Annotated in this window: 52 protein-coding genes (2 of these 52 running past the window's edge); 35 read left to right on the top strand and 17 right to left on the bottom strand. The window is 65.0% G+C overall.

Translation table 11 applies throughout. The features are described from left to right. The 3 genes in view from CEW87_RS02870 to CEW87_RS02860 are tightly spaced (at most 15 nt apart) and all read left to right on the top strand, a layout consistent with a single transcriptional unit that may run on beyond the window. A protein-coding gene (locus tag CEW87_RS02870; RefSeq protein ID WP_108971382.1) for a sensor histidine kinase crosses the window boundary here: on the top strand, window positions 1–1,876 show its 3' portion. Its footprint begins 359 nt before the window's first position; the window shows 1,876 of its 2,235 coding nt (coding positions 360–2,235); its start codon lies beyond the left edge, outside the window; the stop codon is at window positions 1,874–1,876. After that, a complete protein-coding gene (locus CEW87_RS02865) occupies window positions 1,873–2,316 on the top strand; it encodes a response regulator (RefSeq protein WP_108971381.1) in 444 nt (147 codons plus the stop codon). The genes CEW87_RS02870 and CEW87_RS02865 overlap by 4 nt, the downstream gene beginning before the upstream one ends. A gap of 15 nt (window positions 2,317–2,331) precedes the next feature. Further along, a complete protein-coding gene (locus CEW87_RS02860) occupies window positions 2,332–4,833 on the top strand; it encodes an EAL domain-containing protein (protein WP_234421646.1) in 2,502 nt (833 codons plus the stop codon). Window positions 4,834–4,843: 10 nt separating this feature from the next. Here CEW87_RS02860 and CEW87_RS02855 read toward each other — a convergent pair whose 3' ends face one another. Beyond that, entirely contained in the window at window positions 4,844–5,995 is a 1,152-nt protein-coding gene (locus tag CEW87_RS02855; RefSeq protein WP_108971380.1) for a MalY/PatB family protein, read from the bottom strand. Between the two features lie 123 nt (window positions 5,996–6,118). On the opposite strand from CEW87_RS02855, the gene CEW87_RS02850 reads away from it, so the two are divergent. From CEW87_RS02850 to CEW87_RS02820, 7 genes are all read left to right on the top strand, one after another. Next, the gene (locus CEW87_RS02850) at window positions 6,119–7,087 is read left to right on the top strand and encodes an MBL fold metallo-hydrolase (RefSeq protein ID WP_108976892.1); all 969 of its coding nucleotides are present in this window, start codon (window positions 6,119–6,121) and stop codon (window positions 7,085–7,087) included. A 63-nt stretch (window positions 7,088–7,150) separates the two neighbouring features. Beyond that, window positions 7,151–7,951, top strand: a complete 801-nt coding sequence (locus CEW87_RS02845) for a tRNA threonylcarbamoyladenosine dehydratase (RefSeq protein WP_234421645.1) — start codon at window positions 7,151–7,153, stop codon at window positions 7,949–7,951. A gap of 27 nt (window positions 7,952–7,978) precedes the next feature. Next, entirely contained in the window at window positions 7,979–8,368 is a 390-nt protein-coding gene (locus CEW87_RS02840) for a sirohydrochlorin chelatase (protein ID WP_108971379.1), read from the top strand. 83 nt (window positions 8,369–8,451) lie between these two features. Then, window positions 8,452–9,492, top strand: coding sequence for an efflux RND transporter periplasmic adaptor subunit (locus CEW87_RS02835; RefSeq protein WP_108971378.1), 1,041 nt, complete (start codon window positions 8,452–8,454; stop codon window positions 9,490–9,492). A 14-nt stretch (window positions 9,493–9,506) separates the two neighbouring features. Further along, the gene (locus CEW87_RS02830; protein ID WP_108971377.1) at window positions 9,507–12,752 is read left to right on the top strand and encodes an efflux RND transporter permease subunit; all 3,246 of its coding nucleotides are present in this window, start codon (window positions 9,507–9,509) and stop codon (window positions 12,750–12,752) included. Further along, window positions 12,749–12,964, top strand: a complete 216-nt coding sequence (locus CEW87_RS02825) for a YgaP family membrane protein (RefSeq protein ID WP_108971376.1) — start codon at window positions 12,749–12,751, stop codon at window positions 12,962–12,964. Before CEW87_RS02830 ends, CEW87_RS02825 begins: the two co-directional genes overlap by 4 nt. An 87-nt stretch (window positions 12,965–13,051) precedes the next feature. Beyond that, entirely contained in the window at window positions 13,052–13,360 is a 309-nt protein-coding gene (locus CEW87_RS02820; RefSeq protein WP_108971375.1) for a PilZ domain-containing protein, read from the top strand. 45 nt (window positions 13,361–13,405) lie between these two features. On the opposite strand, the gene CEW87_RS02815 is transcribed toward CEW87_RS02820, so the two are convergent. Next, the gene (locus CEW87_RS02815; RefSeq protein ID WP_108971374.1) at window positions 13,406–13,906 is read right to left on the bottom strand and encodes a disulfide bond formation protein B; all 501 of its coding nucleotides are present in this window, start codon (window positions 13,904–13,906) and stop codon (window positions 13,406–13,408) included. A 135-nt stretch (window positions 13,907–14,041) separates the two neighbouring features. Further along, window positions 14,042–14,950, bottom strand: coding sequence for a LysR family transcriptional regulator (locus CEW87_RS02810; RefSeq protein ID WP_108971373.1), 909 nt, complete (start codon window positions 14,948–14,950; stop codon window positions 14,042–14,044). Between the two features lie 93 nt (window positions 14,951–15,043). Here CEW87_RS02810 and CEW87_RS02805 point away from each other — a divergent pair, with 93 nt between their 5' ends. Then, the gene (locus CEW87_RS02805) at window positions 15,044–15,643 is read left to right on the top strand and encodes an FMN-dependent NADH-azoreductase (protein ID WP_108971372.1); all 600 of its coding nucleotides are present in this window, start codon (window positions 15,044–15,046) and stop codon (window positions 15,641–15,643) included. A 46-nt stretch (window positions 15,644–15,689) separates the two neighbouring features. Further along, window positions 15,690–16,577 carry a pirin family protein gene (locus tag CEW87_RS02800; RefSeq protein ID WP_108971371.1) on the top strand — a complete coding sequence of 296 codons (888 nt, stop codon included), beginning with the start codon at window positions 15,690–15,692 and terminating at the stop codon, window positions 16,575–16,577. Window positions 16,578–16,611: 34 nt separating this feature from the next. On the opposite strand, the gene ybiB is transcribed toward CEW87_RS02800, so the two are convergent. After that, entirely contained in the window at window positions 16,612–17,529 is a 918-nt protein-coding gene (gene ybiB, locus CEW87_RS02795; protein WP_108971370.1) for a DNA-binding protein YbiB, read from the bottom strand. Window positions 17,530–17,624: 95 nt separating this feature from the next. Here ybiB and CEW87_RS02790 point away from each other — a divergent pair, with 95 nt between their 5' ends. Continuing rightward, a complete protein-coding gene (locus tag CEW87_RS02790) occupies window positions 17,625–18,506 on the top strand; it encodes an NAD(P)-dependent oxidoreductase (RefSeq protein ID WP_108971369.1) in 882 nt (293 codons plus the stop codon). Further along, a complete protein-coding gene (locus tag CEW87_RS02785; protein ID WP_108971368.1) occupies window positions 18,503–19,384 on the top strand; it encodes an NAD(P)-dependent oxidoreductase in 882 nt (293 codons plus the stop codon). Before CEW87_RS02790 ends, CEW87_RS02785 begins: the two co-directional genes overlap by 4 nt. 20 nt (window positions 19,385–19,404) lie before the next feature. On the opposite strand, the gene CEW87_RS02780 is transcribed toward CEW87_RS02785, so the two are convergent. From CEW87_RS02780 to mtnA, 3 genes are read right to left on the bottom strand one after another with little or no spacing between them, the layout of a single operon-like run. Continuing rightward, a complete protein-coding gene (locus CEW87_RS02780; protein ID WP_159098065.1) occupies window positions 19,405–21,795 on the bottom strand; it encodes a putative bifunctional diguanylate cyclase/phosphodiesterase in 2,391 nt (796 codons plus the stop codon). 46 nt (window positions 21,796–21,841) lie between these two features. Then, window positions 21,842–22,501, bottom strand: coding sequence for a class II aldolase/adducin family protein (locus tag CEW87_RS02775; protein ID WP_108971366.1), 660 nt, complete (start codon window positions 22,499–22,501; stop codon window positions 21,842–21,844). After that, window positions 22,498–23,568, bottom strand: a complete 1,071-nt coding sequence (gene mtnA, locus CEW87_RS02770) for an S-methyl-5-thioribose-1-phosphate isomerase (RefSeq protein ID WP_108971365.1) — start codon at window positions 23,566–23,568, stop codon at window positions 22,498–22,500. The genes CEW87_RS02775 and mtnA overlap by 4 nt, the downstream gene beginning before the upstream one ends. Window positions 23,569–23,786: 218 nt before the next feature. Between mtnA and CEW87_RS02765 the strand changes: the two genes are divergently transcribed. The 4 genes from CEW87_RS02765 to CEW87_RS02750 all read left to right on the top strand — a co-directional run bounded on the left by CEW87_RS02765 (window position 23,787) and on the right by CEW87_RS02750 (window position 28,242). Beyond that, a complete protein-coding gene (locus tag CEW87_RS02765) occupies window positions 23,787–24,947 on the top strand; it encodes a pyridoxal phosphate-dependent aminotransferase (RefSeq protein WP_108971364.1) in 1,161 nt (386 codons plus the stop codon). A 138-nt stretch (window positions 24,948–25,085) separates the two neighbouring features. Next, window positions 25,086–25,322: a PP0621 family protein gene (locus tag CEW87_RS02760; protein ID WP_108971363.1), complete on the top strand. Its 237-nt coding sequence runs from the start codon at window positions 25,086–25,088 to the stop codon at window positions 25,320–25,322. A 2-nt stretch (window positions 25,323–25,324) separates the two neighbouring features. Beyond that, complete coding sequence (locus tag CEW87_RS02755; protein WP_108971362.1) at window positions 25,325–26,881, top strand: sensor histidine kinase; 1,557 nt, start codon at window positions 25,325–25,327, stop codon at window positions 26,879–26,881. Continuing rightward, window positions 26,878–28,242, top strand: coding sequence for a sigma-54-dependent transcriptional regulator (locus tag CEW87_RS02750; RefSeq protein WP_108971361.1), 1,365 nt, complete (start codon window positions 26,878–26,880; stop codon window positions 28,240–28,242). Before CEW87_RS02755 ends, CEW87_RS02750 begins: the two co-directional genes overlap by 4 nt. 35 nt (window positions 28,243–28,277) lie before the next feature. Here CEW87_RS02750 and waaA read toward each other — a convergent pair whose 3' ends face one another. Further along, window positions 28,278–29,537 carry a lipid IV(A) 3-deoxy-D-manno-octulosonic acid transferase gene (gene waaA, locus CEW87_RS02745; protein ID WP_108971360.1) on the bottom strand — a complete coding sequence of 420 codons (1,260 nt, stop codon included), beginning with the start codon at window positions 29,535–29,537 and terminating at the stop codon, window positions 28,278–28,280. 115 nt (window positions 29,538–29,652) lie between these two features. On the opposite strand from waaA, the gene CEW87_RS02740 reads away from it, so the two are divergent. The 3 genes from CEW87_RS02740 to CEW87_RS02730 are packed head-to-tail and all read left to right on the top strand — an operon-like array spanning window position 29,653 to window position 33,556. Next, on the top strand, window positions 29,653–30,660 hold the full coding sequence (locus CEW87_RS02740; RefSeq protein ID WP_108971359.1) for an NAD-dependent epimerase: 1,008 nt from the start codon (window positions 29,653–29,655) through the stop codon (window positions 30,658–30,660). A gap of 2 nt (window positions 30,661–30,662) precedes the next feature. Beyond that, window positions 30,663–32,291 carry an ArnT family glycosyltransferase gene (locus CEW87_RS02735; RefSeq protein WP_108971358.1) on the top strand — a complete coding sequence of 543 codons (1,629 nt, stop codon included), beginning with the start codon at window positions 30,663–30,665 and terminating at the stop codon, window positions 32,289–32,291. After that, window positions 32,288–33,556: a sialidase family protein gene (locus CEW87_RS02730; RefSeq protein ID WP_108971357.1), complete on the top strand. Its 1,269-nt coding sequence runs from the start codon at window positions 32,288–32,290 to the stop codon at window positions 33,554–33,556. The genes CEW87_RS02735 and CEW87_RS02730 overlap by 4 nt, the downstream gene beginning before the upstream one ends. A 490-nt stretch (window positions 33,557–34,046) precedes the next feature. On the opposite strand, the gene CEW87_RS02725 is transcribed toward CEW87_RS02730, so the two are convergent. Further along, on the bottom strand, window positions 34,047–34,952 hold the full coding sequence (locus CEW87_RS02725) for a ChbG/HpnK family deacetylase (protein ID WP_234421644.1): 906 nt from the start codon (window positions 34,950–34,952) through the stop codon (window positions 34,047–34,049). 114 nt (window positions 34,953–35,066) lie between these two features. On the opposite strand from CEW87_RS02725, the gene CEW87_RS02720 reads away from it, so the two are divergent. From CEW87_RS02720 to CEW87_RS02700, 4 genes are all read left to right on the top strand, one after another. Beyond that, on the top strand, window positions 35,067–36,071 hold the full coding sequence (locus CEW87_RS02720) for a glycosyltransferase family 2 protein (protein WP_234421643.1): 1,005 nt from the start codon (window positions 35,067–35,069) through the stop codon (window positions 36,069–36,071). Then, complete coding sequence (locus CEW87_RS02715) at window positions 36,068–37,714, top strand: hypothetical protein (RefSeq protein ID WP_332871693.1); 1,647 nt, start codon at window positions 36,068–36,070, stop codon at window positions 37,712–37,714. Before CEW87_RS02720 ends, CEW87_RS02715 begins: the two co-directional genes overlap by 4 nt. Further along, window positions 37,711–38,115 (top strand): GtrA family protein, encoded by a 405-nt coding sequence (locus CEW87_RS02710; protein WP_108971356.1) that lies wholly within the window; start codon window positions 37,711–37,713, stop codon window positions 38,113–38,115. The genes CEW87_RS02715 and CEW87_RS02710 overlap by 4 nt, the downstream gene beginning before the upstream one ends. A gap of 296 nt (window positions 38,116–38,411) precedes the next feature. Further along, window positions 38,412–40,328 (top strand): PAS domain S-box protein, encoded by a 1,917-nt coding sequence (locus tag CEW87_RS02700; protein WP_108971354.1) that lies wholly within the window; start codon window positions 38,412–38,414, stop codon window positions 40,326–40,328. Between the two features lie 67 nt (window positions 40,329–40,395). On the opposite strand, the gene CEW87_RS02695 is transcribed toward CEW87_RS02700, so the two are convergent. Next, window positions 40,396–41,100: a mobilization protein gene (locus CEW87_RS02695; RefSeq protein ID WP_108971353.1), complete on the bottom strand. Its 705-nt coding sequence runs from the start codon at window positions 41,098–41,100 to the stop codon at window positions 40,396–40,398. A 279-nt stretch (window positions 41,101–41,379) separates the two neighbouring features. Next, window positions 41,380–42,273, bottom strand: a complete 894-nt coding sequence (locus CEW87_RS02690; protein ID WP_199917106.1) for a LysR family transcriptional regulator — start codon at window positions 42,271–42,273, stop codon at window positions 41,380–41,382. Window positions 42,274–42,359: 86 nt separating this feature from the next. On the opposite strand from CEW87_RS02690, the gene CEW87_RS02685 reads away from it, so the two are divergent. The 9 genes from CEW87_RS02685 (at window position 42,360) to CEW87_RS02645 (ending at window position 50,606) form a co-directional block, all read left to right on the top strand. After that, a complete protein-coding gene (locus CEW87_RS02685; protein ID WP_108971352.1) occupies window positions 42,360–43,316 on the top strand; it encodes a DMT family transporter in 957 nt (318 codons plus the stop codon). 199 nt (window positions 43,317–43,515) lie between these two features. After that, window positions 43,516–44,331 carry an alpha/beta fold hydrolase gene (locus CEW87_RS02680; protein WP_199917105.1) on the top strand — a complete coding sequence of 272 codons (816 nt, stop codon included), beginning with the start codon at window positions 43,516–43,518 and terminating at the stop codon, window positions 44,329–44,331. A gap of 103 nt (window positions 44,332–44,434) precedes the next feature. Continuing rightward, complete coding sequence (locus CEW87_RS02675) at window positions 44,435–45,268, top strand: DeoR/GlpR family DNA-binding transcription regulator (protein WP_108971350.1); 834 nt, start codon at window positions 44,435–44,437, stop codon at window positions 45,266–45,268. A gap of 14 nt (window positions 45,269–45,282) precedes the next feature. After that, a complete protein-coding gene (locus tag CEW87_RS02670; RefSeq protein ID WP_108971349.1) occupies window positions 45,283–46,305 on the top strand; it encodes an extracellular solute-binding protein in 1,023 nt (340 codons plus the stop codon). Window positions 46,306–46,373: 68 nt separating this feature from the next. After that, entirely contained in the window at window positions 46,374–47,171 is a 798-nt protein-coding gene (locus tag CEW87_RS02665) for an ABC transporter permease (protein WP_108971348.1), read from the top strand. Window positions 47,172–47,181: 10 nt separating this feature from the next. Next, window positions 47,182–48,003 (top strand): ABC transporter permease, encoded by an 822-nt coding sequence (locus CEW87_RS02660; protein ID WP_108971347.1) that lies wholly within the window; start codon window positions 47,182–47,184, stop codon window positions 48,001–48,003. Further along, window positions 48,000–49,073 carry an ABC transporter ATP-binding protein gene (locus tag CEW87_RS02655; protein WP_108971346.1) on the top strand — a complete coding sequence of 358 codons (1,074 nt, stop codon included), beginning with the start codon at window positions 48,000–48,002 and terminating at the stop codon, window positions 49,071–49,073. The genes CEW87_RS02660 and CEW87_RS02655 overlap by 4 nt, the downstream gene beginning before the upstream one ends. A 12-nt stretch (window positions 49,074–49,085) precedes the next feature. Next, complete coding sequence (locus CEW87_RS02650; protein ID WP_108971345.1) at window positions 49,086–49,904, top strand: phosphodiesterase; 819 nt, start codon at window positions 49,086–49,088, stop codon at window positions 49,902–49,904. A gap of 39 nt (window positions 49,905–49,943) precedes the next feature. Next, entirely contained in the window at window positions 49,944–50,606 is a 663-nt protein-coding gene (locus CEW87_RS02645) for an HAD family hydrolase (RefSeq protein WP_108971344.1), read from the top strand. Between the two features lie 57 nt (window positions 50,607–50,663). Here the strand turns inward: CEW87_RS02645 and CEW87_RS02640 are convergent, their stop codons facing one another. From CEW87_RS02640 to CEW87_RS02630, 3 genes are all read right to left on the bottom strand, one after another. Next, window positions 50,664–51,218, bottom strand: a complete 555-nt coding sequence (locus CEW87_RS02640; protein ID WP_108971343.1) for a flavodoxin family protein — start codon at window positions 51,216–51,218, stop codon at window positions 50,664–50,666. Between the two features lie 92 nt (window positions 51,219–51,310). Continuing rightward, window positions 51,311–51,724, bottom strand: coding sequence for a DoxX family protein (locus tag CEW87_RS02635; RefSeq protein WP_108971342.1), 414 nt, complete (start codon window positions 51,722–51,724; stop codon window positions 51,311–51,313). 67 nt (window positions 51,725–51,791) lie between these two features. After that, on the bottom strand, window positions 51,792–52,493 hold the full coding sequence (locus tag CEW87_RS02630; protein WP_108971341.1) for a pirin family protein: 702 nt from the start codon (window positions 52,491–52,493) through the stop codon (window positions 51,792–51,794). 106 nt (window positions 52,494–52,599) lie between these two features. On the opposite strand from CEW87_RS02630, the gene CEW87_RS02625 reads away from it, so the two are divergent. Beyond that, window positions 52,600–53,550 carry a LysR family transcriptional regulator gene (locus tag CEW87_RS02625; RefSeq protein ID WP_108971340.1) on the top strand — a complete coding sequence of 317 codons (951 nt, stop codon included), beginning with the start codon at window positions 52,600–52,602 and terminating at the stop codon, window positions 53,548–53,550. A 39-nt stretch (window positions 53,551–53,589) separates the two neighbouring features. Here CEW87_RS02625 and arsA read toward each other — a convergent pair whose 3' ends face one another. The 3 genes in view from arsA to arsB are tightly spaced (at most 17 nt apart) and all read right to left on the bottom strand, a layout consistent with a single transcriptional unit that may run on beyond the window. Further along, window positions 53,590–55,338 (bottom strand): arsenical pump-driving ATPase, encoded by a 1,749-nt coding sequence (gene arsA / locus CEW87_RS02620; protein WP_108971339.1) that lies wholly within the window; start codon window positions 55,336–55,338, stop codon window positions 53,590–53,592. 16 nt (window positions 55,339–55,354) lie between these two features. Further along, on the bottom strand, window positions 55,355–55,726 hold the full coding sequence (gene arsD / locus CEW87_RS02615) for an arsenite efflux transporter metallochaperone ArsD (protein ID WP_108971338.1): 372 nt from the start codon (window positions 55,724–55,726) through the stop codon (window positions 55,355–55,357). A gap of 17 nt (window positions 55,727–55,743) precedes the next feature. Then, window positions 55,744–56,189: the final stretch of an ACR3 family arsenite efflux transporter gene (arsB, locus tag CEW87_RS02610; protein ID WP_108949458.1), read on the bottom strand. It continues 622 nt past the right edge of the window; 446 of the gene's 1,068 nt are visible here — the last part of the coding sequence; the start codon falls outside the window, past its right edge; the stop codon is at window positions 55,744–55,746.

Raw genomic sequence — 56,189 nt, 5'->3', positions numbered from 1 at the left:
CGAGACTGCACGCAGCACGCTCGGTGCGCAGATCCTGGATGACCGCGATGCGCAGCAGATGTGGGGCGTGTTTCCGGTCCGGTTGCCGTCTCCCGCCGGCGGGATCAGGGCACGCCAGACCGCATACGTGAGCCTGTTGATCGATACCGCCCCCCACCTGCGCGCGGCCTTGTATCACGCAGCAGGGCAGAGCGTGATCGTGTTGCTCCCCATCCTGCTGTTGTCGGGGGCCATCTGGGTCATGGTCAGCGTGCTGCTGACCAACCGCATTGAGCGCCTGTTGGTGTATGCCCGGTCGCAGGCGCGTGGCGGAACCTTGCCCGAGCCGGTCTCGGGAGCGGATGAACTGGGACAACTGGATACGGCGCTGGCCGACCTCATGCGCGAGGTGCTCGATTCCCGCGACTTCCACGTCCGCCTGCTTGAATGCATGCCCAACCCCACCTGGCGGGCAGGGGCGGACGGCCGCCGAAATTACGTCAATCGCGCGTGGCAGGCGTTTACCGGTCGGGAAGTCGTCCAGGAGCTTGGCGAAGGCTGGTTTCAAGGGGTGCATCCCGACGATGTCGCAGGCTGTCGGCAGGTGTATTCCGATGCCATGGCTAGGCGGGAGGCCTTTGTGACCGAGTATCGGCTGCGCTTTCATGATGGGGGCTATCACTGGCTCTCGGACCACGGTGAGCCCTTGTTCGGCACTGACGGGGTCTTTCTGGGTTTTATCGGCAGTTGCTACGATCTCCAGCAGGAGAAGACCGCGTCTGCTGCCGTGGCGGCGAGTGAAGAGCGCTTTCGCAGTCTGGTCGAACATGCACTGGTGGGAGTTTTTCTGATCCACGATGGGCGGATGCTATACGGCAATCCGCAGCTTGCCGAATGGTTCGGTTACACCACGGAGAGCATTGTGGGCGTGCCGGTCAGCGCGCTGGTGCAGACGGCTGATCTGCCTCTGGTTGAGGGGCAGTTGCGACTCAGGGAGGCGGGCAATACCGACCGGGCGCACTATGTGCTGCGCGCGAAGCGGCACGACGGCTCGGAGTTTCTGGCAGAGGTCTACGGGATCGGCATCCCTCATGAGGAAGGAACGGTCGTCATCGGAACCCTGCTGGACGTGACCGAGCGCAAGACTGCGGAAGCGCGGATCCGGCAACTGAATGCCGATCTGGAGTTGCGCGTCGAACAGCGTACGAACGAACTTGCCGCACTCAACGACGAGCTTGAAACCTTTGCCTATTCGGTTGCGCATGATCTCAAGGCGCCGTTGCGGGGGATCGACGGCTACAGCCACCTGTTGCTCGAGGACCATGTGGATCGTCTGGACGAGGAAGGGCGGCTCTTCATCGGAAATATCCGCGCCGGCGTCAAGCAGATGGCCCGGCTGATCGACGATCTGCTCGCCTATTCGCGGATGGAGCGACGCAGTCTGCAGCGCACCAGCGTCAACCTTGCCACTGTTCTGCGTGGCATACTCGCGGAACATGCAGCGGAGATCGACGAAAACCAGGTGCATATCGATGTTGATGTTTCTGACATTTCCGTAGAAGTGGACCCTGACGGTCTGGCGCAGGTTCTGCGCAATCTGGTGGGCAATGCACTCAAGTATTCGCGTCAGGCACGACCAGCGAAGATTCGTATCGTTGCGCGCGCGGAGGGCGATTGGTGCCACCTGTTCGTACGCGACAACGGCATAGGATTCGACATGAAATTCCACGATCGCATTTTCGATATTTTTCAGCGGCTTCAGCGCGCGGAAGATTATTCCGGCACCGGCGTCGGCCTGGCGATCGTGCGGAAGGCGATGCAGCGCATGGGCGGACGGGTGTGGGCCGAGAGCGCGCCTGGAGAGGGCGCAAGCTTCCATCTCGAGTTGCCACGATGAACGATCCGCTGCCGAGCACGAGGCCGATTCTTCTGATCGAGGACAACCCGGCCGATCTTGATCTCACGCTGCGCGCCTTCAAGCGCCGTCACCTCCTCAACCCCATTCAGGTTGCACGCGACGGACAGGAAGCGCTCGATCTCCTGCCGGGGTGGGAGGCGGGCGAGCCGCTTCCGCTCGTCGTTCTGCTCGACCTGAACTTGCCCAAGGTCAGCGGTCTCGAGGTATTGCGCCAGTTCAAGGCGTGCAAGGCTGCGTGCGGAATGCCCGTCGTGGTGCTGACGACCTCGGACGAGGATCGCGACATCAAGACGGCGTATGAACTGGGTGCCAACTCGTACATCATGAAGCCGGTCGATTTCGACAGTTTCGCGAGCGTGGCTGCCCAGATCGAGCTGTACTGGTGTGTGCTCAACAAGCCGGTCCATTCATTGTCATAAGGACTGCCCGAGAACGTGATCAGAGCCCTGTACGTCGAAGACAACCCGGTTGACGTCGACCTGCTGCAGCGCACCCTCGCGCGCAGCATGCCCGAGCTCGCAATCGATGTCGCCAGCTCGCTTGCCGAGGGGCTGGCTGCCATCGACCTGGGGAAGACCTACGATATCGTGCTCACCGACCTTTCCCTGCCGGATGGCAGCGGACTGGATCTGCTCGGGGCGATACACGAGCGGGGTCTGGCGCTCGCCTGTGTGGTGCTGACCGGCTCGGGTGACGAAGGCGCGGCGATCGCGGCCCTCAAGTCCGGTGCGGACGATTATCTGGTCAAGGACGGAGACTACCTCGAGCACCTGCCGGGCACGCTGACTTTCGCCATGGAGCGGGCCCGTGCCGAGGCTGCGCGTCGCAGCCGCCCGGTGCGCGTGCTGTACGCAGAGCATCATCTTTTCGATATCGATCTCACCTTGCGGCGCCTGGCACAGTCGGCTCCGCATCTGCGAATCGACGTCGTGCGCGGTCCCGACGCCGTGCTGTCGCGGCTGCAGGCGGCAGCAAGGACGACGCCCTACGATGTCCTGCTGCTCGACTATGTCCTGCCCGGCATGAATGCGCTCGATCTCACCAAATCGCTGCGCCGGGACCACCGGTTCGATATCCCGATCGTCGTCGTCACCGGTCAGGGCAGTGAGGAGACCGCAGCGCAGGCACTGCGTCTGGGGGTGTCCGACTACCTCATCAAGCACGACGGCTATCTGCACGAGCTGCCTGTCGTGCTCGACAATGCGTTTCGACAGGCCGAACTGGTGCGTGAACGCACCGCGCTCAGGGCGCTTACCGAGCGCCTCCGACTTCACTCCGCGGTGATCGACAGCACGCATGACGGCGTTTTGATCACCGATCTCGACGGCAGGATCGTGTCGGTCAACCGGGCCTTTACCGAACTCACCGGTTATACCCGCGAGGACTCCATCGGTCAGAATCCGCGATTTCTGCGCTCAGGCCGCCATGGTCGCGACTTCTACCAGACCATGTGGGCCACCCTGACCCGAACCGGTTGCTGGCAGGGGGAGCTGTGGAACCGGCGCAAGAATGGTGAGCTTTATCCCGAGTGGCTGACGCTCAACGCGGTGTGCGACGATGCCGGCGAGGTCACGAATTACGTGGGCGTGTTCACCGACATCAGTGCGTTGCGGCAGACCGAAGCCAGGCTCAGCCACCTCTCGCACTACGACCCGCTCACCGACCTCCCCAACCGTCTGCTGATCATGTCCAGGCTGGAGCATGCGATCGAGGTCGCGAGGCGGCAAAAGCAGGGGCTGGCGGCGATCTGTCTCGACCTCGACCGCTTCAAGACCATCAATGACAGCCTCGGGCACCAGATCGGGGATCAGTTGCTGTGTGCGGTCGGCAAGCGCCTGCGGGGGCACCTCAGGAGCGAGGACACCCTCGGACGCCTTGGTGGTGACGAGTTCATGGTGCTGATTGAACGCATCGAAACCCCTGCAGCGGCCGCGGTGGTCGCGAAAGGGCTGGTCGACGCGCTGGCCGAACCGTTCAGGCTCGACAGCGGGCAGGAAGTGTTCATGCACGCCAGTGTGGGGGTGAGCCTGTACCCGGATGACGGTGAGGATCACATGGCGCTGGTGCGCAACGCGGATGCCGCGATGTACCGGGCCAAGTCGCAGGGACGAAACACCTACGGTTTCTATACCGAAGACCTGACCCGCTTCGCGTCGCAGCGTCTCGACCTGGAAACCCGCCTCCGGCGCGGGCTGACCAACGAAGAGTTCGTGGTGTTCTATCAGCCGGTGCTTTCGGTGTCGGACGGGACCCTGCTGGGTGCAGAGGCGCTCGTGCGGTGGCAGCCGCCGGGCGAGCAGATGATCTCGCCCGCAGACTTCATCCCGATGGCAGAGGAAACCGGCCTCATCGTGCAGCTGGGCGAGTGGGTGCTGCGCGAAGCGTGCCGGCAGATGCGGGCCTGGGATGCGCAGGGTTTCGTGCTGCCTTCGGTTGCCGTCAATCTGTCGGCCGAGCAGGTGCGGCGACAGGACGTCGGCACGATGTTGCTGCAAGTGCTTGCCGAGTCCGGGCTGGCGGCTGAGCGCCTCGAAATCGAGCTGACCGAGAGCAGCCTGATGCAGCAGGGCGAGAAGGCCGCCGTGCTGCTCGACCAGCTCAAGCAGCACGGCGTCAGGCTGGCAATCGACGATTTCGGAACGGGTTATTCCTCGCTCGCGTATCTCAAGCGCTTTTCGATCGACAAGCTCAAGATCGATCGCAGCTTCATCAAGGATCTGGCCGATGACCGCAACGACCTCGCGATTGCATCGGCCATCGTTGCCATGGCCAATGCGCTGGATATCGCGGTGCAGGCCGAAGGGGTCGAGAACGATGCGCAGCTCGCCCTGCTGAAGACGATCGGCTGCGGCAGTTGGCAGGGCTACTCCTGCAGCCCGCCCGTACCCCCGGTCGATTTCGAACAGCGCTTTCTGCTTGCGGGCTTCTGCGCCTAGCGCTGCCCGGTCATGAGGCCGGGCGCGTGCTCAGGGCGTGTGCCATGCGGCTCAAGGCTCCGTCGAGCGTGTCGCGTGCGCAGCCGAAATTTAGCCGCACGAAGCCGGGCAGGCCAAATCCGCGACCGTCGGACAAGCCCACTCCACCCGCCTCGAAAAAGCCTGCCGGGTCGTCCAGGCCTGCTTCGCGGCAGTCAATCCAGGCCAGATAGGTGGCCTCCGGCGCAGTCGTGCTCAGGCCGGGCATGGCCGCGACGGCTTCAAGCACGCGTGCGCGGTTGGCACGCAGATGGTCGAGCAGCGCTGCGCGCCATGGACCGCCGTCGCGGTAGGCCGCCTCGGTGGCGACCAGGCCGAGCACATTCACCTGGGGCACGATGCCACGCATCACGTGACGGTAGCGCCGACGCAACTCTGCATCGGGGATGATCGCGAACGATGAATAGAGCGCGGCAATATTCCACGTCTTGGATGGGGCCATCAGGGTGATCGTGCGGCGGGCGACCCGTTCGTCGAGCGCCGCGATCGGGATGTGCGGACGATCCTCATCGAGCACCAGCCCACAGTGGATCTCATCACTGCATATCACCAGGTCGCGCTCTTCAGCGAGGGCCGCGATCCAGGTCAGTTCGTCGCGGTCGAACACACGGCCGACCGGGTTGTGCGGATTGCACAGCATGAACAGGCGGGTACGTGGATCCATCGCTGCCGCCGTGGCCTCGCGGCTCCACTGCCAGCGACCGCCTTCCAGTTCGAGGGGGCTGGTGATCAGTCTGCGGTCGCTGTTGCCCGGCGCGAACAGGAAGGGAGGGTAGACCGGCGTCGCAGTAAACACCCCGTCGCCGGCCTCGCCCACCGCCCGGCAGGCAAGGTTGAAGCCGGTCACCACACCGGGCAGCCACACCAGCCAGTCGGGTTCGACACGCCAGCCGTGATCCCGCTCAATACCGTCTGTCACGGCTTCGATCAGCGAGGGCCACGCTTCGGTGTAACCGAAGACGCCATGGTCGATACGGGCGTGCAGTGCCTCTAGCACCGCAGGTGGTGCCGTGAAGTCCATATCGGCAACCCACAGCGGCAGGATGTCACGACCGCTGAAACGGCCCCATTTCTCGCCGGGAACATCGCGGCGATCCGGATGTCTGTTGAAGTCGAAGCTCATGCTTGGAACCGTGCGTTCAGGAGGTGCGAGTGTAACGTGCGGTTTGCCATGCATCACGTATCACGCCGTGTGGATACAATTGCACAAAAGAGCAAAACAGCAGAACAGGGTGGGACACTGATCATGAATGACATTACAACTTATCCGGATGGCATTTATGCCATTGACTCGGGCTATGGTGAGCGGCCGCAGGTGGCTGCGATTCATCTGATCGTCGATACCGGTCGCGCTGCCGTGGTCGATACCGGCTGCAACGCTTCGATTCCCCGCATTCTGGGCGCACTGGCCAGTCTCGGCATTACCCCGGGCGCGGTCGACTGGGTGCTGCTCACGCATATCCATCTCGACCATGCGGGCGGGGCCGGCAGCATGATGTGCGCACTGCCGAATGCGAAGCTGGTGGTGCACCCGCGCGGCGTGCGCCACATGATCGACCCGTCGCGTCTGTGGGAGGGTGCTGCTGCGGTATATGGGGCGGAGCAGACTTTCCGGCTCTACGGACGCCTGGCGCCTGTGCCGGCTGAGCGCATCGTGTCGGCCGAGGACGGGCTTGAGATTTCGCTCGGCGCGCGCAGGCTGCGAATTGTCGACACGCCGGGGCATGCGCGGCATCACGTGGCGATCTGGGACGAGCGCGCACGAGCGTTCTTCACCGGGGACATTTTCGGCGTTTCCTATCGCGAACTGGACGTGGATGGGCGTGCGTTCGTCTATCCGACGACCACGCCGTCGCAGTTCGATCCCGACGCAATGCACGAATCCATCGACCGCATGCTCGCCTTTGGTCCGCGGGCGATGTACCTGACGCATTACAGCAGGGTGGAAGATGTCGAACGTCTGGCCGGCGATCTGCACCGGCTGATCGATACCCAGGTTGCGGTTGCACGCGCCGCGCGTGGCGACGGTGTGGCGCGCCATGTCGAGATTCTTGCCGGTCTGGAGCAGATCGTGCGCGAGGAAACTGCGCGTCAGCACTGGGCCCTCAACGAGGACGAAGCGCTGCAACTGTTGCGCATGGACCTCGAGCTCAACGCCCAGGGGCTTGGAGTCTGGCTCGACTCCCTGCGCGTCGAGGCCGCCGCAACCCTCTGAGTCTGCGTGCCGGGCAAGGCGCTGGGGTAAGATCGGGCCTTCCCTCTTCACGATGATTCGTCCATGTTGTCTGCTGCTGTTTCCTCCGCCGATTCGATGCCCGACGTCGATGTCGAGCGCCGCTTCGGCGGTATCGGACGCCTCTATGGCGATCAGGCGCTTGCGCGTCTGAGTGCGTCTTCGGTCTGTGTTGTTGGCATTGGCGGCGTGGGGTCCTGGGTGGTCGAGGCGCTCGCGCGCAGCGGCGTTGGGCATCTGACGCTGATCGATCTCGATCATGTTGCCGAGTCGAACATCAACCGTCAGGCCCATGCGCTGGATGCCACCCTCGGCCAGGCCAAGGTGGCGGCCATGAGCGAGCGGGTTCGCGGAATCAATCCGCTGTGCAAGGTGACGCAGGTCGACGATTTCCTCACGCCCGAAAACGTGGGCGAGTTGCTCAAGGGCTTCGATGTGGTCGTCGATGCCATCGACAACGTGCGTGCAAAGGTCGCGATGGCGGCCCATTGTCGCCTCCATCAACTGACGCTGGTCATGGCGGGCGGCGCGGGTGGCAAGACCGATCCGACGCGCATCCGGGTGGACGATCTGTCACGTACCGAACAGGACCCGCTGCTGGCAAAGGTGCGCGCGCAGTTGCGCAAGGAACATAATTTTCCGCGCGACCCGAAGCGCAAGTTCGCCATCGAGGCGGTCTATTCCTGCGAGCCGCTGCGCTACCCCGAGGCCGCCGCGTGCGACGCGGGACGGGGGCCACAGGGCCTGGCGTGCGCAGGTTACGGATCGAGCATGGCGATGACGGCCAGCGTCGGTCTGTTCGTCGCTGCGCGCGCCATGGATCATTTGCTGAAATCCGCGGTCTGACTCCGCTCCAACCTGACTGGATTTCCCATGACTCAAACCACTTCCCCGGCAGCACAGGCCGTGATCCTCTTTGGCCATGGCGCGCGCGACCCCGAGTGGGCAGGGCCGATGCAGCGTATCCGCGAAAACATGCTCGCGCGCGCGCCCGGGCAGCACGTGGAGCTGGCCTTTCTCGAGTTCATGAGTCCGACCCTTGACCTTGCGGTGGATGCGCTGGTCGCGCGCGGCGTGACCCGAATCGCGGTGGTACCTGTCTTTCTCGCTCAGGGCGGGCACCTCAAGCGTGATGTGCCGGTGTTGCTCGACGCAGCCCGGCAGCGACACCCCGGATGCGAATTCCGTCTGAGCCTGGCCGTAGGCGAGGCACCGGGGGTCGTTGCCGCGATCGCAGATTACGGCTTGAGCGCGCTCGGCTAAGCCCCGCGCTGCGAGCATCCGCAGCGCTTGAGTAGCAGCATGGAATGCTTGACGGTCACAATTATAAGCATATACTTATATTCATGACCAAGCATACCGTCCCCCTCTTGTTGTCGGCTCTCCTGTGCAGCGCTGCGCTGGCGCGTGCCGAGGTGCCGACCCTGTTGATCGAAGCCCGTCCGGTCAGCGTCTCGCAGCCTGCCGAAGCGACTGTCGAGGCGGTCAGGCAGGCGACCCTTGCTGCCCAGATTGCGGGTCGGGTCATGGAGCTGAACGTCGATGCGGGCGATCGCGTCACGCGTGGCGACGTGCTGCTGCGCATCGATGCTGCCGAGGCAAGTCAGGCTGTGGCGGGTGCCGAGGCCGGCGTTGCGCAGGCCGAGGCGGGCAGAATCAAGGCGCGCAGCGATTACGAGCGTGCCCGCAGCCTGTTCGAAAGCAAGTTTGTCAGTCAGTCCGCACTCGACCAGGCGCGCTCCGCACTCGACGCCGCCGACGCCCAGGTGCGCAGCGCGCAAGCCGGTCGTGGTCAGGCGTCGACGGTGGTGGGCTATACCCGCATCGTGTCGCCCCTCTCCGGTCTGGTGGCTGCGCGTCACGTCGATGCCGGCGAGATGGCGCAACCGGGTACCCCGCTGCTCACCGTATACGACCCCGCGGCCTTGCGGGCGGTGGCCGATGTGTCGCAACAGCGCATGACCGCCCTTGGCAAGGCACCTCTGCGTGCAAGCGTCGAGCTGCCCGGTTCTGGACGCTGGGTGGAGGCTGCCGCGGTCACCGTGCTGCCTGCGGCCGATGCGCGCACCCATACTGTACGGGTCAGGGTGGATCTGCCCCCCGCGACCCTTGGCGTGGTGCCCGGCAGTTATGCCCGGGTCCATTTCCTGTCGGGCGAAAGCGCCCGCCTCGTCGTGCCGTCGACGGCAATCCTGCGTCGCGGAGAGCTGACTGCGGTGTATGTGGCCGACGGCAAGGGTGGCTTCAGCCTGCGCCAGTTGCGCCTTGGCGAGCGCGTTGGCGCCGAGGACGGGGTCGAAGTGCTTGCCGGCCTGCACAGCGGTGAAACCATCGCCCTTGATCCGGTTCAGGCAGGGATTGCGGCCAGCACCGCAAGCCGGCCCTGAGCAGGGAGCCGGATATGAGCACCCCCCTTGGCTTGTCCGGTCGCATTGCGGCCGCCTTCCAGCGCAACGCGCTGACTCCGTTGATCGCCCTCGTCCTGCTGCTGGCCGGTGTGTTCGCCACGCTGGTCACGCCCAAGGAGGAGGAGCCGCAGATCGACGTCACCATGGCCAACGTCATCGTGCCTTTTCCGGGGGCGTCGGCGCAGGATGTCGAGGCGCTGGTGGCGCGTCCCGCAGAGCAGGTGCTGTCGCGGATGGCAGGCGTCGAGCATGTGTATTCGGTTTCGCGCCCGGGCATGTCGATCATCACCGTGCAGTTCGAGGTCGGGGTCCCCAACCAGACTGCGCTGGTACGGCTGTACGACACGGTTCATTCGAACAGCGACTGGCTGTCGCCGCAGCTGGGCGTCGGCGAACCGCTGATCAAGCCCAAGGGCATCGACGACGTCCCCATCGTCAGTCTCACCCTGTGGACCGCCGACCCCGAGCGTGCGGCTTTCGAGCTGCAGCAGGTGGCGCGCGCAAGCGAGCTCGAACTCAAGCGTCTGCCTGGTACCCGTGATGTCACCACGATCGGCGGGCCGGGCAGGGTGATCCGGGTTCAGCTCGACACCGAGCGCATGAACGCGCATGGCGTGACGGCGCAGGATCTGCGCGCCGCGCTGCAGCTGGCCAATGCATCGCAGCCGGCGGGCAGCCTGGTCCGCAACAATCGTGAGGTGCTGGTGCAGACCGGCACCTATCTCGAGTCTGCCGAAGACGTGCGTCGCCTGGTGGTGGGGGTGTTCGACGACAAGCCGGTCTTCCTGCGCGACGTGGCGCAAGTGGAGGACGGCCCGGACCAGCCCTCCAGCTACGTCTGGTTCGGTACCGGTGCCTCCGGCTCCGCGGCGGGCAGTGGCGTGTTTCCCGCCGTGACGCTGTCGATCTCGAAAAAGCCGGGGGCAAATGCCGCCGACGTTGCCGACGCTGCGATCAAGCGCATCGAGAGCCTCCGCGGGTCGCTGGTTCCGGACGGGGTCGAAGTCACGGTGACCCGCAACTACGGACAGACCGCGAATGACAAGGCGCAGAAGCTCATCGGCAAGCTCGCGTTCGCCACGGCTGCGGTCGTCGCGCTGGTGTTCTTTGCGCTCGGCCGCCGCGAGGCGATCATCGTCGGCATCGCGGTGTCGCTTACGCTGGCGGCGACCCTGTTTGCATCCTGGGCCTGGGGCTTCACGCTGAACCGCGTCAGTCTCTTTGCGCTGATCTTCTCCATCGGCATCCTGGTGGACGACGCCATCGTGGTGGTGGAGAACATTCACCGCTGGCATACGCTCGAACCCGACACCCCGCTGTGGAAGCTGATTCCGAAGGCGGTCGACGAGGTTGGCGGGCCGACCATCCTGGCAACCTTCACCGTGATCGCTGCCTTGCTGCCGATGGCTTTTGTCACCGGTCTGATGGGGCCGTACATGAGCCCGATCCCGATCAATGCCTCGATGGGCATGTTCATCTCGCTGGCGGTCGCGTTCATCGTGACCCCGTGGCTCGCACAGAAGCTGATGAAGTCGGTCGACGCGCATCATCACGAGGGCGAGGACAAGCTCACGCGCAAGCTCGACGGTCTGTTCCGCCGCATCATGACGCCGATGCTCGACGTCAATCACGGCGGGCGCGCCCGCATGCGCCTGTGGTTGCTGGTGGTGGTGCTGATCGCGGGTTCGGTGGCGCTGCCGGTGGTGCAGCTAGTGGTGATGAAGATGCTGCCTTTCGACAACAAGAGCGAGTTCCAGGTCGTGCTCGACATGCCGGTCGGTACGCCGGTCGAGGAAACCGCGCGCGTGCTGCGCGAGATTGGCGCCGAACTGGCGACGGTCGAGGAAGTCACCGACTGGCAGGCCTATGCCGGCAGCGCGAGCCCGATCAACTTCAACGGTCTGGTGCGTCAGTACTATCTGCGCAGCGCGCCCGAACAGGGCGACATCCAGGTCAACCTGGTCGACAAGGCGCATCGCAGCCGCCAGAGCCACGAGATCGCAGTGTCGGTGCGTGACGCCGTGACCGCAATTGCGCTGCGCAACGGGGGCAATGCCAAGATCGTCGAAGTGCCGCCCGGGCCGCCAGTGATGTCACCGATCGTGGCCGAGATTTACGGGCCGGATTACGCTGGTCAGATCGAGGTCGCGAAGCGGGTGCGGGCAGCGTTCGAGGGTACGAAGGACATCGTGGGCGTCGACGACTCGGTCGATGAAGCTGCGCCAAAACTGCTGTTGCGGGTGGATCAGGCCAAGGCGGCGCGCATGGGCGTGTCGCAGGCGGACATCGTCGAGGTCGTGCGTCTGGGGCTGTCGGGCGAAAACGTGACACCGGCGCATGGCGGCGACAACAAGTACGAGATTCCGGTGCGTATCCAGTTGCCGGCGACCCGGCAGTCGGATGTGGCATCGCTGTTGTCGATGAAGGTGCGATCCCGGTCCGGACAGCTGGTCGCGGTCTCCGAAGTGGTCGATGTCTTCGATACCCGGCGTGAGCAGATTCTCTACCGCAAGGACCTGCTGCCCGTGGTGTACGTGACCGGTGACATGGGCGGCAAGCTCGACTCGCCCCTGTACGGCATGTTCGACATCCGCAGCAAGCTCAAGGACATGGCGCTCGACGGCGCGCCGGGACTGGCAGGCACGCTGGGTGAGTGGTTCATCCGTGCGCCAGCCGATCCCTACGCGGGCTATCAGCTGAAATGGGACGGCGAGTGGCAGATCACCTATGAGACCTTTCGCGACATGGGCCTGGCCTATGCGGTGGGCCTGATCCTGATCTATTTGCTGGTTGTGGCGCAGTTCCACAGCTACCTCGTACCACTGATCATCATGGCGCCGATTCCGCTCACCCTGATCGGCGTCATGCCGGGCCATGCGCTGTTCGGTGCGCAATTTACGGCCACCTCGATGATCGGCATGATCGCGCTCGCCGGCATCATCGTGCGTAACTCGATTCTGCTGGTGGACTTTGTCAATCAACAGGTCAGGGAAGGTGTCGATTTTGCCGAGGCAGTGATCCGGGCGGCGGCCGTGCGTGCCAAGCCGATCGGTCTGACCGGACTGGCGGCGATGATCGGCGCGATATTCATCCTCGACGATCCGATTTTCAACGGCCTTGCCCTGAGTCTGATTTTCGGGGTGTTCGTGTCCACCGTGCTCACCCTGGTGGTGATTCCGGTGCTGTATTTCGCGGCGATGCGAAATCGCCTCGCCCAACTGACGGGAGAATCCGAATGAAGCTCACCACAAACCAGTTCGTCCGCATCTTTGCCGGCGCTTTCGTGCTCATCTCGCTTGCGCTGGGGGTTGAAGCCTCGCCGCTGTTCGTGAATGCGAACTTCCTGTGGTTCACTGTTTTTGTCGGCGCCAATCTGTTCCAGAGCGGCTTCACCGGTTTGTGTCCGCTGGAGAACATCCTGCGCAAGGTCGGTGTCAAGGACAGCTACTGAGCACTGCGGGCGCACGGGCGCCTGCGCGACTGAGTGGGCGGGGCGCTACAATCGGGCTGTTTTCATCCCGCGAACGCACGCCTGCCCATGAACGACCATGTCACGCCTCCTGATCGACGGCTCGATCGACGCATTCCGCTGGGGTGCGCTGCGTCCATTCTGCTTCGGGAAGGGCGCTCGGTTGCAGCCGAATGCATCGAGTTGAGCGTCAGCGGCATGACTTTGCATGCGGCCTATGTGCCAGGCGAACTCGAAGTGATCGACGTTGCGGTGATGTCGCCGGGGGCCGGCCTGGGGAGGCCGCCGCTGGTAACCCGGCTCAAGGTCACCCGCTGTCATGCGATTGGCGGCGGTCGTTACGAAATTGGCGGTGCAATCACTCAGGTGGTGGGCTGATCGCTGCAGCCTGAACGGGCGACGGTCAGGCGTCGCCCTCGGTGTTCAGCGCGGCTGACGCCGGAACATCAGCCAGACCGCGAAAATGGTGAAGGCGCTGAAGCTCAATAGCGACCAGTTGGCGAGGGACAGCCCCAGAAGCGTCCAGTCGATTGCGCTGCAGTCGCCGGCGCCACGAAACAGCATCGGCAGCACTTCCGTCAGCGGAAAACTCTCCATCAGATACTCCATCCCCGGACCGCACTCGGCAATCCCCGGCGGGTTGAGCTGGAGCCAGCTCTGGTTGGCCGCAACGCCGGCGCCTGCGATTGCGGTCAGCCCGATCAGGCCGGCGTAGATCCGGCTACCTGTTGCACCAGGGCCATGCAGTCCGCCGATCAGCCCGATCAGGCCGACTGTGAGCAACGCGTAGCGCTGCATGATGCACATCGGGCACGGGTGCAGACCGACCACATGCTGCAGATAGAGGCCGAAGCCGAGCATTCCTGTACACAGGGCGAAAAGCGCGAAAAACATCTGACGGGCGGACAGGCGGGAGAGTGTCATTGGCGGGGACTGCGTTGGAGCGAAGAGGATTGGGATTGTAGGCGATTCATGTTGCGCGTCACTTCGTAATCGGACCGCGGTTAAAGTTCCCAACGACCAGGCGACTCATGTCGGTGCGGCGTCACGCAATCAGCATCATGTGCCCGGCGTGGCGGATAGAGCAGTGACCAGCATGTCGATGAAGGCGCGCGTCTTGGCGGGCATCAGTCGTCGCCCGGGGAATACGGCCCATGCAGTGTGGGAGGGCAGGCACCAGTCCGGCAACACGCGCCGCAACTCGCCGCGACGAAGATAGGGCGATGCAAAGTGCTCGGGCGCGGCCGCAATGCCCGCCCCCGAGCAGGCCATTCGAATCAGCAGTTCGGGCGAGTTCGCGGTGATCCGTCCTGCAGGGACAAACCGGCGTTGTTCGTCGCCACGCAGCAGTGTCCATTGCAAGGGGTCGCCCGAGCCAGTCAGCAGGCGCAGGGCCATGTGACGTGCCAGCTCATCGGGTGATGCCGGGTCGCCGTGTTCCGCAAGGTAGTCGGGCGACGCGTACAGTCCGTTGTTGAAAACGGTGAGGCGGCGTGCGGCGAGCAGGCTGTTCTCCGGCAGTTCGCCCATCCGGATCGCAAGGTCGAAGTTTTCTCCCAGCAGGTCCACACGCCGCGGCGACAGGTCCAGTTCGAGCGAGATCGCCGGGTGCAGGGCAACGAAGGCCCCAAGCATGTCGGTCATCAACAGGGTGGCGAAGTCGCTTGGCATCGACACGCGCAGGCGACCGCTTGGCGCGGCCTGACGGTGTTCGGCCAGGTTCGCCACCGCTTCGACCTCGGTCGCCACCTGACGGGCGTGTTCGAGCAGCACCTGGCCGAACTCGGTCACCTGCAGGCGGCGCGTCGTGCGCTGCATCAGGCGCTCGCCGAGCTGTTCCTCGAGCAGGCTGATGCGTCGCGACACGGTCGATTTGGGCAGTCCGAGGTGCTCGGCTGCACGGCTGAAACTGCCCATTTCAACCACGCGGGCGAAGATCAGCAGATCGTTTGCGTCGTATTGTTCCATAATTGGGATAATGTTATCCGATGTGACGGATTATCATCTTGATTGTGCAGAAATAAAGTGTGGCCATCGAAACCCCACTTACCGGAGCACATCATGAACATCCTTCAAATCAATGCCAGCGCCCGCAGCGAAGGTGCAAACTCCACGCGTGTTGCCAACGCCATCGTGGCGCGCCTGCAGACGGCTTCGCCGGACGCCGTGCTGAACGTCCGTGATCTGGCCACAACGCCGCACCCGGTGCTGGACGAAGCCGCGCTGGGCGCCATCTTTACTCCTGCAGACAAGCGCAGCCCGGAGCAGGCAGCACGTGCGGCACTCGATGACGCCCTGATCGCTGAACTGCAGGCAGCGGACGTGCTGGTGCTGGGCGTGCCGATGTACAACTTCGGCATTCCGGTTCAGCTCAAGACCTGGATCGATGCGGTTGCACGCGCAGGCGTCACCTTCCGCTATACCGAGAATGGTCCCGAAGGTCTGCTCAAGGGCAAGAAGGTCTATGTCGCCCTCGCTCGCGGTGGCAAGTATCGGGGCACTGATCTGGACTCTCAGGTACCGCACCTCAGGACCTTCCTCGGCTTCCTCGGTATGACCGATGTCAGCTTCATCTATGCTGAAGGCTTCGCGATGGGGCCGGACGCCGCGCAGCAGGCGCTTGCCGATGCCGAGGCGGAAATCCATGCGGCACTGAGCTGAAGAACACAGCGGGGGCGGATCGTCCCCGCTCGCACAGGAGCTTGAAATGACAACGAAAGATCTTCAGCCTGCGTTGCAGGCCGAGCGTGTGCTGCGGCCGCGAACTGTGGAACAACTGGTTGTCGGGCGCCCGACCTCGGACGGCGCGGGCGTGAAGCTCACGCGTGTGCTGACACAGGCGCTGCAGCGCCGGCTCGACCCCTTTCTGATGCTCGATGCCTTCGGCAGCGACAATCCGGACGATTACATCGCCGGCTTTCCCGATCATCCGCATCGTGGCTTCGAGACCATCACCTACATGATTGCCGGGCGCATGCTCCATCGCGACAGCGCGGGACATGAAGGCCTTCTGGAGAATGGCGGCGTGCAGTGGATGACGGCCGGTCGTGGCGTGATCCACTCCGAGATTCCGCAGCAGGAAGAAGGCGTGATGGAAGGCTTCCAGCTCTGGCTCAATCTGCCTGCGCGGGACAAGTTGTGCGAGCCGTGGTACCGCGATTTCTCTGCGGCGGAGCTGCCGAAGTTCGAGACCGGCGAAGGCGTGGCCGTCACCGTGATCGCAGGCCGCAGTCACGGTGTGGAAGGCGCGGTCACGCGCGAGGCCAGCGCGCCGCTGTATCTCGACCTGCATCTGCTTGCTGGCGGGCGTTTCTTTCAGTCGCTGCCTGAAGCTCACAATGCCTTCGTCTATGTCTATCGTGGCGAGGTCACGATCGGCGACAAGCAGGTCGCTGCGCAGCGCATGGCGATCCTCACCAAGGGCGAAGGCAGTGACGGCGTGGTGCTCGAGGGCGCCGGGCCGGCGCGGGTGCTGCTCATTGCCGGCCAGCCGCTGAACGAGCCGATTGCGCAATACGGCCCCTTCGTGATGAATACCGAGCAGGAGATCTATCAGGCGCTCAGTGACTTTCGGGATGGCCGGCTGGTGGGTTGAATACCGTCCGTGCCTGGCATCGCAGCCCGAGGGTTCAGGCCTGGGCGAGGGCCTTCAATGCCCTGACCTGCGCCACGATGGGGGCCGGGACGGGCTGATTGCCGTCGAGCATGGCGCGGATCGCCGCCACGTTGTCAGCAATCGACGGGCTGTCGGGCAGGCCCGCAAGCGGCGGGGCGCCTCCATCCTCGCCCGCGACACCGATCCGGCTCGCGCCGTCGGCATAGATCTTCATCTCCGGGCAGCGTCTCGGATTGGCGTAGATTTCGCCTTCGGTGCCGCGCAGCAGCATCGCATGGCCACCATCCGCACGCAGGAACTCGTCCATGCGTTCCAGGTATTCGGGATGGGTGACGGCCACCACCCGCACGCTGCGGCCCCTGCATGGGTCGAGCAGCTTGGCCATGGTGTGGGCGCTGCTGCGTACGCCCATGCGCGGGCGTAGCGAAAGCAGACGGTCGAGCCCCGGCAGCAGGGTGCTGACCTGCAGACAGGTCAGATGCCGGCTGGCCAGTTGCGCGCCGGCTTCGGCAGTATCGCTGGCGGGGGTGATGCCGAGCGCAGCGAGCAGCTCGAAGGGGCTGACCCGGGATTCGAAATCGTGCCGGCCCTGAATCAGCACCGGCACCCCGTCGCGGGCCAGCAACATTGCCACCAGCGGCATCAGGTTGGGCTGGCGGCGGGCGCCGTTGTAGCTTGGCAGCACGACGCAACGCGGGCCGTCGGGAACGACGACCTGTGCGCCCTGTGTGTCCATGGCCTGTTTGAAGCCGAGCAGCTCGTCGAGCGACTCGCTCTTGATCCGCAGGGCGATCAGGATGGCGCCAAGCTCGAGGTCGCCCACGCTGCCGTCGAGCATGCCACCGAAGAGGGTGGCGGCCGCGTCGCGTTCGAGAGAGCGGGCGCCCTTGGCGCCGCGCCCGATTTCCTTGATCATGGGAGCACAGTTCATGAGTCGGGATTATCCGCTGCCCGTGCCGTTCGCGGTAGGGTGGGCGGGCCGGCTGCGCTGCTTTTCTATGAATTTCTCACGGAGCGAGAGTCGAAATGGAAGTCGGATTTATCGGACTGGGCCTGATGGGCCGCCCCATGGCGCTGAACCTGATCAAGGCCGGACATAAAGTGCATGTCTGGAGCCGCCGCCGCGAGTCGATGGCGCCGCTGCTCGAAGCCGGTGCCGGAGACTGTGCCAGTGCAGCCGAAGTCGCACAGCGCGCTGCGATTACCATCAGCATGGTGGCTGATGCGCCGGACGTGGAGCAGGTGACACTCGGTGCCGGTGGCGTGGCCGAAGGCGCGGGACCGGGCCACATTCACGCCGACATGAGCACCATCGCCCCTGCGGCGGCGCAGGCGATTTCCGCCGGTCTCAAGGCGCGTGGCGTGAGCATGATCGACGCGCCGGTGTCCGGTGGCGAGGTGGGTGCGATTGCCGGCTCGCTGACCATCATGGCCGGTGGCGATGAGGCCGCGTTCGACAAAATCAGGCCGGTGTTCGAGGCCATGGGCAAGTCGGTGACGCGCATTGGCGATGCGGGCGCTGGCCAGGTCGCGAAGGCCTGCAACCAGATTCTGACCGGCGTCGGGGTGGCGGCAGTGGCCGAGGCTCTCAACTTTGCCACCCGCAGCGGCGTGGATGCGGGCAAGGTGCGTGAGGCCCTGCTCGGCGGTTTTGCCTACTCGCGCATTCTCGAGAACCACGGGCAGCGCATGCTCGACCGCAACTTCCGTCCCGGCTTCAAGGCCTGGATGCACCAGAAGGACATGCGCATCGTGATGGAAGAGGCGCATCGACTCGGTCTTTCTCTGCCGTCTTCGGCGGCCACCGCGCAGATGTTCAATGCGATGGTCGGCAGCGGGCTGGGTGAGGATGACTCGATCGCGATGCTGAAGCTGCTCGAGCTCATGAGCGGCGGAGCCGGCGAATGAGGCTTGGTTTCATCGGCCTCGGCGCGATGGGCGCGCCGATGGCCCGTCATCTGCTGGGTGCCGGGCATGAGCTGGCGGTGTGGGCACGGCGCCCGGAGGCCGCCACCGACGTGGTCGCAGCGGGCGCGCTCGCCTGCGCCACGCCTGCGGAGCTGGCGGCGCGCAGCGAGGTCGTCATCAGCATCGTCACCGGCAGTGCCGATGTCGAGGCGCTGGTGTACGGCGAGCAGGGCCTGGCTAAGGGGCTTGCCGCGGGCTCGGTGCATGTGGACATGAGCACGATTGCGCCGGGTTGCGCGCGCAGGCTTGCTGCGCACCATGCCGGCCGTGGCGTGGGCTGGCTCGATGCGCCCGTGTCGGGCGGCGCGCAGGGCGCGATCGATGCCACGCTGGCCATCATGGCCGGTGGTGAGGCTGAGACGCTGGCGCGGGTGCGCCCGGTGCTTGAGGTCCTCGGCAAGCGCATCGTGCATGTGGGGCCGGCTGGCGCAGGACAGGTGGCCAAGGCCTGCAACCAGATGATCATGGTGGCGGCGATCCAGGCCGGCGCAGAGGCCATGCATCTGGCGCAGGCACATGGTGTCGACCTGGCAGCGGTGCGTCAGGCGCTGATGGGTGGGTCTGCCGCGTCGCGGGTGCTCGAAGTAATGGGGGCGCGCATGGTGAGTCGTGATTTTTCCGCCGGTGTCGAGGCGCGCCTGCATCACAAGGATTTCGGCATCCTGATGCAGGAGGCCTGTGCCTTGGGCGTCCCCTTGCCGATTGCCGCTCAGGTCTGGCAGCAGCTCAACGCCCTGATGGCTTCTGGCTTGGGTCATGACGACACTTCAAGCCTGTTGCGCGTGCTCGAGAGCATGAGCGGAACGGCTGCAGCCTGATCCGGCCCCGGTGGTCGCCGTCAGTGCTGCAGCGGTGGCGGCGCGAGTTCGGCGACCCCGACGGCTTTCATGCCGCGCAGCAGTGCCGTGAGAGCGTCTCCCGGCAAGGGACGGCTCGAAAGAAAACCCTGATAGATGCCGCACTGCCACTGGCGCAGCAGGCGCAGTTGCGCTTCGCTTTCCACGCCTTCGGCAACGACGTCCAGCCTCAGACTGTGTGCCATCGCGATGATGGCTTGTGCAATGGCGGCGTCGTCCGGTTCGTCGACGATGTCCTTGATGAAGGAGCGGTCGATCTTCAGGCGGTCGATGGGGAAGCGCCGCAGATAGGCGAGGCTGGAGTAGCCGGTGCCGAAATCGTCGATCGCAATCGTCAGTCCGAGCGCCTTGCACCGGCTCAGCGTGTCCGAACTGCGCTCGGGTTCGCGCATCACGAGGCTCTCGGTCAGTTCCAGCTCCAGGCGGGAGGCAGGCAGTCCGGTCGCCTCCAGCACGCTGGCGATCTGCTCGGGCAAATCGGGCTGGTCGAACTGGCGTGCCGACAGATTGACCGCCATCGGCGCATCGAGCAGGCCGGCGACGCGCCAGGCATGTGCCTGCGCGCAGGCGGCGCGCAGCACCCAGTCGCCAATCGGAACGATCAGGCCGCAGTCTTCTGCAATCGGAATGAAACGATCGGGCGGCACCAGGCCCTGTTGCGGATGCTGCCAGCGCAGTAGCGCCTCGATCCCGGTGATCTCGCCACTGTGGACATCGAGTTGCGGCTGGTAATGGAGGGTGAACTGCTTGTGCTCGAGCGCGAGGCGCAGTTCATTCTCAAGTACCAGTCGATCGGATACCTCGCGGGAATACTGGCTGTCGTAGAAGCGATAGGCGTTACGTCCGGCCGCCTTGGCCTGATACATGGCGGCGTCGGCGTGCTTGATCAGTGTTTCGGCGTCGTCGCCGTCTTCCGGATAAAGGGCGATGCCGATGCTGGGCGAGATCGTCAGGCGCTGGCTGCGGATGTCGAAGGGTTCGCGCAATGCGGCCAGGACGCGCTCTGCCACTTCGATGGCGCGGCTGCGGTCTGGCAGTGAAGGCAGCAGGATCACGAATTCGTCACCCCCGGTGCGCGCCACCGTGTCCTCTGCCCGGACACAGGTCATGAAGCGTCTTGATACCGCCTGCAGCAGCAGGTCGCCCGCGTGGTGGCCGAGCGAGTCATTGACGTACTTGAAGCGGTCCAGATCGAGAAAGAGCAGCGCCAGCGGCTCGCCGCGGCGACGGCATTGCTCCTGCGCCTCGGCCAGACGCTGACCGAGATAGTTGCGGTTGGGCAGTTCGGTCAGAGCGTCGTAATGGGCGAGAAAGCGGATGCGGGATTCGGCCGCTTTCTGCCGGCCAATGTCGGAGGCGATGCCCAGATAGCCGCGAATTGCGCCATCCGGACCGTGGAGTGGCGACACCGAGAGGCTGGCCGGAAACTCGTGGCCGTCCTTGCGGCGCAGGGTCATTTCGCGGGGTTCTGCTGCATGGCCGGCGCGGGCCTGGCCAATCATCGCGAAGAATCCGGGGCCGTCGCGGGTTTCCAGACGGGCGAGTTCGTCTTCCGGGCAGAACAGCAGCGGAGTGGCCCGGCCGACGAGCTCGTCGGCGCGCCAGCCAAAGATGCGTTCGGCTGCCGGATTGAAGAGTTCGATCAGGCCATTGGTGTCGGTCGATACGATCGCGTATTCCGAGCCGTCGAGGATGGCACGCTGTAGCGTGGTCGTGTTGCGCAGGCTGCGCTCGGCTTCGGTGCTGCGTGCGATCTCCGCCTGCAGGGCACTGTTGCTGCGTTCGAGCTGGTGATTCATGTGCTCGAGCGCACTGGTCTGGCGCAGCACCTGGCGCTTGACGCTGCGCCCGCGCGACTGCAGCAGCGCAACCAGCAGGGCGCCGAGGAGTCCGATCAGCGGGGCACCCCAGCGCAGGGTTTCGACCGACTGGCTTGGGTTCAGCAGGTAGTGGCCGGGCAGAGGGGAGACTTCGACGAGCCAGCGCTGTTGCCCGACCATGAGCTGTTCGACATACATCATGGTGTTCGGGCGCAGGTCGGGGTCCTGATAGATCAGTTTGGGCTGACCGTGACCAAGCTCGATGATTTCGAGACTGACATCGCGCGCATCGCGCCGGTTGTCCAGTACCCGGGCCACCAGCTTGCGCGGGTCTGCGCCACGTTCGATGCGTGTGCTCCCGAGCTCGCTGCGCAGGCGCTCGACCTGTTGCGCGGCGGTGCGCTGGAAGACGGAGATGTTCTGTCGCTCCTCCCCTTCGCGGGCCTGCTGCTCGAGCTTGCCCAGTCCGCCCCAGATGGCGGCAAAGACGATCAGCGGCAGAGAGAGGCGGAGCAGTGTGCCCGCCAGTGGCAGCAGTGGCGGCCGGTTCATGCCGAAGGGAGCGTCGTCATGAGCGGGGCTGGCGTGTCGGAGGTGCTCACGATGCGCTGGCATCGCGGGGGCGGCCGTACCAGCGGAAGCGTTCGATGACCTCTGCCATTTCGGCGGCCGAGAGCAGGACCGGGTCACCGAGTTGCAGGCTGCGCCAGTACTGTTCGCACAGGGTTTCGAACTCGATGGCCTGAGCGAGTGCGTGCGCGAGATCGCGCCCGAACACCACCATGCCGTGGTTCGCGAGCAGACAGGCGCTGCGGTCGACGAGTGCGGCGACGGCAGCATCCGACAGGGCCTGGGTGCCGAAAGTGGCATAAGGGGCACAACGCACGTCGGTGCCGCCGAAGCGGGCAATCATGTAATGGAAGGGCGGGATGTGCCTGCGCTGGCACGCGAGCGCGGTGGCAAAGGGGGAGTGGGCATGAAGAATCGCGCCCGCGCCGGGGCAGGCCGCGTAGATGTCACGATGCAGTTGCCACTCGGACGACGGTGCCAGTGAGCCCTTGGCGCTGCCGTCGGCGCCGAGTACCACCATGTCGGCCGGAGTGCAGGCACTCGCGGCGATGCCGCTGGGTGTGATCAGCAGACCCGTGCCCCAGCGCACGCTGGCATTGCCCGAGGTGCCGACGTTGAGGCCGCTGCGCCCCATTTCCAGCGCAGTGGCGAACAGCTCCTCGCGCAGACCTTCTTCGGTGATGCTCATTCGTGGCTCCCCGAGTAGGTGCTGCTCAGGGCCTCGGGTGCGATCACGCCGCGTTCAGTGATGATGCCGGTGATCAGGCCGGCCGGCGTGACGTCGAAAGCGGGGTTGGCCGCACGCGTGCCGGCGGGCGCGATGCGCAGCGAGATGGCTTCGTCGCGTGCGTCGACACCAATGGACGAGCAGACCTCGTCGGCCCCGCGATCCTCGATCGGAATCGCGGCCCCGTCGGGGCTGGCGAAATCGAGCGTCGAATAGGGCGCGGCAATGTAAAAGGGAATGCCAGCGGCCCGCGCGGCAAGCGCCTTGAGCAGGGTGCCGATCTTGTTCGCACTGTCGCCGTTGGCGGCAATGCGGTCGGCCCCGGTGATCACCACGTCCGCCTCGCCATGCATCAGCAGGTGGCCGGCGGCGTTGTCGGCGATCAGCATGTGCGGTACATCGGCTTCGCGTAGTTCCCAGGCGGTGAGCAGGCCCTGGTTGCGCGGACGGGTTTCGCTGGCGATGACTTCGATGTCGACCCCGGCGGCCTGGGCTGCGTAGACGGGGGCGAGCGCCGTGCCTGCGCCGAGTGTGGCCAGCCAGCCGGCGTTGCAGTGGGTCATCACACGCAAGGGGCGACCGCTACGGGCGGGAAGCCCGCGCAGCAGGGCGAGGCCGTGACGGCCGATGGCGTCGCATGTCGCGGCGTCGTCGGCGCAGATCGCAGCGGCGGCGTCCCACGCCGTGGCAGTGCGTCGGGCCGCCGGCAGCGGACGCAGAATGCCGGCCATACGGTTCAGCGCCCAGTGCAGATTGACCGCGGTCGGGCGTGTGGCGGCGAGCAGTGTCAGGGCGTGTTCGAGCTGTTCGTCTTCAGCGCCCGCGCGGGTGAGGGCGAGCGCAACCCCCATTGCAGCCGTGGCACCAATCAGCGGCGCGCCGCGAACCTGCATGGTCCGGATGGCGTGCGCCACCTCGTCGAGGGTATTCAGGCGACACTGCTCACGCCGCCATGGCAGCGCAGTCTGGTCGAGTATCAGCAGGCTGTCGCCATCGCGGCACAGCGTCGGAACGGGTTGTACGAACATGGTGTGGATCCGGACCGGGCTCGGGTGCGGGCGGCAAAGTGCGTCGCCGCAGGCCTGCTACGGTCCTGTCTCCTGCTCTCTGGGGCAAGTTAAGCCTTGGAATGTGCCAGTCCTCGGGTCTGTCCGCAAGTCCGAATGCCCGGTGGCGCGGCGCTTGCGATCGGGCGCGACTCTGCGAAAATGCAAATCCCAGCCATTGCCGATCCGCCAGGATTCCCATGCCGCATTTTCCCGCACCGATCGAATCGCGCCTGCCGACTGTCGGCACTACCATCTTCACCGTCATGTCCCGGCTTGCGCAGGAGTGCGGTGCAATCAACCTGTCACAGGGCTTTCCTGACTTCAATGCGGAGGACGTGCTGTTCGAGCGTGTCGCCCACTGGATGAGGGCGGGCTTCAATCAATATGCCCCGATGGCGGGCTGTCTGCCCCTGCGCGAAGCCATCGTACGCAAGGTCGAGTCGCTGTACGGAACGCGCTACGATGTTGAGCATGAGGTCACGGTGACCGCCGGCGCCACGCAGGCCTTGTTCACCGCGGTCAGTGCGCTGGTTCATGCCGGTGATGAAGTGATTGTGTTCGAGCCGGTGTACGACTCCTACGGGCCGGCGATCGAGCTGGCCGGTGGCAAGGTCGTCCGCATGCAGTTGCGGGCACCGGATTACCGTCCCGACTGGGCTGCAGTCGCAGCAGCGATCGGGCCGCGGACGCGGATGATCATGATCAACTCGCCACACAACCCGACCGCGACCGTGTGGTCCGCGGACGATCTCGCCCAGCTTGCAGCGCTCACCCGCAACACCGGCATCGTGGTGGTGTCGGACGAGGTGTACGAGCACATCGTGTTCGATGGCGCGGCGCATCAGAGCTGCGCCGCGCATCCGGAGCTGGCTGCACGCAGCATCGTCGTGTCGAGCTTCGGCAAGACCTATCACATCACCGGCTGGAAGGTGGGGTACGTGGTGGCGCCGCGCGAACTGATGGCGGAGTTCCGCAAGGTTCACCAGTTCAACGTGTTTACCGTAAACACCCCGGTGCAGCTTGCGCTCGCGGACTACATGGCGGATGCCAGCCGGCATCTGCAGCTGTCGGCCTTCTATCAGGCCAAGCGCGATTATTTTCGTGCCGGGCTTGCCGGCGCCCGCTTCGAGCTCCTGCCATCGGGCGGCACCTATTTTCAGCTTGCCCGCTACGGCGCGATTTCGGATCAGCCCGATACGGCGTTCTGCGACTGGCTGACGCGTGAGGCGGGGGTGGCCGCGATCCCGGTGTCCGCATTCTTTGCCGACGGTCGTGACGAAGGCGTGATCCGCTTCTGCTTTGCCAAGAACGAAAACACGCTCGCTGCGGCCTGCGAGCGTCTGCAGACGCTGCGCTGACGTCAGGCTCGCCAATCCGCTTCGCCTGCCCTTCGGTGCGCCTCGGCCGCCGGCGGCAGGCCCCGCGGGTGGCGGCGTTGCTGCCGTCCTGCGTGGTAAACTTGCGGTCTTATTTTCTCTCGCGGCCGGCTTTCCATCGTGCGCAATCTGCTGATCTTTCTGCTGGTACTGGGTGGTATCTGGTGGGTGCGTCGTGCCCTCAAGCGACCGCGGCGTGGCGCTGGGCGCGAGCCGCGCCTGAACGAGCCCGAGCGGGTGCTGGCCTGCGCGCATTGCGGCGTGCATGTCCCTGAGAGCGAAGGCGTTCGCGACGAAAGCGGTTTTTACTGCAGCGAAGGGCACCGCCGTCTGGGTAATGCCGGCCGGGGAGAATAGGCTTGGGTGAGTCCGTGCTGTCCGGCGTCGACCCTGCGCGACTGCAGTCGCTGCGCTTTTTCAACCTGTTCCGGCTCATCATCGCCGGCATCTTCCTGGTGGGCGGACGTGAGCTCAATCTGGGCAGCGAACACCCGACCATCTTTCTCGTCACCGCGATCTGCTATCTCGGGGCCGTTCTGACCCTCGGCTTCCCCGATGCTGCACGACGCATGGGTTTCGACCGTCTGGTGACGCTGCAGGTCGTCATCGACGTGTTCATGCTGACGGCGTTCATGTGGTCCAGTGGCGGATTCCGCAGCGGCATGCCGGTGCTGATGATGATCGTGCTCGCAGGTGCGGGGCTGGTGGCCGAAGGGCGCATGGTGCTCTTTCTTGCGGCGCTGACGACGCTGGCCGTGCTCACCGAGAATGGCTGGCGTTTCATCGCCGACGGCACGCCGGGCGATTTTCTGCAGGTCGGCATCACCTGCATCGCGTTCTTCGGTATCGCGCTGGTGGCGCGCCTGCTTGCGCTGCGGGCCAAGAACAACGCTTCGCTTGCCGAAAGACGTGGCAAGGAGCTGGTCAAGCAGCAGGCGGTCAATGAACGCATCATCCGCGACATGCGCGATGGCGTGATCGTGCTCGGGCCCGACGGTTTCGTCCGCCAGGCCAATCCTCAGGCGGCTGCCCTGCTGGGCTTGCAGAGCATGGATGGACTGGCCCTGGCCGACATCGACCCCGCGTTCGGCGACTGCCGCGCGCAGTGTGGCGGTGCCGACGGGCGTCTGATGCGGCTCGGGCCTGCACGCAGGCTGCTGCGCTGTCGCGTGATGGAAGCGGATTCCGAAGCGGCAACCGGGGGCGATGTCCTGATCTACCTGACTGACTTCGAGGATATCCAGCGCCAGATGCAGCAACTCAAGCTTGCGGCGCTGGGGCGGCTGACGGCCAGCATGGCGCATGAGATCCGCAATCCGCTGTCGGCCGTCACCCAGGCGGCAGAGCTGCTTCAGGAGGAGAAGCGGGCCGACATGCAGGGCCGGCTGGCGCGCATCATCAACGACAACGCGCAGCGCATCGAGCGCATGATCCGCGACGTGCTCGCCCTCGGGCGTCGTCAGCAGGCGCAGCCCGAGGCGCTGCCACTTGCCCGGTTCGTGACCGAGGTGGTCGATGCGCAGGGTCTGCGCGACGGGGCCGAACGCGCGATTTTCAGCGTCGAGATCGACCCTGAGCTCACGCTCGCAATCGATCGCGCGCACCTGCACCAGATTCTCGACAACCTGCTGGGCAACGCTCGCCGTTACTGCTCTGCCCAGCCGGGCTCGGTGCGCATCCGCGCAGACGTGGGCGCCGACGACTGTGTACGCTTGCATGTGCAGGATGACGGACCGGGGCTGGACAAGAACACCCGTGCCCACCTGTTCGAGCCCTTCTTCACCACGCACGCCAAAGGTACCGGCCTCGGGCTGTATATTGCCCGCGAGCTTGCCGACGCCAACGACGCCATACTGGAGCTCGTGTCGGACTCCACTGGCGCGCATTTCGTGCTGACCGGACGGAGTTGTCCATGAGCGTTTCAGATCGCCGTAACCGCAGCGCCAGCGTGGATGTGCTGGTGATCGATGACGAGGAAGATATCCGCGAACTGCTCGAGCTCTCGCTGATGCGCATGGGGCTGGGTTGCGATGCAGCGGGCACGGTGGCCGAAGCCAGGACCCTGCTCGAAGGTCGCCGCTATCGCCTCTGCCTGACCGACATGCGACTTCCCGATGGCGACGGGCTGGAGCTGGTTGAGCACATCCAGCGCCAGTACCCGGGCCTGCCGGTGGCCGTGATCACCGCCTTTGGCAGTATCGAGACCGCGATCCGTGCGCTCAAGGTCGGCGCCTTCGATTTCGTGACCAAGCCGGTTGAGCTCAAGGCCTTGCGCGAACTGGTGACGCACGCACTGAAGCTGCAGGCGCCGTCGGATGAGGCGCAGGGCGAAGGCGGGCGCAAGCTGATCGGGACCTCGGCTGCGCTGGCGCAGTTGCGGGTGCAGGTCGAGAAGCTGGCGCGCAATCAGGCGCCGGTCTTCATCCATGGGGAGTCAGGTACGGGCAAGGAAGTGATCGCGCGCCTGATCCACAGTCTTGGAGCGCGGGCGGCCGCCCCCTTCGTGCCGGTAAACTGCGGTGCGATCTCGCCGGAGCTGATGGAGAGCGAGTTCTTCGGTCATCGCAAGGGCAGCTTCACCGGTGCGGCGACCGACAAGGAAGGGTTGTTCCAGGCTGCAAACGGCGGCACCCTGTTCCTCGACGAGGTCGGCGAGCTGCCCCTGTCGATGCAGGTCAAGCTCTTGCGTGCCATCCAGGAGCGCGCAGTGCGCCCGGTCGGTGCGCATGCCGAAGAATCGGTCGATGTCCGCATTCTCTCTGCGTCGCACCGCGACCTGGCGCAGCTGGTGAATGAAAACCGCTTCCGTCAGGATCTCTACTTCCGCATCAACGTGATCACCCTGCGGGTGCCGCCGCTGCGGGAGCGTCCGGAAGACATTCCCGATCTTGCTGCGCATGTGCTCGGACGACTGGCCGAGCGTGAGGGCGGGGCGGTCCGGCAGTTGTCGCCCGATGCGCTTGCTGCCCTCTCCCGACACAGCTTTCCGGGTAATGTGCGCGAGCTGGAAAACCTGCTCGAGCGTGCCTGTGCGCTGTGCGAATCCGACCAGATCACTGCTGCCGATCTCGATCTGCAGCAGTGCGAGGGGCTGACGCAGACGGGGCTCGACCTGGACACGGGCGAAGACGACGATGTGGCCGACTCCGACGACGAGCGCATCAATGTCTTGCGTGCGCTCGACGAAAACCGCTGGAACCGCTCTGCTGCGGCGCGCCAGCTCGGCATGACCTTGCGTCAGCTACGCTACCGTCTGCAGAAATGGGGCATGGACTGAGTCCTGCCCGCCTGCCTTTCCTGCAGGGCGGCGACTCAGGCCGTTATTTCCGCCAGCAGGTCTACCGTGCGCGCGGTTGCGCCGCGGTTGATGGCGGCAAAATCGAGCCCCGCCCGTGACATCTCGTTGCGCCGGTCGGTATCGGCGATCAGCTCAAGTGCGTTGCGCACGCCCTGCTCGAGCGTTTCCAGCCGTGCTGCGCCACCATGTTCGATCGCCTGCTGTGCAACCTGTTCGAAATTGAAGGTATGCGGGCCGACCAGCACCGGCGTGCCCACCGCGCAGGCTTCGATGAGGTTCTGTCCGCCGAGGGGCAGCCAGCTGCCGCCGATCAGCGCGACATCCGCAACGGTGTAGTAGGCAAACATTTCGCCCATCGAGTCACCGAGCCAGACCCGGGTATCTCTGTCCACAGGGGCATTGTCGCTGCGCCGCTGCAGCTTCAGACCGCGCGACTGCACGAGTGCGCCGACCTCATCGAAGCGCTGCGGGTGGCGAGGCACGATCACCAGCAGGAGCTCGGGCGGCGCGAGACGGGCGAAGGCGTTCAGCAACAGGGTCTCCTCACCGTCGCGGGTGCTCGCGGCAAGCAGGATCGGCCGCGTGCCGCAACGGGTGCGAAAGATGTGGGCCAGCGCGGGGGCTTCCTCGGGCGGCGTCATGTCGAACTTGATGTTGCCGGTAATGCTGACGCGGCGCGCGCCGAGCCCGGACAGGCGTGCCGCATCGGCGGCCGTCTGGGCGCCGATGGCGCTCAGGGCGCCGAGGGTGAGCCCGGTCAGTGACGGGAAGCGGGCATAGCGACTTGCAGAGCGGGGGGACAGGCGGGCGTTGGCGAGCAGCACCGGAATCCTGCGTTGCTGGCAGACGGCAAGCAGGTTGGGCCAAAGCTCGGTTTCCATGATCACGCCGAAGGCCGGATGAAAGTGGCGCAGAAAGCGCCCAACGAAGAAGCCGAGGTCGTAGGGCAGATAGACGCGCAGCACCCGGGCTTCGTCTGCAAACAGCGCCTTCGAGGTTGCGCGTCCGGTCGGGGTCATGTGCGTGAGCACGATGGTGTGCTCGGGCCAGCGTGCCAGCAGGGCGCGGAGCAAGGGTTCGGCGGCCCGTGTTTCGCCGACCGATACCGCGTGAACCCAGATTGTCGGGCCCGGTGCGCGAACGCCGTAGCTGCCGAAGCGTTCCCTCACGTGGCGGAGGTAGGCGGGCTGCTTGCGCGCGCGCCACAGCAGGCGGAGCAGGACGAGGGGAAGGGCAAGCAACCACAGCAGGGAGTAGGGCAGGCGATGCAGCATCGTGGCCGGAAATGATGAGACGGGGAAAGTATAAGGGCGTGACATGATCGAAGGGCAATCGTCATGTCGCTCATGAGATAATCCGCGCATTCCTGTCATCCATTTCATCGCCATCATGAAAATTCTCGTCACCGGCGCTGCCGGCTTTATCGGCATGCACACCTCCGAACGCCTGCTCGCCCGTGGCGATGAAGTGGTCGGGCTGGACAACCTCAACGACTATTACGACCCGAGCCTGAAAGAGAGCCGGCTGGCGCGGCTGACGCCGCATCCCGCGTTCCGTTTCGTGAAGATGGACGTCGCCGACCGTGCTGGCATGGAGCGTCTGTTTGCCGAGGAGAAGTTCGACCGCGTCATCCACCTAGCGGCCCAGGCCGGGGTGCGCTACTCGCTTGAGAATCCGCATGCCTATATCGACAGCAACATCGTGGGCTTCATGAACATCCTCGAAGGCTGCCGCTACAGCAAGGTGAAACACCTCGTGTATGCGTCGAGCTCCAGCGTGTACGGTGGCAACACCCGCATGCCCTTCTCCGAGCACGACAGCGTCGATCACCCGGTCAGCATGTATGCCGCGACCAAGAAGGCCAATGAACTGATGGCGCATACCTACAGCCATCTCTACGGTCTGCCCACCACCGGGCTGCGCTTCTTCACCGTCTATGGACCTTGGGGACGGCCGGACATGGCGCTGTTCCTGTTCACCAAGGCGATTCTCGAAGGGCGGCCGATTGACGTCTTCAACCACGGCAAGATGAAGCGCGACTTCACCTTCGTGGACGACATCGTCGAAGGCGTGCTGCGCACGCTCGACCATGTGGCCGAGCCCGATGCTGGCTTCAATGCCGACCAGCCCGATCCCAGCCGCAGCAATGCGCCTTTCCGTGTGTTCAATATCGGCAACAACAATCCGGTCGAGCTGATGGCCTTCGTCGAGGCCATCGAGAAGGCCCTCGGGCGCAAGGCCGAGAAGAACTTCATGCCCTTGCAGGACGGTGACGTGCCCGCGACCTACGCCGACACGTCCGAGCTGAATGCGTGGACGGGCTTTGTGCCGGCCACCAGCGTGAGCGATGGTGTCGGCCGCTTCATCGAGTGGTACCGCGGCTACTACGGAGTCTGAGCGTGCGGCTGGACGCACGCAGCACGCTGCTCTGCTATCTGCTGTTGCTCGTGGTGTATGTCGGCGGGGCCATGGTCCCGCTGATGAACAATGATTCGGCGCATCACGCCGGTATTGCCCTGCACATGCACCTGTCGGGCGACTGGTTGCGCCTGATCACCCAGGGCCACGACTACCTCGACAAACCGCATCTGCTGTTCTGGCTGGCGGCCCTGTCGTTCAAGGTTTTCGGTGTCAGCACCTTTGCCTACAAGCTGCCGTCGCTGCTGTTTTCGCTGCTGGCGGTGTATTCCACGGTCCGTCTCGGACGTCTGCTGCACTCGGCCGAGGTCGGTCGCCTGGCGGGCCTGATTCTCGCCAGCGCAATCGCGTTCATTCTCGCCAACAACGATGTCCGCATGGATGCGCTGCTGACCGGATCGATCGTGTTCGCGATCTGGCAGCTGGCCGAGTTTGTGGCGGGTGGGCGCTGGCGCAACCTGGTGCTGGCAGGGCTGGGGCTCGCGCTCGGCTTTTCGACCAAGGGCATGATCGGGGTGGCAATGCCGGGCATTGCCGTCTTTCTTCACCTGCTCTACCGGCGCGACTGGGCGCGTCTGTTCGATCCGCGCTGGCTGGCTCTGCCGCTGATCGTGCTGGTCTTTGCCGCCCCGGTGCTGTTTGCCTACTACCAGCAGTTCGGGACCGACGGGGTGCGCTTCATCCTGTGGTCGCAGAACTTCGAGCGGCTGGCGGGCGAACGTTTCGGCAATGCCGGCGCCGAGGACCCGCTGTTCTTCTTCCACACTTTTCTGTGGGCCTTCCTGCCGTGGTCGTTTCTGACGCTTATCGCGTTATGGTCGCAGGGCGCGCGCGTGCTGCGCGGCAGACTGCGTCCGCAGGCGGGCGAGGAAATGCTCACCCTGGGAACGATCGTCGTGCTGTTCGCGATCATTTCCGCCTCGCAGTTCAAGTTGCCGCATTACCTCAATATCCTGCTGCCGCTGTTCTCCATCGTGCTCGCCGTCTGGCTTGCGCCACGGGTCGAACGGCCGGCAACGCGCGGCGTGTGGGCGATCCAGTGCCTTGCCGTCGCGGTGCTTGTGCTTCTTGCAGCAGTCCTCAACGGCTGGGTTTTTCCGTTGCAGGATCCCGGCGTGATGGCCGCTGGCGGCGTGCTGCTGGTCGCCGGCGTGGCGCTGAGCCTGAGTCGCACGGGCGGTGCGCGCGTGGTGCTGGCATCGGTGGCCGCTGCGGTGGTGTTCAACTTCCTGCTGGCGTGGAACTTCTATCCGCATCTGCTGCGCTATCAGGCCGGTACCGTGCTGGGTGAAGCGGTCGGACAGCTTGCCCTCGATCCCGAATCGGTGTTCTACCTCGACGATCTCGGGCGGGCGGGCAGCTTCGACTTCACCACCGCACGTCTGACTCCGACCCTGACGCTTGCACAGCTGCAGGCGATGACGACGCCGGTTGTGCTTTACACCTCGGACAAGGGCCGCGACGCGGTTGAGGCGGCCGGGCTGCACGTCGAAGTGCTGGCAAGCAATCCCGACTTTCGGGTGACCCGTCTCAATGCACGTTTTCTCAATCCGGCGAAGCGTCCCGACACGTTGTCGCAGGTCTTTCTGCTCAGGGTGGGGGCGCAATGAACGCAGGACGCTGGTTAGGCGGGGGGCTGATCTGCCTGCTCACGGCCTGGGTGGCCTGGCCGGGTTTTTCCGGTACGGCCGCCCCCGGCTTCGTGCCGCCGTCCGTGCATGCCGGCGCTGAGGCCGAGCCCTATCTGCGCAGCGCGCTCGTGAATGCTGCAACGCCGCCCCGGGTGCATGCAGCGTCGATTGCGGCGCTGCCCGACGGCCGCCTGTTCTCGGTGTGGTTCGGTGGGGAGCGCGAGGGCAGCACCGACGTCAAGATCTTTGCAGCCTACCGCGAGACGGGCGCGCAGGCCTGGGGCGAACAGCACGCCATTGCCTCGCCGGAACAGACGACGGCCGATACCGGGCTGCTGGTGCGCAAGATGGGCAATCCGGTGGCGTTTGTGACCCCGCACGGCGAACTGTGGGTGATCTATGTCAGCGTGACCATGGGCGGGTGGGCGACCAGCCACATCAACCTGATGCGCTCGCCCGATCTTGGCCGCAGCTGGTTGCCGGCCACGCGCCTGGTGACGTCGCCCTTCATCAACCTGAGCACCCTGGTGAAAGGTGGGCCGGTGTTCTTTGACAACGGTGAAGTCGGGGTGCCGGTATATCACGAGCTTGCGGGCAAGTTTGCCGAACTGCTCGTGCTCTCCGAAACGGGTGAGGTCCGGCGCAAGATCCGCATGGATCACGGTCACCGCACCTTGCAGCCGGTGGTGCTGGTTGAGGATGCCCTGCGCGCGATTGCGCTGATGCGCGATGGCGCCGAAAACCCGCCGCGGGCCTGGCGCAGCGAGACCGCGGACGGTGGGCGCAGCTGGAGCGCGCCGCAACTGACTGATCTGCCCAACCCCAACTCGGCGCTGGCTGCGCTGCGTCTGGACGACGGTCGCCTGATCGCGGTCGCAAACGATACCGAGGACGAACGCCTGCGCCTGTCGCTGCTGGTGAGCGAGGATGGCGGCGCGCACTGGCGTGCCATCCATCGCTTCGAGGACCGTCAGGCCCAGTTGGGGCAGGATCTTACGCTCGAGCAGTTCCGTCCCGTGCTTGCTGGCGATCTGGCCGCGCTCGGGCCGGGGCCGACGCCGGCTGAAGTTGCGGCCAACGCCGAGCAGGCGCTGTGCCGTCACGGCGACACGTGCAACTGGCAGTACGACTATCCGTATCTGATCCGCGCCGACGACGGCGAGTTTCATCTTGTCTACACCTGGAATCGCAGTTTCGTGCGCCACCTGAGTTTCAACCGCGCCTGGCTGGAGAGCAAGCTGTGATTGCGACCCTCACTGATACCCTGGGCTGGGCCCTTGCCATCGCGCTCTGTGTGCCGGGACTGGGCGGAAGAGCGTCGCGTGCGCTGGGTGTGCTCGCGACCATTGCGGTTGCGATCAGCGTGCCGGTGGCAGGGGTGAGTCTGATTGCCGCCTTGCGCGGGCTGTTTGCGGACCTGTCGCTGGTGACCGTTGTGGTGCTTGCAGCGCTCTTCATTGCGCGTACGGGCTGGGGTCCGCTGTTCCGTGATGGCGAACGTCGCGTGCTTGCTGCGCTGGCCGCGCTGACCGGCGTGCTGTTCTATCCTGCGGTACTTGGCCTGACTGCAGTCGATCCCTATTTCTGGGGCTATGGCGCGCCCGCGCTGCCGGTGCTCGTCGGTGGGCTGGGCGTGCTGGCGTGGATGACGGGTTTCCGGGTGGTGGCGCTGGCCCTGGTGGTGGCGCTTGTCGGGTGGCGCGTGCACCTGCTGGCTTCGCCCAATCTGTGGGATTACCTGATTGATCCGCTGTTTGCGCTGGGCGCACTGCTTGCCCTGCCGGTATGCGCGATCAGCTCTGCGAAGCGGGCGAGACGCAGGCCTTCGGCTGCAAGGTCGGTCGCGAAGTCGTCGCCTGCGAGGTAGATCAGCTCTGCTTCGCGCGGTGCGGTGAGGCTGTCGCAAGCGAGCAGTGCAGCGTCGACGCGACCCGGGTGAACATGCACCAGCGGCCGCGCTCCAAGGCCGCTGAGGAAGGCTTGCATGCGCGCGCGAAACGGACGTCCGGCAGCAAACTCGTGGAGCCCGGAAAAGCCCTCGTTCATCGGCAGCCCTGCTTCGCGGCCGAGCCGCTGCAGCCCACGCCCGAGCTGGCTGATGAACAGCGCCTTGGGCACCGAGACGCCGCGTTTCACGCAGCGCGGCGCAGGCTCGACGCAGTCGCGCACCCACACCCGTCCGCCTGGATAACGTCGCCTTAGCTCATCCACCACCGCTTCGCGGACGGTGGGCAGCAGATGAACATGCTGATGGCCGTCGATGTAATCCGGCGGTGCGCTCCACAGGTCTTCAAAGGCATCGAGTTGGGCGCGCAGTTCGTCACGGACCGCTGCGGCGGGCAGGCCGCGGGCGAGGGCGCGTGGCAGCAGGCGCGACAGGGCCGGCAGGCGCCCGCCGTGAGTCAGGCCGCGTGCGGGGCTGAGTGGCGCGTGGTCGGTCAGGGTCAGATGCAGTCCGACATCCGCCGGATGCCTTGCAACCGTCTCGCGCAGGATCGCCGCACCGCGTCGCCAGTCGCCACAGTTGCTCATGCAACTGGTGGCGGACAGTCGGCCGGCCGCAATCAGTTCGGCAATCGCGTCGCTGACACCGGGCGCGAGCCCGAAATCGTCGGCGCACAGCACAATCGGACGAGTCAAAAAAAAGTCAGCCATGGCAATCACTTGTAACAGGTGATCGGTCAACGCGCGAGCCTGATGGCCCGTTTACGTGATGTTCCTCCGCGTGGAGGTTTTTCGTGCGAGTTTCCCATCGTGTCCCGTCCTGATCTCAATGAGCTTCTTGCTGCCCCTGCTGTCGCGCCCGGGGTCCATCGAGCTTCGCTCTCGGTGGTGGTCCCGCTCTACAACGAGAGCGGATCGCTGGCGGCGCTGCATGCGCGGCTGTGCGAGGTGCTGGACGCCATGCCGCTCGCTAGCTACGAGCTGGTGTTTGTCGACGACGGTAGCCGCGACACCACTTTTGCCGAGGTGGCGGCTCTTGGCGTTCGGGATCCGGCGGTACGGGCCATCCGCTTCGCGCGCAATTTTGGCAAGGAGGCTGCGATGGCCGCCGGCTTGCGCGCGGCGGGCGGTGACGTGGTGGTGCTGATGGATGGCGATCTCCAGCATCCGCCCGAGCTGATCCCGCAGATGTTCGAACGCTGGCGCGATGGTGCGCAGATGGTGACGGCGGTGCGTGGCTCGCGCGATACGGATCCGTGGCTGCGCCGGCAGTTGTCGCGGGGTTTCTACAATCTGTTCAGGCGTGTGTCCGAAGTGGCGCTGGCCGAAGGCGGCGGTGATTTCCGCCTCTTCGATCGGACGGTGGTCGATGCCATCAACAGCCTGCCGGAACGTACCCGCTTTATGAAGGGCATCACCAGCTGGGTGGGTTTTCGCCAGGAAACCGTGGATTTCGAACCTGCCGAGCGAGTTGCGGGTGCATCTGCTTGGCCCTTGCTGCGCCTGCTGCGCTACGCAATCGACGGCTTTTCCGCTTTCAGCACCTTGCCGCTGCGGGTGTGGTCGCTGATCGGGCTTGGCATGGCAGCACTTTCGGGCAGCTACGGCCTGTGGCTGGTGTTGCGCACCGCGATCTGGGGCATAGACGTCCCAGGCTATGCCTCGATCATGGTTGCGGTGCTGTTCATGGGCGGCATCCAGCTCATCAGCCTGGGCGTGCTCGGTGAATACGTCGGGCGCATCTTTACCGAGGTGAAGGCCCGTCCGCTCTATCTGGTGTCGGAACGCATCGGCTTCGAGGGGCAGACGCGTTGAGCGGCGCAGGTGTAACAACGGTCGTCCGTCCGGGCGCGCGGGCCGCTGCCGGCCTGGAGCGCGCGTTGCCGACGCTCAACCTGGGGTGGGCGTTGCTTGCGCTCGTCGGCATCTTCATTGTGCTGAGCTTCAACCAGTACGGCATCAGCAACGACGAAGAGGTGCAGCACGTCTACGGACGGCTGCTGCTAGCGTTCTACGGGTCGGGCTTCACCGATCACGCCGCCTTCGAGTACAAGAACCTCTATCTCTATGGCGGCCTGTTCGACCTGATTGCCGCCGGGCTTGAGCGACTGCTGCCGTCCATCAATGTCTGGGACCTGCGTCATCTGCTGTCGGCCCTGTTCGGTCTGGGCGGGCTCGCCGGGACCTGGCTGCTGGCGCGTCGGCTTGCCGGAGGACCGGCCGCGCTCGCCGCGCTGGTCGTGCTGGCGCTGACCGGCGCATGGACCGGGGCCATGTTCACGCATACGAAGGATGTTCCGTTTGCGACCACGATGGTGTGGTCCCTGCTGTTCATCGTGCGCATCCTGCCCAGCTTGCCGCGCCCGGCGCGGGCTGACGTGATCGGACTCGGCATTGCCATCGGCTGTGCTTTCGGCCTTCGGGTCGGGGCGGTATTCGCGGTGTTCTATCTCGGTGTCGGCATGATGGCCGCAGCCTGGATCAGGGCTGACGAACTGGGCGCGCGCCTGCGCTTCTTCTGGCGTTCGCTGCGCGCACTGCTGCCGGCCGCCGGCATTGCCTTTGTGCTCATGGGGGTGTTCTGGCCGTGGGCGATGATGTCCCCGGCCAACCTCGTGAAGGCGATGACTGCGTTCTCGCATTTCTCCTTCGAACTCGACACCATTCTTGGTGGCACGGTGATGAAGAACGGCGACGTTCCCGGGTATTACCTGTCCTGGTATCTGCTCGTGCGCCTGCCCGAACTCTTCCTGCTCGGTCTGGTGCTGGGGCTGCTTGCAGCCTTGCGCATGCTGCCGCTGCTGCGAAAGGCAGCTTTCCGCCGGCTGGCGCTGCCCTGGCTGCCGCTGATCCTCGCCGCTTGTGTCCCGCTCGGATACACCTTGCTGGCAGCGCCGCCGCTTTACAACGGCATCCGCCACTTCACCTTCCTGTTGCCGCCGCTGGCGGTGATTGCGGGTATCGGGCTGACGCAGGCATGGTTTCATGCCGTGCGCTTCACACATGCCAGGCGCCTTGCGACGGCATGCTGTGCCGTACTCGCGCTTGGCCACGGCGCGGCGCTCGCGCATCTGCACCCTTACGAATATGTCGCCTACAACGGCTTTGCCGGGGGGCTGGCCGGCACCGTCGGCGAGTGGGAGCAGGACTACTGGGGCGCGAGCCTGCGCGAGGCGGCGGAGGATCTCAACGCCTATGTGGCGCACGAGGGCAAGAGCGGTCGACGGTACTCCGTGGCCGTGTGTGCGGAAGCGCTGCAGGCACAGGCGTGGCTCGACCCCAGATTCACGGTGACGAGCGACTGGACCGCAGCCGATTTCTTTCTGTCGCCAACACAGATGGGCTGCGATGGCGCGCTCAAGGGGCGTGTCATCGGATCGGTGGTGCGCGAGGGCGTGCCGCTCGCGATCATCCGCGATCGCCGCCACCTGACTGGTGACGAGCGCATTCCCCTGTGATCGCGCGTGCCGAACTGATCCGCTTCGTGCGTTTCGCTGCCGTGGGGCTGGTGGGAACCGCTGCGCACTATGCCTTGCTGCTGGTGCTCGTCGAGATGGGCGGTGCACCGCCCATCTCGGGTTCGGTCGCGGGCTTCCTGCTCGGGGCGATGGTCAATTACGCCATCAACCATCGCTTCGTATTCCGTTCCGGGCGCGCCCACGCGGAAGCCCTGCCGCGTTTCATGACCGTCGCCGGGGTCGGGCTGTGCTGGAACGCATTGCTGATGTATCTGCTGACCAACCTCATGGGGCTGCACTATCTGCTGGCGCAGGTCCTCACCACGGGTTTGCTGCTGGTGTGGCACTACGTTGGCAACGCGGTGTGGACTTTCCGCCGCGACAAGGCTGGCGGGGTCTAGCGCGGATCGTGCCGGGGCTTGAGGTGCCCCCGATGTGAACCGGGCCGCCGGGCCGCCGGGCTGCAGGGTGAACCGCAATTGTTTCTGCAGCGTGCCTGGCTCATGCTTGTCCCGTGCCAGCCTTCGCAAACGTCCCGCCGATGCCCGTGTCGTCTCCCGTGCCGCGCCTGTCGAACTGGTCCCATCGGGAACCGAACCCCCTTCCGGTCTGTGTCTGACGCCTTGCGTGCGTCCCGTCGTTCCGGGAAAAGTCGAACAGCCGGTGCAGACGAACGCGCACTTTCCAGAGGATCTTCATGAAAGCCGCTCTTCCCGCCGACGAAGGCGAACGTCTTCGACTTCTGCATGCCCTCGACCTGCTGGACAGTCCGCCCGAGCCCGCTTTCGACCGGATCACCCGCTTGCTGGCCCGGGTGCTGGATGTCCCCATCGCACTGGTGTCGCTGGTCGACGAACAGCGACAGTGGTTCAAGTCCCGGGTCGGACTGGAGGTGAGCGAGACGCCACGTGAGTATGCATTCTGTGCGCACACGATTCTGAAGGCTTCGCCGCTTGTGGTCAGCGACGCCACACAGGATCCGCGCTTCTGCGACAATCCGCTGGTCACCGGCGAGCCGAACATCCGCTTCTATGCCGGCGTGCCGATCCGCTCGTCCGCTGGGCTTGCGCTTGGCACCCTGTGCGTCATCGATGACAAGCCGCGCACGCTCAGTCAGGAAGAACTCGATACCTTGTGTGACCTCGGCGACCTGGCCAGCAAGGAGGTCAAGCTGCGCGAGACGCTGCTGCTCTCCAGCTCACAGCTGGAGCGCTCGCGCGAGATTCTCGATGCCAGCGAAGTGCGCTACCGGAGCATGTTCGAACTCGCATCGGTCGGTATCGGCTTTCTGTCTCCCGAGGGGGCCTGGATCAGTGTCAATCAGTCGCTCTGCAACATCGTCGGCTACAGCGAAGACGAACTGAACCGCCTGAGCTTTCAGGACATCACGCATCCGGACGACCTGGCAACGGACCTGTTGCAGTTGCAGCGCCTCGTGGATGGCGGGGTCGAGCACTATCAGACCGAAACGCGCTATGTCCGCAAGAACGGACGGCCGGTCTGGATCAGCCTCAACGTGACCAGCAAGACCGCAGAGAATGGCGAGCTGGAGTACTTTGTCGCCATCATCAAGGACATCCACGCCAGAAAGGTGGCGGAGGAGGCGCTTCATGCGATTCAGAACGAACTCGAAGACAGGGTGATCCTGCGCACGCGGGAGCTGCGCGAGGCCAACGCCCAGCTGCTTGGTGCCATCAAGCGCCAGCGCGAATCCGACCAGGCCTTGCGACGCCGCACTGCCGAGCTGAGCGCGGTGATCGAGCATGCGGACTATGCCTATATTTCGATGGACCAGTCGGGGCTGGTGACCGCATGGAACCGCAAGGCAGAAGCGCTGTTTCAGTGGTCTGCCGCGGAGGCGATCGGGCAACGTCTGGAAAGGCTGATCATCGCGCCCGAGGCGGGCCGAGCGCACGTCGAGAGCGTGGAGAATTACCTGCAGACGGGCACGACTCACGTCCTCGATCAGGCGCGCGAGGTGACTGCGCTGCGGCGTGATGGCACCAGCATCATGGTCGAGGTCCGGATCAAGGCGCTGGACATCGATGGCGAAAAGATCTTCAGCGCGTTCCTGAGTGATATCTCCGCACGCAAGGAAATCGAAGCGCTGCTCGAACGCGAAGTGCGACAGGACATGCTGACAGGCTTGCTGAATCGTCGCGCGCTGAGCGAGTTGCTGCCGCAGGCCATTGCACGGGCAGACCGCAGCGAACAGCCGTTTGCCCTGCTGTTTGTAGACCTCGACGGCTTCAAGGCGGTGAATGACGACTTCGGACACGAGAGTGGCGACATGGTGCTGTGCGCAGTCGCGGACAGGCTGCGTGCATGCCTGCGCAAGGTCGACAGCGCGGTGCGGCTGTCAGGAGACGAGTTCGTGGTGGTGGTTGAGGGCGTCAATGGCCTCGAAGACGGTCAGCGGGTGGCGACCAAACTGCTGGAGAGCATTGTGGAACCGATTGCGCTGCACCGGGTGTCGGTGAGCGTCGGAGCGAGCGCCGGAATCGCCCTCTATCAACCGGGTACGGGGATGTCGGGAGATGCGGTGCTGAACGAGGCGGACGCCCGCATGTATGAGGCCAAGCGCGCCGGCAAGGGGCGCATCGTCCCTGCCTGAAGGCGCTGCGAGGGCGCGGGGCCCGCACCCGGGCTGTGTTGCCCGAGTGCGGGAACGCCGATTCTGCTTAGACCGGCAGGTTGTCCAGCATTGCGTAGGTGTTGCGCAGCCAGGTCTTCACCCGCTGACGCTCGAGCATGCCGAGTGCGTCGCTGCCATTGCGCACGTTGATGGCCGCCCAGAAGCTGGCATCCTTGCGGTCGATCTTGCGCATGCTGCCTTCGTGCAGTTCAGGCAGGCTTACCACCTGGGCACCCAGTGCCAGTGCATCCTGGAGTTCCTGCGATGCGTCCAGTTGCGAGAAGTCGCTGCCACGGCCGAGATTCCTGACCACGAAGTAGTTGGGGCCGGCACCGTAGGTTTCAGTCAGTTTGCCCAGCAGGTCAACCGAATCCTTGCCCGCATCAGCGAGATGCCAGAAGTTGACCGCGACGCCCATCTCGGCAAAAAGCGGCAGCAAATCCGAGTCCTTGATCCAGCGTGCGAGCGGTGCGGCAGTCTGCGCGGCCAGATCCACGATCACGCTGTTGCCGGGTTCTTCGTCCGACGCGTCCTCGAAGCTGGCTGCGATCGTGTCGAGGCCTTCGTAGCTGTCCACGATCACTGGTGACGCGTAGTCGGCATAGAAGCGGGTGAAGGTGGTGTGCGAGCGATCGGTATCGAAGCCGGTAAAGGGGCGCTCGCGGTCGATAAAGTACTGCGCGAGGGCGCGGGCGGCGACCGATTTGCCGACGCCGCCTTTTTCGCCGCCGATGAAGTTGAGTGAACGCATGGTTTTGTCCTGTTGAGTGCGAGAGCGATACTGGAAAGCGGATGCCGGATACCCGCTTTGGCCAGAGTAGGGGCCTGAGATTGCCGTAATTCTATGTCAGATGTGACGCGTGTTCGTCTTGGATAGCAAGAAGCATGCGGACACGCCCGGTTGTGGATCACCGCTGCGCAGGTGGCTTGCCGGCGCTGACGCCGTGGATGGCGTACCGGAGATTGCGCGACGGGCGTGCGTTCCAGAGCGCAGGCGCACCGGACTGGTGCGTCAACCGGACATGCGCTGTTATCGCGGTCCCGCCAGAAAGCCGGCGTCCTCCTCGCAGAGGCTGGTGATCAGGTCGGCGATCGCCCTGACCCGCGGCGAGCGGCGGACGTCGGCGTGCAGCACCAACCATATTTCGCGGCTTGGCACAGGCTCGGCTGTCGTCACTTGTGCCAGGCTTGTGTCACTTCCCGCCAGGTAATGCGCCAGACAGGCGACGCCCAGTCCCGCCCTCGCCGCACCAAGCAGTGCAATCTGGTCATTGCTGCGCAGCACGAAACTGCGCTGGCCGGCGTACTGTTCCAGCCAGATCTGGTGCGGCTGGTGGCGCAGACTGTCGTCGAGGCCAATGAAGGTCCAGTCACCTTCGTCGTGCTTGCGGACGTAGTCCACATGCGCGTAAAGACCGAAGCCGATCTTTCCCAGTGAGCGCACGACCAGCCCTGGATCCTGCGGCCGTCCAAGACGGACGGCCAGGTCGGCTTCGCGCCGGGACAGATTCACCTCTCGCAGATCACCCACCAATTCCAGCGTAATGCCGCCCCAGTCCGCGTGCCGGGCGGCAATGCGAGGCACCAGAAACACATTGGCCAGACTGGGCGGAAGCGAAACACGTACCGTCCCGCTCAGGCTGCCGGTACCGATTGCCGCACGTTCGAAAGCAAACGCCTCGTCCTCCATGCGTTCGGCCAGACCGACCAGCCCCTCACCTTCTGCGGTCAGTTGCCAGCCGCGCGGCAGGCGGTCGAAGAGGCGCAATCCGATGGCTTGTTCCAGGCTCTCGACCCGGCGTGCAACGGTGGAATGCTCGACCACAAGCTTTCGCGCCGCGCCAGACAGGCTGCCCTCGCGCGTGAGGGCAAGAAAGTAGCGAACATCTTCCCATTGCAGCTTTGAGTCGGTTGATTTGCGCACAGAGGCTTCCTGAATTTAGCTAATTGGCGAGAGTTTTTTAGCGTCTTACCATCATTTGCACAAGTTCTCTTCAACGGAGTGCGACCATGAATCCGAACACCTCTTCGCAGTCCCCGCTGATGGGCTGCCTTCTGATGCTGGCAGCAGCGCTAAGCTGGGGCGGCATGTTTCCGGTGGCCAAGGCTACCCTGCAATTTGTCGATCCCTATTTCCTGACCCTGATCCGGTACGGCATCACGGCCCTGATCATGCTGGCGATCCTGTGGGTTGTCGAGGGGCGTGCTGCACTGCGGGCCGAGGGGCGGGGCCCGGCCCTTTTCCTGTTCGGCTGCGCCGGCTTCTGCGGCTTCAGCCTCTTCGTGTTTACCGGCTTGCGCGCATCGACACCCGCACACGGCGCCATTCTGGTTGCGCTGATGCCCTTGCTGACGGCCGTGGTCACCGCCGTCATGTCGCGCACCATGCCCGCGTGGCATACAGGAATCAGCATCCTGATTGCCTTCCTGGGCGTTGCCATGGTCGTGACCGATGGCCGTCCGCTTGCACTGCTCGAGTCGAACTCGGCGGGGGCGGATGGACTGATCCTTGCCGGCGTGCTGTCGTGGGTGATCTACACGCTTGGTGCGCGGCGCTTCGCCGGCTGGTCACCGCTGCGCTACAGCGTGCTGACGGTAAGCTTTGGCGTGGGCGGAATCGCGCTGAGTACGGTGGTCGCTGTGTTTGCCGGTGCCGCTCGGCTGCCGGCGGCATCTGAACTGACGGCGAGCCTTCCGAGTTTTGCCTACATCATCGTGCTGGCTTCGATTGTTGCGGTGATTGGCTGGAATGAGGGTGTGCGTCGCCTGGGACCGGTCAATGGCGTGCTCTTCATCAATTTCGTACCCATCACTGCTTTTGTCATACAGGCCGTCCAGGGGCAGCCGGTCAGTGTGTGGGAGGTCGGCGGCGGCGGGATGGTGATTCTTGCGCTGCTGCTGAACAATTTCATGCAGCGTCCGCGACGGCAGGAAGAGCCGGATCCGACATGCTCGCAGCCTGCATGAAGGAGCCGTGCGGCTCGTGCTGCAAGGCTTTCTCTGCAAATCGGGGGGCCGTGGTCTAGATTGTTATCGGAGCCGCCCAATGGCGGACGGCTCACGACTTTTTTCAGGGTGTCTGCCCATGCTGACTGTCGCGAACGACGTTGATTCTCCGACCGTGAAGGCGGGCGCGGACGCTGCTTTCCCGCCTTCGGCATCTGCTGTGAACACATTCTTCGTCGAGGTCGATGGAGGGCGCATCGCCTGCGATGACACTGGCGGGGACGGCCCGCTGATCATTGCGATTCCGGGCATGGGCGATGTACGTGCCGAGTATCGCTACCTGAGCCCGTTACTGGTCGCGGCAGGCTATCGCGTCGTGACCATGGACATCCGCGGTCACGGGGACAGCTCGGTGCGCTGGGATGACTACTCGGCGCGGGCGGTTGGCAGCGATGCCCTGGCGGTGGCCCGGCACCTCGGACGCACGGAGGTGTTCCTGTTCGGCAACTCCTTTGCCGCCGGCTCCGCGCTGTGGGCCGCCCGCGAAGCGCCGGATAAGGTTCTCGGCGTGGTCTTGCTGGGCCCGATCGTGCGTGATGGCCCACCTTCAGTGGTGACCCGTCTGGCATTGGCGCTCGGGTTTGGGGGGCCGTGGCGGGTCTGGTTCTGGCTCACCTACTGGAACAGCCTGTTTACGCTCGCAAAGCCGCCAGACCATGAGCGCTATCGTCGGGCGCTGGACAAGGCCTTGCGCGGGCCCGGGCGCATGGAGGCGCTGCGCATCATGGTCGGGCTGTCCAAGGCGGAGACGGCGTCGATTGTCGGCAGCGTCAAGGTGCCGGCGCTCGTGGTCATGGGGAGTCGCGATCCGGATTTTCGCGATGCCCGCGACGAGGCCGCCTGGCTTGCGGGGCAGCTCGGCTGCGCCAGCCTGATCATCGAGGGGGCAGGTCACTATCCGCATGTCGAGGCCCCCGGGCAGTTCGCTGCCGCCCTTGTCGACTTTCTCGGGCGATTGCGCCCGGCGACATCCTGAGGCTGGTGCGCTAGCGTTTACGCAAAGGGGGTGAAGCCCGGGAGTCATCTTTTGTTCATATGAACGTCAATGAAGCGCAACAGGGGGGCGCGATCATGTTCATATGAACAACGGGCAGATCATTCGCGCAGCAACTGGCCAGAGCGCCGACACGCTATCGGCGGAAGACCGCGTGAGGGCGATCCTCGCGCGGGTCGGCGAGCATGGCTATCAGTCGATCGACGTGCTCGCCGCGCTGTACGGCGTGACCACCCAGACCATCCGGCGCGATGTGAACACCCTGTGCGATCGTGGCCTGTGCCGGCGTCGTCATGGTGGCATCGATGTCCTGCCGGAAGAGGAAAACGTGGCCTATCCGGCGCGGCAGATTCTCGATCGCGAGGCCAAGCGCCGGATTGCCCGCTGCGTTGCCGAAGCGATTCCGGAGGGTGCGACCCTGTTCTTCGGGATCGGCACCACGCCCGAAGAGTGCGCGCATGCCCTCATCGATCGCGCCGGTTTGCGCGTCATGACCAACAACCTGCATGTGGCGCTGGCCCTGCGCGGCAACCCTTCGTGCGAGCTGACCATCGCCGGCGGCCGGCTGCGCAAGCTCGATTGCGATGTCATCGCCGGAGAGGCCCACGGCTTCTTCTCACGCTTCTCGGTTGATATCGGCATCTATGGCGTCGGCGGCGTGGCCGATGACGGCAGCCTCCTCGATTTCAACCACGACGAAGTGCGCATGCGCACCGAATTGTCCGCCCACTGCCGGCGACGTTTCCTCGTACTCGATCACTCCAAGTTCGGCCGCGGCGCCATCGTGCGCGGCGGACATATCACCGAAGCCAACTGTGTGTTCACCGATCAGCCGGTGCCGCCCCCTGTCGCCGCCATGCTCGACGACGCCGGCGTCGTGCTGATTGTTGCACCTCCATCCGTATCACCCACCCCCTGAAGGAAGATCCGACCATGAACTTTCCGAAAATGCGACGTTTCGTCGCCGGCGTCGCGCTGGCCGTGACTGCCGTCGGCACCATTGCCTCTGCGCATGCCGAAGGCCACGCGATCTGCTACAACTGCCCGCCCGAATGGGCCGACTGGGGCTCGCAGCTCAAGGCCATCAACGCGCGTCTTGGCATCCAGGTGCCGCCGGACAACAAGAACTCGGGGCAATCGATCGCAGCGCTCATCGCCGAGAAGGCCAATCCGGTGGCAGACGTCGTCTATCTCGGCGGCATCGCTGCCGACCCGGCGCGCGACGCCGGTGTGCTGACACCCTACCAGCCCAAGGGCTGGGAGAAGATTCCTGACGGGCTGAAAGATCCGAACGGCCACTGGTTTGCCATCCACTCCGGCACACTGGGCCTGTTCGTCAATACCGCAGCACTTGGCGGCAAGCCGGTGCCGCAGCGCTGGTCCGATCTGCTCAAGCCGGAATACAAGGGCATGGTCGGCTATCTCGACCCGACCTCGGCCGCCGTCGGCCAGCTTGGCGTGATGGCGATCAACCTCGCGCTCGGCGGCAGCTACGACAACATCGACCCGGCGATTGCCTTCCTCAATCAGCTGTCGAAGAACCAGCCGATTGTGCCCAAGCAGACCTCCTACGCCCGCGTCATCTCCGGCGAGATCCCCATCCTGATCGACTACGACTTCAACGCCTATCGCGGTCAGTATGGCGACAAGGCGCCGACCCGCTTCGTCATTCCGCAGGAAGGCACCGTGGTGCTGCCCTATGTGATGGGTCTGGTGAAGGGCGGGCCGCAAGCGGACAACGGCCGCAAGATCCTCGACTTCGTGCTGTCGGATGAAAGCCAGACCATGTGGGGCAATGCCTATCTGCGCCCGGTGTTTGCCGAGCATCTGTCGGCCGAAGCCAAGGCCCGCTTCCTGCCCGACGCCGACTACGCGCGCGCAAAACCGGTCGACCTGAAAAAGCTCGCCGCCGCGCAGCCGATGATCGTCGAACGCTACCGCAACGAAGTGAAGTAACTCGCGCAATTCCGGGATGCACGGGCCGGCCGGACCGACCCGTGCATTTCCGGACGCGACCCCCGGACATGATCTTTCTACTCCTGCCTGCGGCCGCCTTCTTCGGGGCCTTCTTCATTCTGCCAATGTGCCGGCTGTTTCTCGTCGGCGGCAGCGGTGCGCGCGGCTGGTCGGCCTACACCGCCATCCTCACCGATCCGATCTACTTCAACTCGCTGCTGGCCACGCTTGGCGTCGCCGCCGCCACCACCGTGGCCACCCTGCTGATCAGCGCCATCGCCGGCGTGTTTCTGCAGCGCCACCGCTTTCCCGGCAATGCGCTGCTGGTGTCGATGCTCACTTTGCCGCTGGCCTTTCCCGGTGTCGTGATCGGCTTCATGGTGATCATGCTCGCGGGGCGTCAGGGCCTGATCGGCACCATTACCCAGGCTCTGGGTGGCGACAAATGGGTGTTTGCCTATTCGCTTGCTGGCCTGTTCATGGGCTATGTCTATTTCTCCGTGCCACGCACCATCCTTACCGTGATGAGTGCGACCGAGAAGCTCGATCCCCGGCTCGAGGAGGCGGCGCGTTCGCTTGGCGCGTCCACCTGGCGGGTGGTGCTCGACGTGATTCTGCCCGGCCTCAAGCCAGCCTTCATTTCCGCCGGCGCGATCTGTTTCGCGACCGCGGTCGGCGCCTTCGGCACCGCATTCACGCTGGCGGCGCGCATCAACGTGCTGCCGATGGTCATCTATACCGAGTTCACCCTGTCGGCCAACATCGCCATGGCGGCGGCCCTGAGTTTCGTGCTCGGCGCGGTGACCTGGCTGGTGCTCGCACTGGCGCGGACGGCTGCGGGTTCCACCGTCGCAGCCGCAGGATGAGGGGGCAACAATGAAAAGCCACAAGATGCTCTTCGGCCTGCAACTGGCGTTTACGCTGGCAGTGTGCGCCTTCCTGATCGTACCGGTCGTGCTGTCGATTCTGGCCGGGCTCACGTCCAACTACTTTGTCGGCCTCGAAAGCGGGCTGACCCTGCGCTGGGTGTTCGAGGTGTGGGACGGCTACCGCGACACGATCTTCCGCTCGATCGGCATCGCGCTCGCCTGCCTGCTCGTCACCCTGGTGCTTGGCGTGCCCACTGCCTATGTGCTGACGCGCTCGGGCTCGCGCCTGAGCCGGCTGGTGGAGGAGCTGCTGATGCTACCGATCGCGGTGCCCGGCCTTGCCACCGCACTTGCACTGATTTCGGCTTACGGCGGGATGGGCGGCTTTCGCACCTCATGGACCTTCATCCTGGTCGGACACGTGCTGTTCACCTTGCCGTTCATGGTGCGCTCGGTGCTGGCGGTGCTGGCCTCGATCGACCTCAAAACGCTGGAGGAGGGCGCGGCTTCGCTCGGCGCGAGCTTTCGCCAGCGCTTCTTCGACATCGTGCTGCCGAATTGCCGCAACGGCATTCTTGCCGGTTCGCTGATGGTGGTGACGCTTTCCATCGGCGAGTTCAACCTAACCTGGCTGCTGCACACCCCATTGACCAAGACCCTGCCGGTTGGCCTGGCGGACGCCTATGCGTCGCTGCGGCTCGAGATCGGCAGCGCCTACACCCTGATCTTCCTGCTGATGATCGTGCCGTTGCTGCTGGCCATGCAGGCCTTTGCCCGTCCGCGGCCCAAGCGCTTCATCAGCGACGATCCTGTTCCGGAGTCGAAATGACACTCGCCACATCTCCCAAGCCGCTGTCGATCAGCCTGCAGTCCTGCGCCAAGACCTTTGCCGACGGCACCCGGGTGCTGGAGCCGCTCGATCTCGACATCCGTGCCGGCGAAACCCTCGTGCTGCTCGGGCCCTCCGGGTGCGGCAAGACCACCACGCTGCGCCTCATCGCCGGGCTGGAACAGCCGGATACAGGTGGCAGGGTGTTGTTTGACGGCGTGGATGTCACGGCGCAAAGCATCGAATCGCGCAACGTCGGCATGGTGTTCCAGTCGTACGCGCTCTTCCCCAACATGACGGTGGCCGAGAACGTCGGCTACGGATTGCGCATCCGCAAACGGCCCCTGGCCGAGCAGCGCACGCGGGTCGCCGAAATGCTGGCAATGATGCGCATCGAGGCGCTGGCCGACCGCAGTATCGACCAGCTCTCCGGCGGGCAGCGGCAGCGGGTGGCGCTGGCGCGCGCGCTGGCGGTGCAGCCCCGTGCGCTGTTGCTCGACGAGCCGCTGACCGCGCTCGACGCCCAGCTGCGCGACGCCCTGCGGGTCGAGATCAACCAGCTGCTGCGCGAACTCGGTATCACCGCGATCTACGTGACACACGACCAGGCCGAGGCGATGGCGCTCGGCGACCGCATCATCGTCATGTCGCATGGCCGCGTGGCCCAGACCGGCACTCCGCGCGAGATCTATCACCAGCCGGCGTCGCCCTTCGTCGCCGGCTTCATCGGCACGATGAACCGGCTCAGCGGCGAAATAGGGCCGAACGGTTTCATCTGCGCCGCAGGCATCGTCCCCTGGCAGGGTGGGCACAGTGCGGCCAGCGAGATTCTTTTCCGACCCGAGGACGTGCGCATCGCAGTCGCGGGAGAGCACGCCGACCTCGTCGGCACGGTTGCCGCCGCCTTCTTTCTGGGCGACCGCACCCGGCTGTTCGTCGACGTTGGCGACCGGCAGCCGCTGGTCGTCGAAAGCATGGCGCGTTGCACGCTGCAGCTTGGAGAGGCGGTCCGCATGCGGGTGGACCCTCAGGGCGTGCTCGATCTTTCATCCGACCGCGCGAGCCACTGAAGGAGTGCGACCATGCTGATTGCGCAGATCACCGATACCCACATCAAGCTGCCTGGCAAGCTCGCCTACCAGCGCGTCGATACCGCGGCCATGTTGCAGCGCTGCGTGGCCGAGGTGCTGAAGCTCGACCCGCAGCCGGACCTGATCGTGATGAGTGGCGATCTCGTCGATCTCGGGCGGGCCGAGGAGTACGCCTGGCTCAAGACCCTGCTCGCCCCTCTGAAACAGCCGATCGTGGTCGTGCCCGGCAACCACGACGAGCGCGAGGCCCTGCGTGCGGCCTTTGCCGACGATGGCTATCTGCCGTCCTCCGGCTTTCTGCAGTTCGCGATCGAGGATCGCTTCCCCCTGCGCATCGTCGGCCTCGACACCCTGGTGCCGAACGCCGGGCGGGGCGAACTGTGCCGCGAGCGCCTCGAATGGCTGGATGCGACGCTGAGTCAGGCTGCCGACAAACCGACGCTGGTGGTCATGCACCATCCGCCGTTCCTGACCGGTATCGGCCACATGGACGACATCGGGCTCACCGGGCGCGAGGCCTTTGCCGAAATCGTCTCGCGTCATCCGCAGATCGAGCTTATTCTGTGCGGCCATTTGCACCGCAACATCCAGACCACCGTGGGCGGGCGTCGGGTGTTGACCAGCCCGAGTCCGGCACATCAGGTGGCGCTCGATATCCGCCCCGACGCGCCGAGCTGTTTCCGCATGGAGCCGCCGGGCTACATGCTGCACTGGTGGGCCGACGGCCGCATCGTCAGCCATGGCGCAGTGGTCGGCGACTATGACGGTCCTTATCCATTTTTCGATGCGGACGGACAGCTCATCGACTGAGCCGGTCTGCCCCAAACCTTTAATACACGATCAAACCCAATGTCTCTTGCGCTCTTCGATCTCGATCACACCCTGCTCGACGGTGACAGCAATACCCTGTGGCTCGAATACCTGGTCGACAACGGCCATGTGCCCGCCACCGTACTGGCAGCCCAGGCCGACTACATGGCGCGCTACGCGGCAGAACAGCTCGACATCACCGACTACTACGGCTTTCACCTGGGCCTGCTGGGGGAGCGGCCGCTGAGCGACTGGCTGCCCGTGCGCAAGGCCTTCGTTGCATCCTGCATTGCGCCGCGCATCAGTGTGGAGGCGCTGGTTGCGCTGGCCGAACATCGCGCTCAGGGCGACACGCTGGCGATCATCACCGCGACCCACAGCTTTCTGTCCGATGCGATCGGTGAGCTGCTCGATGTGCCTGTCATCGCGTCGCGGGCCGAGGTGCGCAAGGGCGCGCTTACCGGGCGTATCGAGGGGCCGATCTGCTTTCGCGAGCAGAAGCAGCCGTGTCTGATTGCATGGCTGCGGGCTCGGGGCATGGATGAGGGCGCACTCAAGGCGTGCCGGTTCTACAGCGACTCGGCAAACGATCTGCCCCTGCTCGAAGCGGTCAGCCACCCGGTCGTGGTCAATGCCGACGAGCGCCTCGCTGCCGTCGCCAAGGCGCGCAAGTGGCCGGCATTGAGCTGGCGCTGCGCCTGATCATGCGCGGTGTCGGGCGCGGGGGCGGTGAGCCCTGGTGCGCCCGACTGCTCAGGCTCAGGCCTTGAAGCGGGCTGTGACGTCGGTGACGCGCTTGCCGAACTGGCGCGCGGTTTCCAGGTCACCCGGCAGCATTTCGTCCGGGCTGCTGTCGGACGGCGACTGCGCCATCGCGCCGCTGAACGAGCCGACGTAGTTCAGGTCGTTGCGCTGAGCGGCCTTGGTGTTGCTCGGCATCATGCCCGTGCCCACCCAGATCCCGCTGTGCTGCATCGCCAGCGTAAACAGGTAGTGCAGCGTGGACAGCTTGTCGCCGTTCATCGTGGCGCTGTTGGTGAAGCCGGCGAAGACCTTGTCCTTCCACTGCTGGCCGAACCAGGCCTTGGAGGAGGCATCTGCAAACTTCTTGAACTGCCAGCTCACGGTGCCCATGTAGGTCGGGCTGCCCATGATGATGGCGTCTGCAGCGGCAAGCAGCTCCCAGCCGCCCTCGGGCAGGTTGCCTTCGCCATCGATCGGGATGAGCCGGGCGTCAGCGCCTGCGGCAACGGCTTCCGCCATGCGTTGGGTGTGACCGTAACCGGAGTGATAAACCACGACGACTTTGCTCATTTCTTGCTCCTTGCTTCAGTTTGAGGGGGTACTGCATTCCTTGGCCACCGCATGCAGGGCGCAGGCGGTGGCCGGCGTACATCGGAAAGGGATCAGGCCGCGGCGCGACGGGCGTCAATACTCCAGGCGCCGGCACCGAGGGCGGCCAGGGTGAAGAGACCGCCTGCGACGGCGACGTTCTTGAAGAACAGCAGCTGCTGAACGAACTGCTGCTCGGCCGCAACGCCCCAGTAGTTGTGGAAGAAGAACGATGCGACCAGCGTGAACACGCCCAGTACGAGCGCTGCCAGACGGGTGCCAAAGCCGGCGATGAGGGCCAGGCCGCCGACGATCTCTACGACGAGCGCAAGTGCCGCAGCAACTTCGGGCAGCGGGAGTCCGACGGACGAGATGTAGCCGACGGTGCCGGAGAAGCCGGTCAGCTTGCCGATCCCCGCCGGAAGAAAGAGAGCGGCGAGCAGCAGGCGGCCAACGAGGCTGAGGGGGTTCTGAAGGGTGTTGAACATGGCGATTCCTTTAGTGGGTTCTGTCTTGGGTTGGGGGCAGGTGCTTGGGGTCAGGGGTGTGTTGTGTTCATGCAGCAAGGTCAAAAACCAGGACTTCCGCATCCTTGCCGTGGCTCAGTGCGATGTGCGTCTCGTTTGCGAGCAGAGCCGCGTCGCCGCTCGAGAGCGTCTGGCCATTGACGTCGAGCGTGCCGCGCACCAGATGCACATAGCCTTTGCGTCCCGCTGCCAGCGTCAGCGCTGCGCTTTCGTCACCGTCGAACAGCCCGGCGTAGAGCGCGGCGTCGGCGTGGATCGTGACCGAGTCCTGTGCGCCATCGGGTGAGGCGATCAGCCGCAGGGCGCCGCGTTTCTGCGCTTCCGGGATCGTCTTCTGTTCGTAGCCCGGCGCAATGCCGGTGACGTTTGGCTCGATCCAGATCTGCAGGAAGTGCGTGGTCTGGTCCTGGGCGTGGTTGAACTCGCTGTGGGTCACGCCGGTACCGGCGCTCATGCGCTGCACATCGCCGGGCGGAATGCCCTTGATGTGGCCCATGCTGTCCTGGTGGGCCAGTTCGCCCGACAGCACGTAGCTGATGATCTCCATGTCGCGGTGGCCGTGCTTGCCGAAGCCGGTGCCCGCTGCCACGCGGTCTTCGTTGATCACGCGCAGATTGCCCCAGCCCATGTGTGCCGGGTCGTAGTAGCCGGCGAACGAGAACGAGTGCTGGCTCTTGAGCCAGCCGTGATCTGCGTGGCCGCGGTCCTGTGATTTGCGTAAGCTCATCATGTCTGGATCTCCTTGTTGATGGGATCCATTGTGGTGGCGGGGGGCGGGCTGATCAGTCTGCGGATTTGATGGCATCATTCAAATTATTTGAATGAAGGAGTGCCGCATGCTGACGCCCCGAGAGGCACTGACCCCCGACGCTCTGGCCATGCTGCAGGTCATTGCCCGCACCGGCAGCTTTGCCGCCGCGGCACGCGCAATGAACGTGGTGCCAAGCGCCCTGACTTACCGCGTGCGTCAGATCGAGGATGCGCTCGACGTGCTGCTGTTCGACCGCAGCTCGCGTCAGGCCCGGCTCACCGAGGCGGGTGCGGAGCTGCTGCGGGAAGGCGGGCGCCTGCTGGCCGATATCGACGCCGTGGCCAACCGCGTCAAGCGCGTCGCCACGGGCTGGGAGGCGCAGTTGACGATTGCGGTCGACGGCCTCATCAACCGCTTGACGGTGATGGAGTTGTGCGAAGCCTTCTTCGCCATGAACCCTCCCACTCGCCTGAAGCTGCGCGACGAGGTGCTGTCAGGCACGCTCGAGGCGCTCACCTCGGGGCAGGCGGATCTCGCCCTTGCCGGCATGGGGGTCGAGGGGGCGAGCACCGCGGGCCTGCAGCGGGAAAACATCGGCGAGATCGGATTCGTGTTCGCCGTGGCACCCCATCATCCGCTCGCGCGTGAGCCCGAGCCCTTGAGCGACGAAGTGATCCGCCAGCATCGTGCTGTTGCCATTGCGGACTCGAATCCGCGCGGCACAGGCATCACCACCGGACTGCTGCCAGGGCAGGACGTGTTTACCGTGGGCAGTGTGGAGGCCAAGGTGGATGCGCATGTGCGGGGGATTGGTGCGGGTTTTCTGATGAGCTGTTTCGCGCAGCCCTACATCGATTCCGGTCGGCTCGTGGCGAAGGCGGTGGCCCGCACCGAGCGCAAGGTGCAGGTCAGCTATGTCTGGCTCACGCGCGACCGCAGCGAACCGGGCCGGGCGCTGCAATGGTGGCTTGAGCAACTGAAGCGCCCGGTGACGCGCAGGGCCTTGCTCGGCGACAGGCCCGGCATCGGCCTGTGAACAGCGCTCACCGGGCCGGCCGGCTCCGCGTGGGTGCGGTCAGCGCGTGATCTGCGCCAGGCCCGCTGTGCCCACGGGGGCGGTCGCAAGCCACGGAATCAGCGCGCTGCGCGTGGCCAGTTCGTCGGCCACCCGGCGAATGAAGGGTATCTCGACCTCTCCGCGCTGGCTCAACAGCGGATCGTGCGTGCCGCTGGCGAGCAATGACTGGTTGATCACCCATGCAAAGGGCTCGATGCCGGCACGGGCCAGGTCGGCCTGCAGGCGCTCGGCTTCATGCACCGGCGTCGCCTCGGGCAGGGTGACGATCAAAACGTGGGTGAAGGCCTTGTCGCGCAGGCGCGGCAGCAGTTCGCGTACCGATTCGGGCATGTCGCCCTGGGTGCGCATCACTTCGCGATGGTAGGCCTCGGCCGCATCGAGCAGCAGGATGGTGTGGCCTGTGGGCGCGGTATCGAGCACCACAAAGCCGTCCTTGCCTTCGTCGATGGTGCGCGCAAAGGCGCGGAACACGGCGATCTCCTCGGTGCAGGGCGAACGCAGATCTTCTTCCAGCATTGCGCGGCCGGCGGCATCCAGGCTGTTGCGGGTCTTGGCCAGCACCTCCTCGGTGTAGTGCGCTACCTCGCGGTCCGGGTCGATGCGGGCGACGCTCAGCCCGGGCTCGCTGGCATCGAGCGCGGCCGCCACATGGGCTGCCGGGTCAGTGGTCGAGAGTACGACCTTGTTTCCGCGTTGAGCCAGTGCCAGCGCGATGGCGGCGGCAACCGTGGTCTTGCCCACGCCGCCCTTGCCCATGGTCATCACGACACCGTGCCCGGCTCGCGCGATTTCATCGACCAGCCCTGCCATTCCCGGAGGCAGTGCGGTGGAGGGCGTGTGCGCAGCGTCGGCAATCGCAGCCGTTTCCGGATGGGCCATAAGCCGCAGCGAGGCCAGTCCGACCGTGCCCCGGGGCAGGAAGGGGATGGTTACGCCGGGCAGTGCAGCGAGTCGCGCCGGCATCCGGGCAAGGGCGTCGGCGGCGCGGCGCGACATCGCCTGTGCGATCGCGTCGTCGGATGTAGCGGTGGCGAACACGCCGTTGATCGCGCACATCTGGTTGTTGATGCCCAGTTCGGTGAGTTCGCCAAAGGTCCGGTTCGCTTCCCGCAGCGACGCCTCGTCGGGACGGCTCACCAGGATGACGGTGGTTTCTGCCGCGTTGGCGAGTCGCGCGACAGTGGCGGCATAGAGGGACTTCTGCTTCTCCAGCCCGGCCAGGGGGCCGAGGCAGGATGCACCGCCGGTGGTGGAGTCGATGAACTCGTTCCACGCCGATGGCAGGGTGAGCAGGCGCAGCGTATGCCCTGTGGGGGCAGTATCGAAGATGACGTGGTCGAAGCCTGCCGTCGATGCCGGGTCGCCAAGCAGCTTGGAGAACTCATCGAAGGCTGCGATCTCGACGGTGCACGCGCCGGAAAACTGTTCTTCCATGCTGCGGATGGCCGCGTCTGGAAGAATGCCGCGATAGGGGGCGACCATGCGTTCGCGGTAATCGTGCGCCGCCGCTTCCGGGTCGATGTTGAGTGCGAACAGGCCGGGGGCGTCCGGCACGGCGGTGGGCGTCTGGCTCAGCGCAAGGCCGAGCACTTCGTCGAGGTTGGACGCAGGGTCGGTGCTGACGATCAGTACCCGCTTGCCGGCGTCCGCCAGGGCGAGGCCGGTGGCGCAGGACAGCGAGGTTTTGCCGACACCGCCCTTGCCGGTAAAGAACAGGTAGCGCGTGTAGGTGTCGGGCAATGCCATGGTCTGCTCCCTTGCCTCAGCAGCAACCGGAGTCGGGCGAGCAGCACGGGCTGCCGGCCTTGATGCGGGGTTTCTCGTCGCGGGTCAGCGTAATGCCGAGCTTTTGCGCCAGCTGCAGCCGTGACGGGTACATGCCGGTCGACACGATGTGGCCGTCCACCGCGAGGATGGGCAGGCGCTCCATGCCCGCTTCCATCTCCTTGACCACCGCCGGGTTGGCCACGAAAGCCTGGGGCTCCTGACCGAGGTTGTGGCGCGCGACGCTGATACCGTGTTCCTCGACCCACTTCAGGTCGGCCGCGAACTGGGCCAGCACCGGGTCGACATCGACACCGCACACGCCGGTGGAGCAGCACATCGCAGGATCAAAGACTTCGAGTTTTTTCATGACGATCTTCCTGGAGACTAACGGGCTTCGTACCAGCCCTTCGACGAATTCACGACCTTCACCACCAGCAGCATCACCGGCACTTCGATCAGCACGCCCACCACCGTAGCCAGCGCCGCGCCCGAGTTGAAACCGAAGATGGCGATGGCAGCGGCTACCGCGAGCTCGAAGAAGTTCGACGCACCGATCAGCGCAGACGGGCAGGCCACGTTGTGCTTCTCACCGACGGCACGGTTCAGCCAGTAGGCCAGCGCCGAATTGAAGAACACCTGGATCAGGATGGGCACGGCCAGCAGCGCGATGATCAGCGGCTGCCGGAGGATCGCCTCGCCCTGGAAGGCGAACAGCAGGATCAGCGTCAGCAGCAGTGCAGCAATCGACCACGGGCCGATCTTCTCCATCGCGGCGTCAAAAGCGGCCTGGCCCTTGGCAAGCAGCATCTTGCGCCACACCTGGGCGATGA

Origin of the sequence: Parazoarcus communis (assembly GCF_003111665.1) — a bacterium.
Lineage (GTDB): Bacteria > Pseudomonadota > Gammaproteobacteria > Burkholderiales > Rhodocyclaceae > Parazoarcus > Parazoarcus communis_B.
The sequence above is the reverse complement of the archived record's forward strand: the minus strand, read 5'-3'. Positions and strand labels throughout refer to the sequence as shown.

What these genes read in the sequence shown, in the direction of transcription:
- CEW87_RS02645 (WP_108971344.1), top strand. Translation starts at nt 49,944, where the DNA reads ATGTCTCTTGCGCTCTTCGATCTCGATCACACCCTGCTCGACGGTGAC.
- CEW87_RS02650 (WP_108971345.1), top strand. Translation starts at nt 49,086, where the DNA reads ATGCTGATTGCGCAGATCACCGATACCCACATCAAGCTGCCTGGCAAG.
- CEW87_RS02635 (WP_108971342.1), bottom strand. Translation starts at nt 51,724, where the DNA reads ATGTTCAACACCCTTCAGAACCCCCTCAGCCTCGTTGGCCGCCTGCTG.
- CEW87_RS02685 (WP_108971352.1), top strand. Translation starts at nt 42,360, where the DNA reads ATGAATCCGAACACCTCTTCGCAGTCCCCGCTGATGGGCTGCCTTCTG.
- CEW87_RS02765 (WP_108971364.1), top strand. Translation starts at nt 23,787, where the DNA reads ATGCCGCATTTTCCCGCACCGATCGAATCGCGCCTGCCGACTGTCGGC.
- CEW87_RS02670 (WP_108971349.1), top strand. Translation starts at nt 45,283, where the DNA reads ATGAACTTTCCGAAAATGCGACGTTTCGTCGCCGGCGTCGCGCTGGCC.
- mtnA (WP_108971365.1), bottom strand. Translation starts at nt 23,568, where the DNA reads ATGTTCGTACAACCCGTTCCGACGCTGTGCCGCGATGGCGACAGCCTG.
- CEW87_RS02675 (WP_108971350.1), top strand. Translation starts at nt 44,435, where the DNA reads ATGAACAACGGGCAGATCATTCGCGCAGCAACTGGCCAGAGCGCCGAC.
- CEW87_RS02780 (WP_159098065.1), bottom strand. Translation starts at nt 21,795, where the DNA reads ATGAACCGGCCGCCACTGCTGCCACTGGCGGGCACACTGCTCCGCCTC.
- CEW87_RS02810 (WP_108971373.1), bottom strand. Translation starts at nt 14,950, where the DNA reads ATGGAACAATACGACGCAAACGATCTGCTGATCTTCGCCCGCGTGGTT.
- CEW87_RS02785 (WP_108971368.1), top strand. Translation starts at nt 18,503, where the DNA reads ATGAGGCTTGGTTTCATCGGCCTCGGCGCGATGGGCGCGCCGATGGCC.
- CEW87_RS02855 (WP_108971380.1), bottom strand. Translation starts at nt 5,995, where the DNA reads ATGAGCTTCGACTTCAACAGACATCCGGATCGCCGCGATGTTCCCGGC.
- CEW87_RS02845 (WP_234421645.1), top strand. Translation starts at nt 7,151, where the DNA reads ATGTTGTCTGCTGCTGTTTCCTCCGCCGATTCGATGCCCGACGTCGAT.
- ybiB (WP_108971370.1), bottom strand. Translation starts at nt 17,529, where the DNA reads ATGAACTGTGCTCCCATGATCAAGGAAATCGGGCGCGGCGCCAAGGGC.
- CEW87_RS02830 (WP_108971377.1), top strand. Translation starts at nt 9,507, where the DNA reads ATGAGCACCCCCCTTGGCTTGTCCGGTCGCATTGCGGCCGCCTTCCAG.
- CEW87_RS02700 (WP_108971354.1), top strand. Translation starts at nt 38,412, where the DNA reads ATGAAAGCCGCTCTTCCCGCCGACGAAGGCGAACGTCTTCGACTTCTG.
- CEW87_RS02640 (WP_108971343.1), bottom strand. Translation starts at nt 51,218, where the DNA reads ATGAGCAAAGTCGTCGTGGTTTATCACTCCGGTTACGGTCACACCCAA.
- CEW87_RS02815 (WP_108971374.1), bottom strand. Translation starts at nt 13,906, where the DNA reads ATGACACTCTCCCGCCTGTCCGCCCGTCAGATGTTTTTCGCGCTTTTC.
- CEW87_RS02730 (WP_108971357.1), top strand. Translation starts at nt 32,288, where the DNA reads ATGAACGCAGGACGCTGGTTAGGCGGGGGGCTGATCTGCCTGCTCACG.
- CEW87_RS02630 (WP_108971341.1), bottom strand. Translation starts at nt 52,493, where the DNA reads ATGATGAGCTTACGCAAATCACAGGACCGCGGCCACGCAGATCACGGC.
- CEW87_RS02825 (WP_108971376.1), top strand. Translation starts at nt 12,749, where the DNA reads ATGAAGCTCACCACAAACCAGTTCGTCCGCATCTTTGCCGGCGCTTTC.
- CEW87_RS02850 (WP_108976892.1), top strand. Translation starts at nt 6,119, where the DNA reads ATGAATGACATTACAACTTATCCGGATGGCATTTATGCCATTGACTCG.
- CEW87_RS02805 (WP_108971372.1), top strand. Translation starts at nt 15,044, where the DNA reads ATGAACATCCTTCAAATCAATGCCAGCGCCCGCAGCGAAGGTGCAAAC.
- arsD (WP_108971338.1), bottom strand. Translation starts at nt 55,726, where the DNA reads ATGAAAAAACTCGAAGTCTTTGATCCTGCGATGTGCTGCTCCACCGGC.
- CEW87_RS02695 (WP_108971353.1), bottom strand. Translation starts at nt 41,100, where the DNA reads ATGCGTTCACTCAACTTCATCGGCGGCGAAAAAGGCGGCGTCGGCAAA.
- CEW87_RS02740 (WP_108971359.1), top strand. Translation starts at nt 29,653, where the DNA reads ATGAAAATTCTCGTCACCGGCGCTGCCGGCTTTATCGGCATGCACACC.
- CEW87_RS02835 (WP_108971378.1), top strand. Translation starts at nt 8,452, where the DNA reads ATGACCAAGCATACCGTCCCCCTCTTGTTGTCGGCTCTCCTGTGCAGC.
- CEW87_RS02775 (WP_108971366.1), bottom strand. Translation starts at nt 22,501, where the DNA reads ATGAGCATCACCGAAGAAGGTCTGCGCGAGGAGCTGTTCGCCACTGCG.
- waaA (WP_108971360.1), bottom strand. Translation starts at nt 29,537, where the DNA reads ATGCTGCATCGCCTGCCCTACTCCCTGCTGTGGTTGCTTGCCCTTCCC.
- CEW87_RS02660 (WP_108971347.1), top strand. Translation starts at nt 47,182, where the DNA reads ATGAAAAGCCACAAGATGCTCTTCGGCCTGCAACTGGCGTTTACGCTG.
- CEW87_RS02840 (WP_108971379.1), top strand. Translation starts at nt 7,979, where the DNA reads ATGACTCAAACCACTTCCCCGGCAGCACAGGCCGTGATCCTCTTTGGC.
- CEW87_RS02790 (WP_108971369.1), top strand. Translation starts at nt 17,625, where the DNA reads ATGGAAGTCGGATTTATCGGACTGGGCCTGATGGGCCGCCCCATGGCG.
- CEW87_RS02865 (WP_108971381.1), top strand. Translation starts at nt 1,873, where the DNA reads ATGAACGATCCGCTGCCGAGCACGAGGCCGATTCTTCTGATCGAGGAC.
- CEW87_RS02655 (WP_108971346.1), top strand. Translation starts at nt 48,000, where the DNA reads ATGACACTCGCCACATCTCCCAAGCCGCTGTCGATCAGCCTGCAGTCC.
- CEW87_RS02625 (WP_108971340.1), top strand. Translation starts at nt 52,600, where the DNA reads ATGCTGACGCCCCGAGAGGCACTGACCCCCGACGCTCTGGCCATGCTG.
- CEW87_RS02665 (WP_108971348.1), top strand. Translation starts at nt 46,374, where the DNA reads ATGATCTTTCTACTCCTGCCTGCGGCCGCCTTCTTCGGGGCCTTCTTC.
- CEW87_RS02820 (WP_108971375.1), top strand. Translation starts at nt 13,052, where the DNA reads ATGAACGACCATGTCACGCCTCCTGATCGACGGCTCGATCGACGCATT.
- CEW87_RS02800 (WP_108971371.1), top strand. Translation starts at nt 15,690, where the DNA reads ATGACAACGAAAGATCTTCAGCCTGCGTTGCAGGCCGAGCGTGTGCTG.
- CEW87_RS02750 (WP_108971361.1), top strand. Translation starts at nt 26,878, where the DNA reads ATGAGCGTTTCAGATCGCCGTAACCGCAGCGCCAGCGTGGATGTGCTG.
- arsA (WP_108971339.1), bottom strand. Translation starts at nt 55,338, where the DNA reads ATGGCATTGCCCGACACCTACACGCGCTACCTGTTCTTTACCGGCAAG.